Origin of the sequence: Bifidobacterium sp. SO1, from assembly GCF_018555335.1 — a bacterium.
Lineage (GTDB): Bacteria > Actinomycetota > Actinomycetes > Actinomycetales > Bifidobacteriaceae > Bifidobacterium > Bifidobacterium simiiventris.
In genome coordinates, this window is sequence record NZ_JAFEJR010000003.1 from 1 (window position 1) to 57671 (window position 57671).

Below are 57671 nucleotides of genomic sequence, written 5' to 3' on the forward strand. Positions count from 1 at the left end.
TTTGCGGCGGTCATGGCCCAGGTGAGACGCCCGGTCCCATTCCGAACCCGGAAGCTAAGGCCTGGCACGGCGATGGTACTGCACTCGACAGGGTGTGGGAGAGTAGCACGCCGCCGCATTTACACGTGAACATCGAGGCTTTTCGGTCGAGTACAACTCCCGAAAAGCCTCGATTCATATCTACAGCAAACCCGTAAAAGAGCCCCGAACCACGATGGTTCGGGGCTCTTCTACGTATGAGGAGAAGGATCAGTACACTGAATAGCCGCCGTCCACTTGGATGTTGGTACCCGTGATGTACGACGATGCGTCACTGGCAAGGAATAGCACGGTCGAGGCGATCTCTTCGTTCGTGCCGAATCGGTGCATCGGCACCGGCGCAATCATGAGATCATGTCCTTCCGGTGTAATCCGGCCCTCAAAAATCCCCGACCAAACGTAACCAGGCGACACCGCATTCGACCGGATCCCGTACGGCGCCAGTGCGGCCGCCAGATATCGCGCGTATTCGTAGATGCCGGCCTTCGTTGCACCATATGCGGCGACCGGCGACGGTCCGCCTCCGATGTAGTTCGCGTTATGTCCGGATAACGACGACGTGAAAATCAGTGAGCCGCCATGACCGTGTTCACGCATGATCTGCTGCGCGATCTGCGCGGTCATGTACGCGCCGGTCAGATTGATGTCGATCGTTTTCTTCCATACTTCGTACGGTTCGTCCGCGTCGTCGCCGGGCACGTTCACGCCGGCGTTGATGAACGCGATATCCACTGTTCCCAGCGAGTCGATCAGGCTCTGCTTCAGCGCAGCGACCTGCTCTCGATCGGACACATCGCAATACAGTGGTACGACGTTCACATCATACCGATCGGACAGCTCGGCGACGAGTGGCTCCAACGTGTCTTTCGTACGCGGAAGATCAACGATCGCCACGTCGGCGCCGGCCTCGGCCCAAGCTGCTGCCGTATTGCGTCCCAGACCACCTGCGCCACCGGTTACGAAGCCCTTTTTGCCGGCCAGTGAGAATCGACTCATGATGCGGTGGTCGGGATCCTTCCACTGGTCAAGAGGATATTGATCGAATACCGTTTCGTCCGTCATTGGACCTCCGTTCTGTAGAGGTACGGCATCGTTGCCGCAACCGTTATGCCGAGCGTAGCACGACGAACGATGCGGCTGGCGGCGAGAAGATGAATTCGAGCGTAATTGTCGCGCGGAATGGTCGTGGACGGTATATCGCCGGTCGCGAACCGCATGGCAAAGACGAGGGGTCGGGGTATCTTTAATAGGTTGGAATAGCTGTACGCTAACAATCGATGATTCGGAGAACAACATCATGGCTTTTGGCACCGATCCTCACCCGCAGGGACTTGCGAATCCGCCGATCGACGATCTGATGGAGCATGCTGATTCCAAGTACGCTCTGGCGATCTTCGCGGCCAAGCGAGCCCGTCAGATCAACTCCTACTTCACGCAGCTCAACGAGGGCCTGCTGCAGAACGTCGGCCCGCTGGTCGAATACCAGAACCAGGAGAAGCCGCTGTCCATCGCGTTCCGCGAGATCAACGAGGGTCTGCTTGAGGAGACGCTCGGCGAGGACGATCTGAGCGAAGGCAACTGATCGCTGGCGTCCCCGCGAATGTGGCGACGCAGCAGTCCAGTCGCCGCTAGACAGAAGACGCAAAATTATACCGTATACGCCCCATCGGTACGTCGTGCGAGAAACAATCTCCACGAAAGAGTACCGGTGGGGCGTATTATGTTGAGCTAATGGCACAGCAACGACGCGCGTGGCGGATGATGCTGGTCGAGGTGTGACTGGGCGCGCGTTCTCCGTTGCGTACACGTATGGCAAGCCATCGGATTCGATTCGCCGTGGCCGCAGGCGGGTACGAATGGGGAACGGTGCGGCATGAAGAAGGTGCGCGTATGGAACGTCGTTTGATTTCGGCCGAATCGGTGACCGAAGGGCATCCTGACAAGATCTGCGATCAGATCTCGGACGCGATTCTGGACGATCTGCTGCGGCAGGACATCCACTCGCACGTCGCCGTGGAGACCGTGGCCGGCGTGGGCCAGTTCCTGATCTTCGGCGAGGTGAACAGCGAAGGCTACTGTGAGGTGCAGCATGTGGTGCGTGACGTGGTGCGTCGCATCGGCTACACGAGCAGCGAGGTCGGCCTTGACGCCGATTCGTGCGGCGTGCTTGTCTCGATCACTGGCCAGAGCGCGGAGATTAACCAGGGCGTGTCCCGTCTGAGCCACGAACAGGAGACGGCCGCCTCCCGCGAGGAACGCTACGAGGCGCAGGGCGCCGGCGATCAGGGCGTGATGTTCGGTTACGCGACCGACGAGACCGACGTGATGATGCCGCTGCCGATCCATCTGGCGCACCGTCTCGCCTACCGTCTCGCGCAGGTGCGCAAGAGTGGTGAGGTGCCGCATCTTCGCCCGGACGGCAAGACGCAGGTCACCATCGAATACGACGAGAACGATCACGCCGTGCGTCTCGACACGGTGCTGATCTCCACGCAGCACGATCCCGAGGCCACGCACGACTGGCTGCAGGCGCAGCTCGTCGAGCATGTCATCAAGCCGGTGCTTGACGAGGTCCTCGGCGACAAGGTCGAGCATGATGACTACCGTGTGCTCGTCAACCCGACCGGTTCGTTCGTGCTCGGCGGCCCGGCAGCGGACTCGGGGCTCACCGGCCGCAAGATCATCGTCGACACGTACGGCGGCGCCGCCCACCACGGCGGCGGCGCGTTCAGCGGCAAGGACCCGAGCAAGGTCGACCGTTCCGCCGCCTACGCCGCACGCTGGGTCGCCAAGAACATCGTCGCCGCCGGGCTCGCGCATCGCGTTGAGGTGCAGGTCGCGTACGCGATCGGCGTGGCCGACCCGGTGAGCGTGAACGTCGAGACGTACGGCACCGAGATCGGCGGCGTGACCCGCGACCAGATCCAGCGTGCGGTGCGCAAGGTGTTCGATCTGCGTCCGGCCGCGATCATCGACGAACTCGACCTGCTGCGTCCGATCTACTCGAAGACCGCCGCTTACGGCCACTTCGGCCGCGAGGACAAGGACTTCACGTGGGAGCGCACCGACAAGGTCGACGAACTCAAGGCAGCGATCGCCGAGTGACGATTCCGGCTGTCGGCTCCCCGCAGGTATTTGTCGATCCGTGCGCAATCGCCGGTCAGCCGAATCGATAATTGAATGACAGACTATGGCGCCTGCCGTGACGTGTGTTCGCGGCGGGCGCTTCGCATAGTACGGACACATACGTAGCACGATGCATGCGGCTACGTAATGAATGCATATCTCGCGAAGATGTTTGCGAATACTGATGAAAGAGGCGAAAACAATCATGGGTTACGGCAAATCGATGACCGTCGGCGAGATGGTCGGTGAATTCATCCAGCCGAATCCGCTGCTGCGCGTCGAGGCGTTCGACGGATCGACGTTCGGCCCGGACACGGCCGATCTGGTCGTCAAGGTCAACAACCCGAACGCGGTCTACCAACTGCTCACTCATCCCAACGAGATCGGCGCGGTGCGCGCGTACGTGCTCGGCGACTTCGACATCAAGGGCATCGATTATGCCGATCCGTATCCGCAGCTGCGACAGCTGCTCGCGGTCGCGCCATATGTGCGTCCGCTCTCGCCGCTTGGCATCGCCAAGGTCGGCGGCGCGATCCTGAGCCACGGCTACCGCAAGCCGCCGGTGCCGAAGACCGAAGGCCCGTCGAAATTCGCACGCATCAAATCCGGTCTGCTGCCGCACACCGAAAAGGCCGACAGCGAAACCGTGAGCTTCCACTACGACCTGTCCAACAAGTTCTACCGCAACTTCCTCGGGCCGACCATGACGTACACGTGCGCTGTGTTCCCGACCGAAGACACGAGCCTGGAGGACGCGCAGCTCAACAAGATCCGTCTTGTGCTCGACAAGTTGGGATTGAAGCCCGGCGACCGGCTGCTCGACATCGGCTGCGGCTGGGGCACGCTCGTGATCGAGGCCGCCAAGCGCGGCATCAAGGCGCTCGGCGTGTCGCTGTCGAAGGAACAGATCGAGTACGGGCAGGAGTGGATCAAGCGCGAGGGACTGGAGGATCTGGCCGAGCTGCGCGTGATGGACTACCGCGACGTGCCTGAGCGTGATTTCGATGGCATCTGCTCGATCGGCATGATGGAGCACGTGGGCGTCAAGAACTACCAGAGCTACTTCGAGGAGATGTTCAAGCTTCTCAAGCCCTGCGGCCGTCTGCTCAACCACCAGATCACCATCAGTCACGACAAGCCGAACGGCAAGCCCGGCACCGACGAGTTCCTCGACCGATACATCTTCCCCGACGGCGACCTCGGCGCGCCCGGATTCATCGAGTCGTGCATCCACGATGCCGGCTTCAACGTGGTGCATCAGGAGAACCTGCGTCAGCACTATGCGCTCACACTGCACCATTGGAACCACAACCTCGCCGCGCACTGGGACGAGGCCGTGGCCGAGGTCGGATTCGAGCGGGCGAAGGTGTGGGGCCTGTATATGGCCGCGTGCGCGCTGAACTTCGAGCTCGACGGCATTCAGGTGCACCAGTTCCTTGCGGTCAAGCCGGATCGCGTGGGGCACCCGGACGGTAAGTGGTATCCGCTGCGCCCGTGGTGGAAGGCGTGAGCGGCGCTGCGTGAGGCGTGATACCGACACGGTATCGGTGGGGTGTGTCTGGTCATGCGATGGAATTGGCGCGATTCAATCCGCCGCGTAACCAGACGGCAAGCACTGCTTGTGGTAAACAATGAGGTATGACTTCCGAGCATGCCGAACAGTTGACGCTTGACGGGTTCGCAGACCCCAAGCGTCGTCGGCATGCGCAGAAGGCGAAGATTCCCGCCGTCGAGAACCCGATCGCGCAGGTCGTGCTCGATGTGCAGGCCACGCATCTGGGACGCACGTTTGACTATCTCATTGAAGAAAGCCAATCCGAGGCCGCGCAGCCCGGCGTAATGGTACGCGTGCGATTCGGCGGGCAACGGCTCGACGGCATCATCTGGAACCGTGCGGCTCACAGCGAGACTCCCTCGTCATCGTTGCGCTATCTCGAACGGGTACTTACGCCGTCTGCGCTTGTTTCGGCCGCGATGCGCCGCGACATTACGCTGATCGCCGACGCGTACGGCGGCACCCGCGCGAACATCCTGCGTTTGGCGGTTCCCGCGCGCGTGGCCCGCATCGACAAGGAACAGCAGCTTGCCGAATCCGGCGTATGGCAGGGACGTACGCGATTCTCGGAAGCGCAGGAGCGGGCGCGTGATACCGGATTCGCGCGGTTCCGGCAATCCTACGATGGCGCGGAGCGTTTGCGATCCGCATTGACCGGCAGCGGGTTCGCGTCGTTCGTGGTGGATGCGTTGCCGGGGGCGTTGTGTTGGACCCGTGACGTCGCTTGGATGATGCTTGAGACGATGCTCGCCGGGAAATCGGCGGTCGTTGTTCTGCCGACCGCGCGTGAGGTCGGGGATCTTGAGCAAACGTTGTCGTCATGTGGATTGCGCAGGTTCGCACCCGATCAAGCAGCGCATGGCGGATATCGTGGCGATTTCGTGGTGCTTGACGCGGGGGCTCTGCCTCCGGCCGAACGGTATCGCGCATACCGTGCGGTATCGAGCGGACAGGTTCGCTGCGTGATCGGCGTGCGTTCGGCCATGTACGCGCCGGTCGAAGGGCCGGCATTGTTCATGATCGTTGACGATCTCGCCTATCAGAACATGGATGGGTTCATGCCGTACCCGAACGCCCGTGGCGTGCTGCGTCTGCGGGCCAAGACGCATGGCGGCGTATTCGTCAGTATTGCGAACGTGCGCAGTCCGATCAGCCAATGGGAGACGAATGGCGACGGCGACCCGAGCGTGGTGAGGGAGACCCCGGTCAGTGGATTCTCGTCGCCGATTCGGCCTCTGCCGGCCGTTGTCAAAGAGCACAGTCCGTGGATACGATGGCTGAACCGAGACGAGCTGGCGCGTCTCGCTGATCCGAGCATCGGCGCGCGCGTGCCGCATACCGCGGTGCGTATCCTGTCTGCGGCATTGTCTTCCGGGCCGGTGCTGTTGTCGATCCCCGCCGACGGCATCACGGAGTCGCTCAGTTGCGGGCATTGCCATCGTCAGGCACGATGCCCACGTTGCACCGGCCCTCTGGAACGGGTCGCCGAATGGCACGCGTCCGATCGGCCAACGGTCGGGAACACGCATTCCGGAATGGCGTCCACAACGCGGCAGTCGGCCGGCGTGAGATGCCGATGGTGCGGCGCCGCCGTCGTCAACTGGACATGCCCGAGCTGCGGCAATGACCGGTTGCGTGTCGTGCGGGTCGGCGCAGCCGGCACATCGCAGGAACTGGCCGGCCTGTTCCGGGGCGTGCCGATCGTGGTCTCGTCGCGCAGTCAGCCTCGGGGCGTCGTCGAAACGGTTGCCGGAACGCCGCAGATCGTCATCGCCACTCCGGGATGCGAACCGCGCGTGGCATCCTCGGATGGCGTTCCCGGCGAATACCGTGCGGTCGCGATCCTCGACGCGTGGAACAGTCTGTATGCGCCCGGCGTGGATGCGCGCTGCGACGTGCTCGCCGCATGGATGCGATCGATGGCATTGTGCGCTCCGCGGTCGCGCGGCGGGCAGGGACTGCTGATCGGCGAAACCGATCCGGTGATTGCGCGATCGCTGATGCTGTGGAATACCACGCTGTTGGCATCCAAGGAAGTCGAGGAGCGTGTCGAGACGGGTCTGCCGCCGGCGTATGCCGCCGCCTGTGTGTGGGGCAGACGGGATGCGGTGATGAATACGTTGTCCGCGATCGGCGTGCTGTCCGGAGACTGGTCGTCGGTGGACGATCTGCCGGCGGTGCTGGGGCCGGTGCCGATACCGCAACCGGCGACCATCAGCGAGCGGGAACTGGCCAGCACTGCGGACCGGGTCAAGGCGGTGGTGCGCGTCTCGCAGTCGCATCGCGCCGAATTGGCGATTCGGCTGCGCAACGCCGTCGCCAAGCATGTGGCGACACGCGAGGCAGGGGAGCTGCGGTTCCGGCTTGACCCGAAGGATCTGATCTGACACGTCGCGCATCGTCGGCGCGGCATGGGACGATAGCGTAGACAGCCGTGGCGTATCGTACGGAACGGAGGAGCATATGAAGGGTTGGCCGGGAGAACCGGACATGGAACATGACGTGCTGATGGCGGACGGCAACGCCGTATCGGCCGCGGGCAAGCCGATCACCGACGTGATCTTCGACTTCGGCAACGTGCTGATCTACTGGGATCCGTCCGCAGCACTGATCGCCCGATATGATCAGGAGACGATCGACCGCTTCCTCGACAACGACGTTTCCGGATTCTACGACGCGAACGACATGATGGACGGGGGCGAGGAGCCTGAAGTCGCGATTGCGTGGATGCGCGAGCATCACGGCGACCAGTGGGCCGACATCCTGCGCTACTACATCGACAACTTCGAGGATTCACTGACCGGCATCGTGCCGGGCATGCGCGTGCTGGTGGACGATCTGAAGGCAGCCGGAATCGGCGTATGGGGATTGTCGAACTGGGAGAAGAACCTGTTCCACTGCGCCGAGGAGAACTGCAAGATCCTACAGCGGCTCGACGGCAAGCTCGTGTCGGGATTCGTCAAGCTGCGCAAGCCGCACCGCGACATCTATGATGAGGCGCTTCGTCGGTTCGGCATCGAGGCGGCCGGCAGCGTGTTCGTGGACGACAAGGCCATGAACATCGTCGGAGCGAACGAGGCCGGTATTCGTGGCATCCGGTTCTCCGATTCGCGCAAGCTGCGTGAGATCCTCATCGCGCAGGGTGTGAACATCCCTGGCGTGCAGAGCGTGCAGTGACCGTATCGTTTGCGGGAATCGCATGATCGGCTGCTCCGGGTTTTTGCCGGAGCATCGTTGAATCGTCAATGAGATCGTATGCCGGTGCGTTCGTTTGCGCACCCTTGGCCGGCCTCTGCCGGCTGTTATCTGATCGGGAATCAAGGAGAACATCCGTATGCTGAAGATTCTGTTTGCCGGTACGCCGGACGTGGCCGTGCCGTCGCTGCGCGCGCTGGCCGCCGACACCGAACATGTCGAGATCGTGGCCGTACTGACACGCCCGGACGCGCCGACCGGCCGTGGGCGCAAGCTCACGCCCAGCCCGGTCAAGCAGGCCGCGCTTGAACTCGACCTGCCGGTAATCGAATCCGATCCGTCCGAGGATTGCTTCATCAGCGAGTTGATCGCCACCGGTGCGCAGGCCGCCGCGGTCGTCGCCTATGGCAAGATCCTCAAGGAATCCGTGCTCGATGCGCTGCCGCTCGGCTGGTACAACCTGCACTTCTCCATGCTGCCCAAGTGGCGTGGGGCGGCACCTGCGCAGCGTGCCATATGGGCCGGTGACCAGTCCACCGGCGTAACCGTGTTCCGCATCACGCGCGGCATGGACGCAGGTCCGGTTGTCTCCCAGCTGGAAACCGAGATCGGCAAGCATGAGACGGCCGGCGAACTGCTCGACCGTCTGGCGCAGGTCGGCTCGAACGTTCTGGTGCGTGCGATGGAGGCCGTGGAGGCGGGCCGCGCGGCAGCCGTGCCGCAGCAGGAGGGCGAGTACGCGAAGGCCGAGAAGATCACGGTCGATAGCGCGCATATCGTGTTCGAGGCGCCGGTTCATGACGTTGACTGCCAGATTCGCGCGTGCACGCCGAATCCGGGCGCATGGTGCGAACTGCACGCCGATGATGCGGACGGCGCTGAGCCGACGACCTTGCACGTGCTGCGCGCGCAGCCGGCCGACATGGATCATCCGCATGTGCCGGCGGAGCTGGCCCCCGGCGTGATCGCTGCCGGCAAGAAGAACGTGTGGATCGGCACGCTGTCCGACCCGCTGGAACTGCTCGAGGTCAAGGCGCAGGGTAAAAAGGCCATGCGCGCCGCCGACTGGGCGCGTGGTGCCCGCCTTGCTCCTGGCGCCTACTGCGCGTAACGGACGTTCGAATCCTTTCTAACGGAAAGCGGACGCTGACGGGGCGTTCTGCGTCCGCTTTCCGTTAGACGACGGATTTCCTAGAGGAAAACGGACGCAGAAAGAGCGTTCTGCGTCCGTTTGTCGATAGGATCGGGCTTCTTCTGGAGGGAAACGGACGCAAATGCGTCAGGCTCGCAGGAGGGGGAGGACCTGGGTGAGGTCGCGTTCGTTGATGGCGTGATGGGCGGCAAGCTGGGTCTTCGGTTTCGCACAGAACGCGATGCCGAGACCGGCCGCCTGAATCATCGGGATGTCATTTGCACCGTCGCCCACGGCCACGGTCTGGGCCATCGGCACGCCGTCGCGCTTCGCCCACGCCTGCAACGCGTGCAGCTTCACCGTCTTGCACACGATGTCACCGACCACCTGCCCGGTCAGTACCCCATCGGCGACCTCCAGCCGGTTCGCCAGCCAGTAATCGATCTTCGCGTCGGCCGCCAGTCGGTCCACCACCTCGTGGAATCCGCCCGACACCACGCCGATCTTCCAGCCGTGCACATGCAGCTCGTCGATCAACTCGAGCGCGCCGCAAGTGAAATGCAGCGACTCGTACACCGTGTCGAATACCGAAACCGGCAGTCCACGCAGCAACGCGACCCGCGCGCGCAACGCCTCGCAGAACTCCAGTTCGCCGCGCATCGCACGTTCCGTCACCGCGGCGATCTCGTCACCGCAGCCGGCCGCCTCGCCCAACTGGTCGATGACCTCCTCGTCGATCAGCGTCGAATCGACGTCCATCACCAGCAAGCCGGGTTCGGACAGGGTCGGCGTGTCAAGATCCTGCAATGTTTCGTCAAGCATACGTTCGATTGTCGAAAAACGTTGGGACAATGGCCCCTATGACTTTTTTCTCGACCGTGCTGCCGACCGTCACCCTTGCCGCCAACGATATCGCCGTATGCACGACCGGCGAGACCGGTCTGATCGGCGCGATCACCGACTGGCTCGTCGGACTCATGGAAACGGTCGGCGGCGTCGGCGTGGCGTTCGCCATCGCGCTCGAATCGATCTTCCCGCCCATTCCCAGTGAAGTGATCCTCCCTCTCGCCGGATTCACGGCCGCACGTGGCACGCTGAACTTGGCCGAGGCGATCATCTGGGCGACCGTCGGCTCGTTGCTCGGCGCGTGGGCGTTGTACGGCATCTCGCGCTGGGTCGGGCTGCATCGTATCCATCGTGCGGCCGACGTGATTCCCGGAGTCAGTCGCAAGGACGTGAACAAGGCCAACGACTGGTTCACCCGATACGGCACATGGTCGGTGCTTATCGGCCGCGTGATCCCGGTTGTGCGCTCGCTGATCTCGATCCCGGCAGGATTCAACCGCATGAACTTCGCGCAGTTCACCGGCTGGACGCTGCTCGGCTCGGCTGTGTGGAACACGATCCTCGTGTCGACCGGCTACCTGCTCGGCGACCAGTGGTGCTCGATCCTTGGCGTGCTCGGCGTGTTCGAAGATGTGGTGATTGTTGCTTTCATCGTGGTCATCGTGGTGCTTGCCGTGCGCAAGATCCGTAGCATGATGGCAGCGAAGAAGAACCGATAGGAACCGAAAGACAAGCGAGGCATACGATGGGCGAAGAGCGCAGCGTCGAAGAGCTGGCCGAATTGAACGACCGGCTGATGGAGAAGAACCATGCGCTCGCCCAGGCACTGACTCGCGCGAGCAAAGAACTGACGAAGGCCAAGTCGCAGCTTGCGCAGCTTGCCCAGCCGCCGCTCACGTTCGCCACGATGATCCGCGTCGACTCCGTACATACCGATGACGACGGCATCCAGCACTCCTCCGCCGAAATCCTCGCTGGCACGCGCCGCATGGTCGTGCCCGTTGCTGCCAACGTCAATGCGTCACGGCTTGCGGCCGGCAACACGGTCATGCTCAACGAGAACATGGTGCTGGTCGAACAGCGCGGCCCGGATACGCTCGGCGCGGTGCGCACCGTCAAGGAACCGCTTACCGACGGCCGTCTGCTCGTCGCGGATGCGTCCGGCAACCCGCGGCTGATCCGACGCGCCAGTGCGCTCGCATCCGTGCCGATCAGTCCGGCCGACCGCGTGGTTGTGGACAACGCGAACCGCATCGCGCTCGAAGTATTGCCCGAAATCGACGACGCCGACCTCGTGCTCGAGGAGACGCCCGACGTCACATTCGCGGACATCGGCGGCCTCGACGAACAGATCGAACGCATCCGCGACGCCGTGCAGCTGCCGTTCCTGCACCGCTCGCTGTTCGAACGCTACGATCTGACCCCGCCCAAGGGCGTGCTGCTGTACGGCCCTCCCGGCAACGGCAAGACGCTCATCGCCAAGGCCGTCGCGCATGCGCTCGCGGACGGTTCCGGCAACGGTTCGGGCGTGTTCCTGTCGGTCAAGGGGCCGGAGCTGCTCAACAAGTTCGTCGGCGAATCCGAGCGACTCGTGCGCATGATCTTCAAACGCGCCCGCGAGCGCGCCGCAGACGGCCGTCCGGTCATCGTGTTCATCGACGAGATGGATTCGCTGCTGCGCACGCGCGGCTCCGGCGTCTCGTCGGACGTGGAGACGACGATTGTGCCGCAGTTCCTGGCTGAATTGGATGGCGTGGAACGGCTCGACAACGTGATGGTGATCGGCGCTTCGAATCGCATCGACATGATCGACCCGGCCGTGCTGCGACCGGGACGGCTGGATGTGAAGATTCATGTGGAACGGCCGGGCGCGACCGGTGCGGTGTCGATCGTGCGGCATTACCTGACCGACGATCTGCCGCTCGAACCGGGCACGGACGCGGAATCGTTGACGCGTGTGCTGGTGCAGGATATCTACGATCGGTCCGAACGGCGGCATCTATGCGACCTGTGCAACGATCAGGGTGTGTGGTCGGCGCTGTTCCTGGCCGACGTGGCGTCCGGCGCGATGCTCAAGAACATCGTGGACCGGGCGAAGACGAAGGCGGTCAAGGCATCGATCGTGTCCGGTTCGCCGGTCGCGCTGGATGCGGCGATGCTGGGGGACTCGGTCGAGGACGAGTTCGCGGAGACGCGCGATTCGGTGCTGGATGCGGATCCCGAACAGTGGAGTCGGATCAACGGGCTGGACGCTGGGCGCGTGGTGCGCATTCGTGCGGTGGCGGTGTGAGGGAGTGCAAGGTTCTTGCACGTTCCCGTTCGTCATGATGGCATTCCGTGTACGCTCTTTTAGTTAATCTGTGATTGACAGCTCTCTCAGCCGAGGGGCCGGGACATAAGGTGTCGGCTTGATTGAGTACTTTGGAACCTATGAGTTCCAAAGCACTTCGTATGTCTACCCTGTTCCTGCGCACCCTGCGCGAGGACCCCGCCGACGCGGACGTCGATTCCGCGAAACTGCTGCAGCGAGCCGGCTACATCCGCAAGGCCGCGCCCGGCATCTGGACGTGGCTGCCGCTCGGCCTGCGTGTTCTGAACAAGATCGAGGAGATCATCCGCGAGGAGATGAACGGCATCGGCGCGCAGGAGGTGCACTTCCCGGCGCTGCTGCCGCGCGAACCGTACGAGGCCACCCACCGCTGGGAGGAGTACGGCGACAACATCTTCCGTCTCAAGGACCGTCATCAGGCCGACTACCTGCTCGCGCCGACGCACGAGGAGATGTTCACGCTGCTCGTCAAGGACATGTACTCGTCGTACAAGGACCTGCCGGTCGTGCTCTACCAGATCCAGACCAAGTACCGTGACGAGTTCCGCCCGCGCGCCGGCCTGATCCGCGGCCGCGAGTTCGTGATGAAGGACGCCTACTCGTTCAACGTGGACGAGGAAGGCATGCGCAAGGCGTACATGGACGAGCGCGGCGCGTACGAGCGCGTGTTCCAGCGCATCGGCCTCAAGTACGTGCCGGTGTTCGCGATGTCCGGCCCGATGGGCGGCTCCGCGTCCGAGGAGTTCCTGGCGCCGATGCCGATCGGCGAGGACACGTTCGCGCTGGCACCCTCCGGCAAGGCATGGAACGTCGAGGCGCTGCACACGCCCGAACTGCCCGAGATCGATGCTTCCTCCACCCCGGCAGCTTCCAAGGAGCCGACGCCGGACGCGAAGACCATCGACAAGATGATCGAACGCGCCAACGCCGACCATCCGCGTACGGACGGCCGTTCTTGGGAGGCGTCCGACATCCTGAAGAACGTGGTGATCGCCGTCAAGCACCCGGAGGATGCGGAGCACGACGAGCCGTGGCGCGAGATCATCGTCGTCGGCGTGCCGGGCGACCGTACGGTCGACATGAAGCGTCTCGAGGCGCAGTTCGCGCCCGCCGAGCTGGAAGAGGCCACCGAAGAGGATCTCAAGGCGCATCCGGAACTGGTGCCGGGGTACATCGGACCGATGGTGCTGGGGCCGCAGGGCCCGGCAGCCGGCGTCAAGGAACCGCTGCGCTACCTTGTGGACGCGCATGTGGTCAAAGGCTCCGCATGGTTCACCGGTGCCGACGAGCATGAGGTCGACTACTACAACCTCGTCTACGGCCGTGATTTCCAGGCCGACGGCGTGGTGGAGGCCGTCGAGGTGCGCCACGGCGACATGAGCCCGGACGGTTCCGGCCCGTTGAGCTTCGAGCGCGGTGTGGAGATCGGCCAGGTGTTCCAGCTCGGCCTCAAGTACTCCAAGGCGCTGGATCTGAAGGTGCTCGACCAGAACGGCAAGACCGTGCCGGTGTGGATGGGCTGCTACGGCATCGGCGTGTCCCGTGTGCTCGCGTGCGTGGCTGAAACGCATCACGATGAGAAGGGCCTTGCATGGCCGTCCGTGATCGCGCCGGCCCAGGTGCACGTCGTGGCCACCGGCAAGGATGCGGCTGCGTTCGAGGCCGCCGAGCAGCTCGTCGCCGATCTTGAGGAACGCGGCGTCGAGGTTATCTACGACGACCGTAAGAAGGTGTCTCCGGGCGTCAAGTTCAAGGACGCCGAGCTGATCGGCGTGCCGCTGATCGCCGTCGCGGGCCGTGACACGGTCAACAACGGCACGATCGAGGTGCGCGACCGCAACGGCGAGAACTCGGTCGCCGTTCCGGTCGCCGACGCCGTCTCCGCGATCGTCGACCGTCTGTGACGTCTATCGCACGGTTCTGACGCCGGTTTATCCGACTATCTGATGCCGAGAGGCCCTCTTCCATGCGGAGGAGGGCCTCTCGCGTTCAGGACGCAGGGTTTCCTGGATCGAGGCCAGAGACTTTGCGGTGTATTCGTTGCTCCCGGGCATACGGCCGGATCGGCATGCGAAAATGGCCGTAAGCCCGGGAGGGAGGGGGGCGGCAGCATGGCGAACAGCTTGGTGTGGAGTTGAGTGTGCTGAATCATAAGCCCGGGAACGGAAGAGGCGGCGCGATGAACGGCACGGGTGGATCGGGTTATCCACAATGTGTATGCATATCGGAGCATCGGACTCTGTACGGCAATGGTGGGGCAATCGATTGATGTGGATAATTCGACGAATTGCACACATCGAGTTATCCACAACACGCCCGAACCCTGAGGCTGCGTCCACAGTCCCCGAAAAGCGTCCGATCGCCGCGCCGCATACGGCATAGTGGTGTTCACCGCGTGGATCACAGTGCGGGTCGACGATAGGAACGCCGTCTCTCTCCACCTCCACTCTCCACATATCAGGCGTTCCGGGCAGGTCTCCGCACTGTGATTCGCGCAGTCCACTTCAGTTCCGCTTCAGCGATGAAAGGACCGATCATGGCACTGCAACAAGGACAGATCACCATCACCGGCCGCGTAGGCAGTAATCCGCAAGGGCACGGCAACGGCAGTCCGCCCACCATCTGCACGTTCCGGCTCGGCAGCACGCGCGGTTACTACGACGCCAGCCGGAAGTGGCGCTCGCTGCCGACCACGTGGATCACCGTGAAAGCGTACCGCACGCTGGCGGCCAATGTGCATGCCTCGGTGCGCACCGGCGATCCGATCATCGTCGTCGGCGTGCTCGCCACGGAGGAATGGTCCTCCGAGAACGGGGAGAAGCGTTCGCGCATCGTCATCGAGGCCAGCAATGTAGGGCATGACCTCAACTACGGCATGACCAGGCCGAGCGCGGGCAAACGTGAAAGCGGCGGTGAAACTGGAGCAGGGGCTGGCGGCGGCAATGGAGGTCAAGGTGCGGTGGACGCCGCTACCGGTGTGAACGGTGCGGTCGCCGGTTCCGTGCCTGAACCGGTAAGTCTATTGGCCAACGACCCCTATCGAGGCTCCAATGCGCAGGTGAATATGCCGGCCAACGGTGGTGCCTCGGCGGCTACTGGCGCGTCGGATTGCGGGGCGGCGGTCGTGGGTGGCGTAGATGGAGATGCTGCACGGTCTGCGTCCGTCGGTTCGGCGGGCGATGCTGATGGCAATGATGGCCAAGCGCCTGACGCCCGCCAGTACACCAACGGTTTTGCTCAACCTGTGCAGGATGCGGATGGGTCTGGCGATGCGGTTCCTCCGCCCAACGAACCGCCGGGAGATGAATTCGGCGCCGGCGAATTCTAACGGCGTGCCGAAGCGTGTGTGAGCCTGTTGATGATATTGGTGACGTTTGACGTTACTAACGTAAAGCGGTAGTATCATGTTTATTGCGACGAGAGACAAGGAGCTAGAAGAATTTCTCTATGGCGGACCATATCCGAGAGAGTATCCGACCGGTTGCGAACGGCAGTTGGCCCGCCGTTTGCAGATGCTGAAAGCAGCTCAGTCACTGCGTGATCTTGCGGTACCTCCCGCCAACCGACTCGAACGATTGTCCGGGAACCTGTCGGGGTATTGGAGCATTCGGGTCAATCGTCAGTATCGACTTGTTTTTCGTTGGAACGACAAGGACAAGGAGGCTTATGATGTCTATTTCGACGACTATCACGATTGAGGACGACGGCCGTGTGCTCAGCACTCCGGGGGAGATTCTCAAAGAAGAATTCCTTGAGCCGTTGGGCGTCAGCAACTATCGGCTGGCCAAAACTATAGGCGTGTCGGAGACCGCGGTCGGTGAAATCGTCCGTGGCGAGCGTCGGATCAGCGTGGCGATGGCGTATCGACTTGCGCGTGCGCTCGGCACGACTCCTGAATTCTGGATGAATCTGCAGCGCGACTGGGATGTATATACCTTTGACGCCAGTTGTCTGGGTGATATACAGCCTCTGGTCAAGGCGTAACAGTAGAGAGGTGCGCCGAACGGTGTACGAGCGGCGCACCCCCTACTGTTCAGGATGCTGTTTTGCAACGAACGACGTCTTGAGGCGTCGCCGGGTAGTGCATCACCAGATGGAGACGCGCTGCTCGGGCGCGAGCCACATGCCGTCGCCCTCGTGCACGCCGAACGCCGTGTAGAACAGGTTCACGTTGCGCACGATGCCGTTGGTGCGGCATTCGGCGGGGGAATGCGGGTCGATCTGCAGGTACTGTTCGGCCAGTTCGTCGCGGTTCTTGGTGCGCCAGATCGAGGCGTAGCTCAGGAAGAAGCGCTGCAGACCGGTGAAGCCGTCCATGACCGGCGCGGTGTCCAAGGCGGCCTTGATGCCTTCCGGCGAACCGTCCTTCTCGCGACCGGCGGCCGCGTCGAGCGCGAACGCATACGCCTTGAGCGCGATGTTCACGCCGCCCAGATCGCCGATGTTCTCGCCGATCGTCAGCGCGCCGTTGACGTGCGGGGCCTTGCTCGGGTCGTCTGCGTACTTCTCGGCCAGCTGCGTCGGCACGAACGCGTTGTACTGCTCGATAAGCGCCTTGGTGCGCTTCTCGAAGTTCGCACGATCCTCCGCGGTCCACCAGTTATGCAGCGCGCCGTCGCCGTCGAACTGCGAGCCCTGATCGTCGAAGCCGTGGCCGATCTCGTGGCCGATCACCGCGCCGATGCCGCCGTAGTTGGCCGCATCGTCGGCTTCGGGGTTGAAGAACGGCGGCTGCAGGATCGCGGCCGGGAACACGATCACGTTCGTGCTCGGATCGTAGTAGGCGTTGACGGTCTGCGGGTTCATGCCCCACTCGCCCTTGTCGACCGGCTTGCCGGCCTTGGCGAGCTGGTAGCCGTTCTCATACAGGCTGGCCGCGGCCATATTCTCGATGAGTGTGGCGTCCTCGCGCACGTCGAGTGCGCTGTAATCGCGCCAACGTTCGGTGTAGCCGATCATCGGCGTGAACTTGGACAGCTTCTCGAGCGCCTTGGCCTTGGTGTCCTCGCCCAGCCAGTCGCTGCCGCTGATCGACACGCGGTACGCGTCGATCAGGTTCGCGACGAGCTGCTGCATGCGCTGCTTAGAGCTTTCCGGGAAGTGACGGCGCACGTACTCGCGGCCAACGTCCTCGCCGCACACGCCGTTAACCAGCGACACGGCGCGCTTCCAGCGGTCACGCTGCGCCTTCGCGCCCGAAAGCACCTTGCCGTAGAAGTCGAAGTTCGTCTCGTCGAAGGTCTTGCTCAGGTATGCGGCCGCGCCGATAATCGTGTGCACGCGCGCCCACAGCTTGAGATCATCCAGATCGGCGGCATCCCAGAACTGGTCGAAGCCGGTCAGGAAGCTTGGCTCATGTACGATCGTGTGGTGTACTGCGGCACCCATGTTCACGGGCTGGAACTTCGCGGCTGAAGTCTGGTCGTACGCCTGCTGCCAGGCATCGACCCACGCTGCGATGTCGAAGTGCGTGAGCTCTCCGCTCAGCGTGTCGAAATCGGTGGGATTGTTGGTCTTCTGCGGGTCACGCGTGGTCACGTTGTCCCAGTGATGCGCGGCGATGCGCGTCTCGACGTCGAGGAAGCGCTCGGCCTGTGTCTGCGCGCTATCGCGGTCGCCGTAACCGGCGTTGGCGAGCTGCTTGGCGACCATCTCGACGTATGCCTCGCGCACCAGCTGGTAACGGTCCTCGCGGTAGTACGCCTCATCCGGCAGTCCCAGACCGGACTGCTCGACGTGCACGGCGTTGATCGTCGGATCGTCCGGATCGCCGTAGATGCCGAAGGCGAACGGGCTGGTCGTCGCGCCGGACGGATCATACTGGCCGAGCACGCGGGTCAGCGCAGCCTTGTCGGCGGCGTTGTCGATCGCGTCGAGCACCGGCTTGAGCAGTGCGATGCCGGCCTGCTCGATCGCGTCGGTGTCGAGGAAGGAACGGTACAGCGCGCGGGACTTGACGGCCGGGCAGTCGTCGTCCTCGAGAATCTCTCGGATCTGGTTCTCGGCATCCTCGGCGAGCTTGTCGAACGAGCCATAGCGGGCCTTGTCGTCGGGTAGACGGTAGGTGTCGATCCACGGGCCGTTCACGTAGCGGAACAGGTCGTCGGACGGTTTGATGACGGAGGAAAACGCGGCCGGATCAAGGCCGGAGGTCAGAGTTGTAGTCATACCGCCCAGCCTATTCGTGTTAAGTGACAAGCGGGGTCGGGGAGGGGCTGGCGATTGTCGAGTCTGTGTGTGTCAGGTGTTTCACCCCCCTCAGTCAGCTTTGCTGACAGCTCCCCCTTCAGAGGGAGCAAAGAATTTGGTGAGAGGGTATCCGTAGATTAAATAGACAGTTTGTCGCATTATGCTGATGGTGAGAATTAGACATGATGTCTAAGATGATGGTAGTCAATCCTACGGTAAGGAGTCACGATGAGCGATCCGAACATGAACGGGCAGCACGGCGGCGATAACGGCAATGCGAACGGTCAACCGGAATATGGTGCATACGCGCCGCAAGGCCAATCGAGCGGACAATATTATCCGTACGGCGGCGCGCCGAACGGCAACGATCGCTCCGGTGCAAATGGCCAGCCGAGCGGACAATATCAGCCCAACAATCAGAGCGGCAATCCCTACGCCAACGGTCAGCCCTACGGTCAACCGTTCGCCTACCAACCATATGGCGGCCAGCCTGGCGCGCAAGGTCAACCCGGCGGCTGGCAGCCGGTCAACGCGTTCAAGCTGATCGAGGAGATGCTGCCGCAGCAGGCGAAAAACGCGGTGCGTGGCCTGTACGGCATCGTCGGCGCGGCGGCCGTGATCCTCGGCCTCGCGTTGCTCATCTGGCCGGGCAAGACGCTGACGGTCTTCGCCGTGGCGCTCGGCATTTACTTCGTCGTCTCGGGCGTGATCCGTATCGTCAGCGCCCTGGTGACCATCGGACTGCCGGGCGGATGGCGTGTGCTCGACGTGCTCGTCGGCATCCTGCTCGCGTTCGGCGGCGTGGTCATGCTCAAGAACGCGGCGTTGTCCGGCACATCGCTTGCGATCTTCGTGACGCTGATCGTCGGTTTCGGCTGGATCATGGAAGGCGTCATGGCGCTCGCCGAATCGTGGCGACTGCCGAAATCCGGCTGGGCGGTGTGCTATGCGATCATCTCGATTATCGCTGGCGTCGTGCTGCTGTTCTCGCCGGTCAGCTCGATGATGTTCCTCATCATCTTCGGCGGCTGCGCGTTGATCGTCATGGGCGTCTCCGCCATCGTGCGTGCGTTCACCTTTGGCAAGCCGCGCAAATAATGCGGACGAAACCGCAAGTAGCGCGGTCTGAGTAGGCTGGGCGGCATGATCGAACTGAAAACACCCAAGGAAATCGAAGAGATGAAGCCCGCCGGCCGTTTCGTCGGCGGCATCCTCAAGGAACTGCAGGAATTTACCAAGGTCGGCACCAACCTGCTTGAGATCGACGAGTTCGTCCACAAGAAGATCGTCGATCGCAAGGGCGCCGAATCCTGCTACGTCGATTACGCGCCCGACTTCGGCACCGGCCCGTTCGCGCACTACATCTGCACGTCCGTCAACGACGCGGTGCTGCACGGCGTGCCGTACGATTACAGCCTCAAGGACGGTGACTTGCTCAGCCTCGACCTCGCGATCAGCGTGGACGGCTGGGTGGCCGACTCCGCGATCAGCTTCGTGGTCGGCAAGGACAAGGATCCGGAGGACCTGCGACTCATCAAGTGCACTGAAGAGGCGCTCGCCGCGGCCATCGACGTGGCCCGTCCGGGCAACCGCCTCGGCGACATCTCCAACACGATCGGAGACGTCGCGCGCACGTACGGCTACCCGATCAACCTCGAGTTCGGCGGCCACGGCGTCGGCCATATCATGCACGGCGATCCGCATGTGCCGAACGATGGCAAGGCCCATCATGGCTACCGTCTGCGTTCCGGCCTGGTGATCGCGATCGAACCGTGGTTCCTCAAGACCACCGACGAGATCTACCAGGATCCGAAGGACGGATGGACACTACGCTCCGAAGACGGTTCGCGTGGTGCGCATAGCGAGCACACCATCGCCATCACCGACGACGGCCCGATCATCTTCACCGATCGCACGAACCTGTGACATCAGTGAAGGCGAGCATATGAATGTGCCCTTCACCTTCCGGATGGGAGGTGAAGGGCACATTCATATCCGATTCCCATGCGTGACGGGAGAACCGGGCGTTAGCGCGTCAGCTTGCGGTGCAGACGGTGCGGGCGGGCGGCGTCCTCGCCGAGGCGGGCGACGCGGTTCTCCTGATACGCCTGGAAGTTGCCCTCGAACCAGTACCACTTGGCCGGGTTCTCGTCATCGCCCTCCCACGCGAGGATATGCGTGGCGACGCGGTCGAGGAACCAACGGTCGTGGGAGATGACCACGGCGCAGCCCGGGAAGCCGAGCAGCGCGTTCTCCAGCGATTCCAGTGTCTCGACGTCCAAGTCGTTCGTGGGCTCGTCGAGCAGCAGCAGGTTGCCGCCCTGCTTCAGGGTCAGGGCGAGGTTCAGACGGTTGCGCTCGCCGCCGGAGAGCACGCCCGTGAGCTTCTGCTGGTCGGAACCCTTGAAGCCGAAGCTGGCCACATAGGCACGGGTCGGCACCTCGGTGCCCGCCACGTCGATGAAGTCAAGACCGCCGGAGACCGCCTCCCACAGGTTCTTGTTCGGGTCGAGGCCCTCGCGATTCTGATCGACGTAGCTGATCTTCACGGTGTCGCCGATCTTCAGCTCGCCGCTGGTGAGCGGCTCCAAGCCGACGATCGTCTTGAACAGCGTGGACTTGCCCACACCGTTCGGGCCGATCACGCCGACGATGCCGTTGCGCGGCAGCGTGAAGCTCAGATCGTCGATGAGCACGCGGTCGCCGAACGCCTTGTGGATGTGCTTCGCCTCGAGCACCACCGAACCCAGGCGCGGGCCGGCCGGAATCTGAATCTCGGAGAAGTCGAGCTTCTTGTTGTTGCGAGCCTCCTGCTCCATCTGGTCGTAGCGTTCCAGACGGGCCTTGTTCTTGGCCTGACGGGCCTTCGGCGAGGAACGCACCCAGTCGAGCTCGTCCTTCAAGCGCTTGGCGAGCTTCGCGTCCTTCGCGCCCTGGATCTCCATACGCTTGGCTTTCGTCTCCAGATACGTGGAGTAGTTGCCCTTGTACGGGTACAGGTGGCCGCGGTCGACCTCGCAGATCCACTCGGCCACGTTGTCCATGAAGTAACGATCGTGGGTGACGGCGATGACCGCGCCCTTGTACTGGTGCAGGAACTTCTCCAGCCACAGGATCGACTCGGCGTCGAGGTGGTTGGTGGGCTCGTCGAGCAGCAGCAGGTCCGGGGCCTCGAGCAGCAGCTTGCACAGGGCCACACGGCGGCGCTCGCCGCCGGAGCACACCTTCACCGGCGTGTCCGGGTCGGGGCACTGCAGCGCGTCCATCGCCTGATCAAGCTGCGAATCGAGATCCCAGCCGTTCGCCGCGTCGATCTCGGTCTGCAGCTTGCCCATCTCGTCCATCAGCGCGTCGAAGTCGGCGTCCGGATTCGCCATTTCCTCGCCGATCTGGTTGAAACGGGCCACCTTCTCGGCGATCGGGCCGAACGCCATCTTGATGTTCTCGCCCACGGTCTTCGTGTCGTCCAGCGGCGGCTCCTGCTGCAGGATGCCGACCGTGAAGCCCGGAGTCAGGTACGCTTCGCCGTTCGACACGGTCTCGAGGCCGGCCATGATCTTGAGGAGTGTCGACTTGCCCATGCCGTTCGGGCCGACCACGCCGATCTTCGCGCCGGGCAGGAAGCTCAGCGTCACGTCGTCAAGGATCACGCGCTCGCCGAACGCCTTGCGTGCCTTGATCATCTGGTAGATGAATTCTGCCATCTGTGCAGTTTCTCCTTACATGAAGGTTGGAATTCCGCCGTTTCTTTGGTTTGTGCATGTCGGCCGCCCCGTGCGGCGCATCGTGTGGCGTTTGTCCGCATAGCGGTCGAATCCGTGCCAAACCACCGCCCACCATGGTATCGGAAGGGCTGGAATGGCGGTACTCGGCGGGGTGTGCCATGTATTTTCCAATGTTTGCATAACATGTACGAATAATATCCGAATTGAGGCATTGTTTGTACGTTTCGGCGTAATTGTGGGTAGTGCATGGCGAGTAATTGTTTTATTTGATCAATAATTGTATTATTGATGTCATAATATCGAGTGGTGGTTGGAGATATGCGATGACTAAGGACGAATTAGAACAGATACTGCGTGGTGGGGAGTCGTCGACGGTCGAGTTCAAACGATGCAGTGACGTACCTCATACGGATACGTTTGAGACGGTGTGTTCATTCTCCAATCGCATGGGCGGCGATATCTATCTTGGGGTGAACGACGACGGTTCCGTCGTGGGCATTGATGCCAAACGAGCCGTGGAAATAGAGCGTAACGTGGCGAATGTCACCAGCAACAGAAAACTGTTCGCCCCTGCGCCGACAGTGGAAACCGAGCGCATTCTGTACGGCGATCGCGTGGTGATTCGAATATGGGTTGCGTCCGGTTCTTCGGTGGTCCGATACAAAGGCGTGGTGTACGATCGCGTCGCGGATACCGATGTTCGCATCGACGGCGACATGCAGATCAGTCAAATGTACATTCGCAAACAGAACTATTATTCCGAACGACGCATCTATCGATACGTCACCCCGTTTGATTTGCGGGCCGATCTCATTACAAGGATGCGTGAGATGGCGGTTGCCCAGCGTGCCGGCCATCCGTGGGGAACCATGTCGGATGAGGAACTGTTCCGTAGCGCCAAACTGTATGATCGCGATTATACGACCGGTGAGGAGGGTTTCAATCTTGCCGCCGTATTGTTGTTGGGCAAGGATGACGTGATCTCCTCGATCTGCCCGGCATATGTTACCGACGCGATCGTTCGACGAGAGGATACCGACCGTTACGATGATCGGCTGATGGTTCGTACGAATCTATTCGATGCCTATGATCGGTTGACTGAATTCGTGCGGAAACAGCTGCCGGATCGTTTTGCGTTGGACGGTGACAAGCGCACCAGCCCGCGCGAGGTCATATCCCGTGAGCTGGTTGCCAACAGCCTCATGCACCGGGAATATTCGAGCCCTATCGTGGCGCGGATCATTATGGATTCCTCTTCGATTCGTACGATCAACGCGTCACGATCCTTTTTCGAAGGACGCATGCGGCTGGGTGAATTCACGCCGATGCCAAAGAACCCGATCATCGCTGACGTATTCGTCCAAACCGGTATCGCGGAAAAGCTCGGCAGCGGACTTCGCAGTCTGATGAAGGCTTCGGAGCTGTATACCGGTCGGGAACCGGAATTCTCGGATGGCGATGTGTTTACCGCAATGATTCCGGTGACCCGCGTATCCGAATCATCCGATGAGCGCCGGAATGAATCTTACGCCGGCGTTACCGATGAAAACCACGCTGCTGATGCAGTGAAAGGTGAGGGGATGGATGATCTCGCTGCTGCGGCACGGTATGGTGCGGTATATCCCGAATTTGCAATATACCAATCGCTTCGTGAACATCTTGATGCGGTGGGATCGGTGACGGTGCCGCAGATCGTCAAGGATACCGGCGTGGATGCGCGGACCATACGCAAACGCTTGCAGGGTTTGGTGGATAACGGACAGCTGAAGATCGAAGGTAAGACCCGAGGGCGGCGATATGTTGCGGTTAAGCAAGACCGATGATCCATATGATGCGGCCGGCTGTGCGGCGGGATGCCGTGTGATGACGGAGCCGGCCGGCCGCATTACGCATGATCGGTCTTAACTTGGCCCGGTGTCAGCAGCGGTCGAAGGAGAAGCGGGCGATGGCGTCGAGGGCTTGCTGGCTTTCGTCGAGCCAGGTCATGCCGATGGGGTAGACGTGGCCGAGCGTTTCATGACGGCCGACCTTGCGGTCGGACAGTTCGAAATCGGCGCCCTTGCGTGACATTGCGGTCGCCAGCGCCAGCGCGTCTGCCTCGAGGAAATCGTCGCTGGACGTGAGGATAAACAGCGGCGGCAGATCGACGCTGCTCACGATGCCTTCAGCCGTCAAATACGTCGGATCAGCGGAGTCAAGTCCAGCGAAGAACTCCTCGCCAAGCATCTGCTCGAGCGTGAATCGTTTGGACGGGTCGTAGTCGAGTCGGGACATGCCGCCGGTACGCTCGGCTGCTGCGGGGGATGCCAGCGAATACACGCCGCATATCAGGGCGCCACCCGAGAACCGCAGACCGGATGCCTGTTCGATGCCGAACGCATGCGCCGCACCGGCACTGTTTTCGATGGCGAGCGTCAGCAAGGCGAGTGCGCCGCCAGCCGAATCGCCGGTGAGAAACACCGCGTCCGGATTGACCGGATATTCGATCAGATGGGTGCGCAGCCAGCGCAGCGCGGCCTGCACATCGGCCAGCTGCCCCTTGAGATCGGTCTGCGGGGCGGGGCGATAGTTGAGCGAGACCACCGCGAACCCGCGTGAGGCCAGATGCGTGTTGAAGTTGCGGTTGAGCTCCTTGTACCCGTAGGTGAACCCGCCGCCGTGGATGTCGATGTAGACGGGCGTGGCGTGTCCGCCGCGCACCGTGGCCTCGTGCGGCAGGTAGATGTCGAGCAGGTGGCCGCGGCACTGACCGGCCGCACGGTCGGTGCCGCCGTCCGGCAGATACGCGATGTCAGTGATCGCATCCACGCTGTCGGGATCGTGCCAGTATTCAGATCGTGGCAGATCGAACAGGGCGGTCTGATAGCGGTTCATGCGGAAACGTTGCGCTTGTTCGGCGGACAGGTCGGCAAGATCGCCGTCGATCTCGGTCCAGTAAGCGAACCGCTCGGCGAGCTGTGGATCAAAGACCGGTTCGGATGGAACGTAAGTCTCTGGTTCGGCTTCATTGCTGGATTGATTGGTGATGACCGCCATTGTCGTCTCCTGTGTCGGGAATGAATCGGTTCCTATGATAGGGGGAGATTCGAAGGAATGACAGGACGGTAGTCGCTTGTCTGAGATGGCGAAGGAGAAAGACCGCTGAAGATACAAAAAAGCCCCGGGACGAATCCCGGGGCTTTGAGAAATTCAGATCAGCCTAAGCTGAATGAATTCAGCGAGCGTTGGTCTTGCGCACAGCGAAGACGGCCACGCCAGCGGCAGCGAGCAGAGCAACGGCAACCGCGTACGGAGCAACGGCAGCGCCGGTGTCAGCGGTCTTCGGGGTCTCGGTGGTGGCAACAGGCTGCTTGGCGGCCGGAGCGGTCACAGAAGCGGTGTAGGTCTTGCCGGAGTCCTTGCCCTTGACGGTGTAGGTGGCAGTGTAGCCCTTGGCCAGAGCAGCGTCAGTCAGGGTCAGGGTGATGGTAGCAGAACCATCAGCGTGAGCCTTGCCGGTGTAAGTCTTGTTCGCAGCGAAAGTAACGTTGGAGACGTAGGTGTCATCCACGGTGATCTCCAGAGTCTCGTTCGGGGCGAAAGTGCCAGCCGGAGCGGACAGGGTGACGGTGTTGCCGGAGATGGAGCCAGTCAGGCCGTACTCGTCAGCCAGAGCGGCGTTGGAAGCGAAGCCGAAACCAAACACAGCGGCGATAGCGGCGAGGAGCGCCACGATCTTCTTCTTCATAATAAAACCTCCACAAATCAGTTTGCAGTCCAGACATCAAGTCCGGACTTATGTCTTTTCCTGATGTCTGAGAAGCACTATACTCCCCCCGTCGATCTTCGCAAGACCCCACTTCGGGGGTAAGTGACAACGAGATCACATCATGTGCGAACCCCGTCACATCGCGTGATGTCGATGTCACACGTCGACAAAATGTCAATATCGACCGAATCGGCAGGATGAAGCCGTTTCTTAATGAACGCTACGTAAAATCGTGATTTTTTTCGGTGCGACACGCCCGAACCGCACAATATGTGACATCATTGCCGCACGATGTGCGATTCATCGCACATGATTGTGCGACCGCTCATGCCGAACGGTCGCACGGATACATGACGAAATGATAGGCGGGCCTGTCTCGCCTCTACGCGCATCAGACTCGCCGCGTCCTACTCTTCGTCGTCGAAGCTGAACAGATCCTCGACCGTGGTGTCGAAGATCTTCGCGATGTCCATTGCCAGACGCAGCGACGGACAGTACTGTCCCTGTTCCAGCCGTCCGATTGTCTCTCGGCGCACGTTCACCATGTCGGCCAGCTCGGACTGCTTCATGCCGCGTTCCATGCGGCGCAACTTGAGATTAGTCTTCATCGTCACCGCCAATGTTCCCGTCGTGTTCGAGCCACAGATAGCGCGCGTCGGCCACGGCCAGCGCCAGCATGGCCAGCGTCGGTAGCACCATCGGCCCGACCTCGATCGGTATGCGCGTGATCAGCGTGTACAGCATGCCCGCAAACCCGATAATCGTCAGCACGATCACCAGTGTCAGCAGCGCGAACCGGTAGGCGGAGTATTGGTGCATGTCGCTGAGCTCATCCGTGCGCGGGTTGTCGCGGTTGAAGATCATCACGGTCCAGATCTCGCCGATGATCCACACCAGCGCGATCACGCCGGTGATGATGATGCCGTTGAGGTTGTCGTTGCGGTAGACCTGCGTCAGGCATGCGATGGCGCCGATGAGCTCGGTGATCATGCGAAACGCGATGTATCGATTGAACGTCATGTCGACCTCCGTCGGATGAATGCGTGATTTCCTAACCTAGCACGAAATAGGGGGCTGCGCCGTGCGATTGAACCCATATGCGGGCATTGTGCCGGGGTGCCGGGGGCAGGGCGGCGAACGAGCGGCGCGGTTGCGGGGGCGGCGTGGGCATGGGATGGGGCGAGCGGACGGTGGACAGACGACGAGGGCGTCTCCCCGTCATGCGGAAAGACGCCCTCGTGATGTTGGTGTGATGCCGGATCAGTACCAGTGGTTCGCGGTCCAGAACGCGTACGCGCCCTGAATGGAACCGTATCGGCTGGTGCAGTAGCCCCAGAACCACTTGAGCTGCGTCTGGTAGTTGGTTGCCCAGTCGGCGCCCGCGGAGGCCATCTTGCTGCCCGGCAGCGCCTGCGCGAGGCCGTACGCGCCCGAGCTGCCGTTCGTCGCGTTGACGCGCCAGCCGGACTCGTGGTTGATGATGTAGGCGGTGGCGGTGAAATCAGCCTCGGAATAGCCGTTGGCCAGCAGATAGTCATGCGCCCACTGCTGCATGTCACCGACCGGCGTGGTCGTGCCGATGTCGCTCGAGGTCGCCGTCGAGTTGGACGTCTCAGTCTTTTCCGCGGTACCGACGAGGATCACCTTGTCGACCGGGGCCTTCTTGACATACGAGGTGAACACGTTGGAGGAGATGATCTGGTCTCCGGAACGCGTGACCAGGCTCGTGGTCTCCATCACGCCTTCCTGGCCTTCCGTCTCCACCTTCTCGGTGCCCTTCGGCAGGTCAGCGGTTTCCTTGCGCACTTCGTTGAACGCGATCGGCTCGTCCTTCGTTTCGACCTGGGTGCCGGCGCGCTCGATCGTGATCACCGTGGATTCGCTCACGGGGTCGGTCAGCGCGGGGGAGACTTTGTCGTTCGGCTCGAGCGTGATGTCGCCCGCGTCGAGGACGGACTTGACATCGGTGAAATCGGTGCCGAGCACGGTGCGGGACTGGCCGTTGACCTTCACGGTGACATACGTGGTGTCGGCGTCGGCGCCACGGAGCGCGGTACGGGACTGGCCGCGGGAGACCTCAAGTGCGTTCGGATCGGTCGCGGAGTAGGAGGTCACCTGCTGCGATGCAGTGCTGTGATGCTCCGCCACATAGAAATTGCGGGAAACGACGCCGGCGCCGGCCAACATGCCCACGGCCGCCACAATGGCCCCCAGCTTCGCCCATTGGCGCTTGCTCAGGGACTTCAGAGTAGGCGTGTGCTTGCTGTGATTGGCCAATATTGCTCCTTGACGTTCGGATAATACGTTGCCGTTCGCCTTTCGGCGGTGAACGGCAAAACTGTGCCCTAGTGTAGACCGTCAATGTGACGTCGGAGAACGATGTGACGGTTTTCCTTGAGTTTGCAACGGTTTCGTCAAAACGGTCCACATGCGACACGCAGAAAGTTCATTGATTTGACAAAGATAGTTCGATGATTTAAATTAATACTCGTCAAGCGGTTGCGCGGTCGGTACGGTCCGGCTGGCGAAACCGAACAATGAAGTTATTAAGGAGATCGTCATGGGTCTGTGGGATATCGACAAGATCGAGTACGTCGGCCGCGAAAAGGGACCGCAGGAGGGCCTCGCGTTCCACTACTACGATGCCGACAAGGTTGTCGCCGGCAAGAAGATGAAGGACTGGCTGCGCTTCGGCGTCGCCTGGTGGCACACCTTCAACCAGGAGCTCGTCGATCCGTTCGGCACCGGCACCGCCCACCGTCCGTACTACAAGTACACCGATCCGATGGATCAGGCGCTCGCCAAGGTCGACTACGCCTTCGAGCTGTTCACCAAGCTCGGCGTCGAGTACTTCTGCTTCCACGACCGCGACATCGCCCCGGAAGGCGACACCCTGCGTGAGACCAACGCCAACCTCGACAAGGTCGTCGACAAGATCGAGGAGAACATGAAGGCCACCGGCGTCAAGCTGCTGTGGAACACCTCCTCCCTGTTCACCAACCCGCGCTTCGTGTCCGGCGCCGCCACCTCCCCGTTCGCCGATATCTACGCCTACGCCGGCGGCCAGCTCAAGAAGAGCCTCGAGATCGGCAAGCGCCTCGGCGCCGAGAACTACGTGTTCTGGGGCGGCCGTGAAGGCTATGAGAACCTGTGGAACACCGAGATGAAGCGCGAGACCGACCACATCGCCAAGTTCTTCCACATGTGCGCCGACTACGCCAAGGAGATCGGCTTCGACGCCCAGTTCCTGATCGAGCCGAAGCCGAAGGAGCCGACGCTGCACCAGTACGACTTCGATGCGGCCACCGCCATCGAGTTCCTGCGCAGCCACGACCTGACCGACGTCTTCAAGCTCAACCTCGAGGGCAACCACGCCAACCTGGCCGGCCACACCTACCAGCACGAGATCCGCGTCGCCCGCGAGAACGGCTTCCTCGGCTCGCTCGACGCCAACCAGGGCGACAAGCTCATCGGCTGGGATATGGACGAGTTCCCGACCGACCTGTACGAGACTGTCGCTGTCATGTGGGAAGTCCTGCAGGCCGGCTCCATCGGACCTCACGGTGGCCTGAACTTCGACGCCAAGCCGCGCCGTACCTCCTTCTACGAGGAGGACCTGTTCCGCTCCCACATCGCCGGCATGGACACCTACGCGGCCGGCCTGCTGGTCGCCGACAAGATGAACCGCGACGGCTTCATCCAGGATCTCATGGCCGAGCGTTACAGCTCCTACGACTCCGGCATCGGCGCGACCATCGAGAACGGCACCGCCACCCTGGCTTCCCTCGAGGAGTACGCGATCGACAAGCCGCAGTCCGAGCTCATCGCCGCGACCAAGTCCGATCACCTCGAGTCCGTCAAGGCGACCATCAACAACTACATCGTCGACGCGCTGTCCGAGGCCTGATCCTCGCTCGGCATCCGCTGATGCATGACTGATCGGGACGCCGCCGGTTCCGTCTGGTTCCGGTGACGTCCCGATTGTTCCGCGGTCGGGCCGCTCCTTCCTCGGCTCGGCCGCGATCGTCTATCCGTACATACCTGACCGTTTCCGGACAGCGTCGTCCGGAACCACCACATCTTCGCCGTCCGGTATCCCGGTGCCAATGAGCGCCGACATTGCTCCTCTCGGACGGTTCCGTAACATCATCGTGAGATTGCGTACGATGTCTTGCAACATCCGCGGACTATCGTGTCTCGTAATCGTCCAGAATCCACGAGAAAGGACAAGACCATGATCATCGCTGCGATTACCGCCTTCAGCCTCTCCCTGCTCGGCATCGCGATGCGTGCGCGTCTGCGCCGCGACGGCCAGCTCTGAGCGCCGCGGGGCGTTGTCTTCCTTTTTTACTTGCTGTAGAAGCGCGTTGGGGGACGGTCTTCCGATGATGGAAGATCGTCCCCCAACGCGCTTTGGTATATGTGTTCAGTCGGAGTCCGCGGATTCGCTGAACTTGAGATAGCCGATGAACCGGTAGATCGGGCCGCCGGCATCGGTTCCGCTCTGTATCTGATCGGTGCTGACCATGCCCATCACGTAGTCGGTGCGTCCGTTCGCCGCCGTTCCGGTGCGGCGCAGCATCGCGGTCCAGCGGTCGGACGTGTCCATGCGCAGCCCGTACACGGCGGTCTGGCGGATAGTCATCGGACCGGTCTGTGTCCATGTCTTTGACCCGTCCGGTGCGGTGGCCGTCACATCGGCATCGTTGGGAATCGCAACAACCGATGCTGGTGCATACGTTCGCCGTTCGGTGCCGAGAGCATTGCCGTTGCCGTCCGTGTATCCGCTGACATCCGCCGTGCAGGTCGTGCTCGTGAACCGATTCGCATCGCCGTTTGCCGCTTGCTGCGTACAAGTCCACTGCAGAGTGCCCACTCCGGGCGCGTGGCCGGTCGTGCCGTCGATCGGTAGTTCGTACCACGTCTTGCGCAGTACGGTTGCCGGCTGCGTGACTTCGTCGCCTGTCTGGGCCTGGCTGTTTGCGCCGGAGGTGTCGCCGCTCGGCGATTGCGCGGCGATTAGTGCGCTGACATCGTTCTCATCGAACCGTTCGACATAGTCGTCGCCGGCCAGCCGATCGAACGTGGCAACCGGCGCGATCACCAGATCGGCGGTGTTGTCGCGGCGCAGTCTGCGCAACGATTCGTGCAGACGGTCCTTGTCGGTGCCGTCCAGCGTCGTCACCGTCACGTCACGCTCGCGCAACTTGGCCGCGGCGGTGAAATCCTTTGCAAGATCGGTCATGGCGCTGCCGTACTGACCGGCGTCCACCAGCGTGATGCGCAGCTTCGGCGGTGTCGCCACGGTAAGCCGCGCCAACGATGCGACCATCAGCAACGCGACCAGCACGAACGCCGCAACGATCAGCAACCGTTGGCGTTTCGACCGCGGCCTGCGATTGCGCGGATCGAACATGATCTCATATACGCCCGGCTCGGCCAGCGCGCCGGCGACCTCATGATTCGGGTTCGTAGGGCCAAGAATAACGTCGGACATCGTAATCAACCTCCTTGCAGTGTGTTCGTCATATGAGATGTGACGTGAGATCAGGGCTTGAGATCAGAACTCGAGATAGCGGACGAACGCGTCATTGAGCGTACGGGAGCTGTTGTTCAGTGATTCGTCGGGGAACAGTGTGACCACGTACGCGGAACTGGTGGTGCCAGCGTCGCTTGCGGTGTTCGTGCCGCCGAACGACGCCCATATCGCGGACTTGCGCAGATCCAGGCCCTGCGGCTTGACCGCATACCGTTGCAGCATGCCGTCCTGCTCCCAGACGCACGAGCCGGTGTCCTCGCAGATTGCGCGCACGTCGTCGCCCGGCGGGATCACGCTCGCTGCCGGACGGTATTCCGTGGCTCCGCGTTCCGTCGCGCAGATCGTCGAACCGCGTTCCGCGTCGTATTCGCAGCGCCGTGCCAGATTGTCGTTCGTTGCCGCATCGTCGGCAGGTTCGCCGTCGCTGCACGTGGTGTAATACCAGGCGTCATCCGGCAGAGTCGCGGCGAACGACCGGCTCAGCGGCAGTGTGGCCGTGTCGAGCGTGGACTGTTCGTTCGTAACAACATAGCCGGATAGATCATTGGAACAGGTCTGCTGATCGGTGGTCGAATCAAACAACGACGCCGGCGCGATCAGTGCGCCGCCGCCCTGCTGACGCAGCTTGAGCATGAGATCGACGATGTGCTGCCGATCGGCGTTCGACAGGGTCGTCGCGCCGTCTGTGTCGTGCAGGGATACTTCATCGGACAGATCGTCCACCGTGATCTGATCGTCGGACAGGTCGGCGGCGGATACCAGTCCCTCGCGCAGCCGCTGTGCCCGTGAGACCGCCGATTCGTCGCCGAGCACCAGAATCGTGTACTGCAGCCGGTGCGCTCGGCTGACACCGTATGCGATGCCGGCGGCTAGTGCGATGATGACCAGTGCGACGACCGCGACGATCATGCGAGACGCGCGAGTGCGCGACGATGCGCTGCTTGGTGTGCCGGTGCTTGATGTGCCGCTGCCCGGCGTGCGGGAATATATGGTGCCCATGATGCCCTCCTTACCGGGGTGTGATGTGGCGAAGCGTGCGCTTCGGCCCGGCGGTATCGCCGGATGATCCCAGTGTGCGGCAACGTGGTTGATTCCCCAATCTCGCGTCGTGCGATTCACGACAAGGGGCGGCGGAAGATGCTTGTGTGTTTTTATTGCGCGGTCATATAGGGAATGATCGCCTCGCAATGCCAGGCGTTACCGTCCGCGGTGACAGTCAACGTGCCTCCCAGCCGCTCGATCTGCGCGCGGCGGCGAGCGAGTCCGGTGCCGGTGCCGGACTCGCGATGCCGTGTGTTGCTGAGCATGTCACGTACCGCGGCCGTGGCGTGCTCACCGGCGTTTGCATCACTGTCATTGCCGTCGCTGGTCGACTGATCTGCCGCGGTATCGGCACAGGTGACGACGATGTGATCGGCCGTCGCGTTGACCGCCACAATATATGGTCGTGCAGAATCGGCGTATTTGACCACGTTCGCATACAGTTCGCCGATCAATTCCAGCGTCGCGTCCAGCACCGCGCGGCTGATCGCCGGAGGGGCGCTCGCCGGCGTGGGCGGCAGCCCGGCCCCGTCGAATCCGGCCTCCGACAGCTGCTCGTCGTATCGCCGCAGCGAGTCGGCGATTGTATTGATCCACCGGTATCCGGTACTGTCCGGCGATGTGATCGCATCCTCGCGTGTCGTATAGCTGAATATGGTCGGTCTGGTGTCCTCATGCGTGTCGCGTGTCGCACTGATCACGTTTGCGGTACTTGCCGTTTGGGTTGATGATGTCGGGCTTTTTGGTGTGTCTGTGGTTTGCGATGCTGCGAATGTGTCGCCAACGTTGTCGGTCCCGTTCGTACCGGTACTATCGCTGCTCAGCATGCGGATCAGATTGTGGCTGCTCGCGTACGCCTCATCCGCACAGTCGCGCATCCGCCGCAACTCCTTGCCACTGACCGGCTCGTTGGCATCGATATGACGGTCCAACGTCATCAGCAGAAACGCCAGCTTGTTCGAAATCCCGTCATGGATTCCTGTCGCCAACGTTTGCTGCGCACGGTGACGTTCCAGCATCATCCGACTGCGTTCCAACGCGGCTTTTGTGGCCTGTGTACGCCACTGTTCGCGCAACGCGTACCCGGCGACCGTCGCCAGCGCAAACCGGACCGCCGCTTCCGCAACCGTATTCAGCGTGTCGAACGGCACCTCCGATGCCCCGATCGCGCTGACCATACCGTATATATACGTGCCAAACGCAACGGCAAGCAACGGCAGATACCGTCGCGTGCCGTAATATGCGGCGACCGTGGCCGCGAACAGCGCCGCATACTCCAGGTTCGGCGGCATGTACTGATCCGATCCGACAGCCGTCTGCACCAGTGGGCCGACTGACCACAACACGGTGACCAAGCCGGCTCCGAGCGTCGGCAGACCGGGCAGCAGCAGGCATCCGGCCGCCGCGATCATGGTCGTGACCGTCAGCCAGCCGGGATGATCGACGTAACTGACAAACGCGACGATCAACGATCCCAACATCAGATACGCGGCAAACAACGCGCCGAACGCGCCGACCCAGCGGCGGGCGGCGAATCGTTCCGCGCATTGTGCGACGAACCGTGCGGTCGACCGGTGGGATACAGCCGGTCGCGGTACGTCGAATGCTGGTTCTTCCACGGAGCCGAGCGTTCCGGGCGGCGGCGCCGATGTGCTTGACTCCTCGCCGCGATGCGCGTTATTGATAAGCGGATGATGGCTGTCTGGTTGGTGACACGATGGCGAAACCGGGCCGGAGTCTGCTGTTCGTGGTGCGGTGTCGGCCGCTGTGCGTTGGGATGTGCTGTCGCGGGACGTGTCTGACGAGGAGCTGGTCATCGGGAACTCGTTTCCGGGCTTGACTCGCGCAATCCGTTCGGAGACGGGGACTCGTTGCGCGGCCCGGCCATCAGTTGGCGTTCGGTGCAGATGCGGATGGCCTGCGGTAGGCTTGCCGCGCCGAGCTTGGTTTTGGCGCGATTGACCAGTGTCTGCACGCTGGACACGGTGATGGACATGTGTGCGGCGACCTGTGCGGTTTTCAGCCCGCTGGCATACAAGGTGAGCGCCTCGCGTTCATGCTCGGACAACGTGGTGCCACGCGTTCGCCCGGCGTTGACGCGGGCGAAGGATTCCGCGACAGATTGGAATGTGCGGGATGTGGCCGCTTCCGGACAGCGTTCTTCAGGGATGACTGGTTGGCCGGCGGCTGCTTGGATCAATACCTGTGCAAGCGACTGCGGACTGATGCGCTTGCCGACAAGTCCTTGGGCACCGGCCTCGATCATCGGATCACAATACTGCTCGAGCGGCCGCGATGTGATGCCGACCAAGCCGATCGAGCGCGAACGGAGACGGATCTGCGCGCATAGATCAGGACCCTGCATGTCGGTGAGTGACATGTCGACCAGCATGACATCGGGCGTCGTGCGCGGATCAAGAGCCTTCTGGAACGCGACCGCGCCTAGTTCGCTCTGCCAGACGACCTCGAATCTCGGGCCGCATGCTTTGACTTGGGCGGCAAGGCCGAACAGGGCATAGGGATCGTTGTCCACGATCGCGACGCGAATGGTTTCACGCGATGTTTCACGGTTGGTCTGATGTTCCGGATCCGCCATGATGCCCCCTGTCTCACTCATCTTCGAGTGTAGGCCGGGTGCCGGCGACATGCCCAATTCCTGTGGCGCCGCACATGACATTCAGGCTCGGAGCCATCGCGCGTGGCGGAAATATCTCGATCGGCAGGCCGATATCGAAACATTTCCGCCGCTGTGCTATGAAACAGCTCTTGGAAACGCCGACAGCGGAAGACTGATGTATGGCGTTTCCAAGAGCGGGACGCGGGGATCAGCCGCGGTACTTCGCGTACTGGGCGTAGACCTCAGGGGTCGGCTCGCCGGTGAGCGTGTCCTCGATAGTCAGCTCCCATGCCGGAGGTTCGGCCTCGCCGCCCAGCACCCACGCGGCCTGACGCGCCGCGCCGATCGCCACATATTCGTCGGTCTTCGGCAACAGCACGTCCATGCCGAGAATCGACGGAGCGTACGCGCGCACCGCAGCCGACTTCGCACCGCCGCCGATCAGTAGGATGCGCTTGACATCCACGCCAAGGCCTTTGACCAGCTCGAGGCAGTCGCGCTGCGAGCACAGCAACGCCTCGACGAACGCGCGGGCGATATTCGCCTTCGTCGTGTTTTTCAACGTCATGCCGTGCAGCGTGGCCGTCGCGTCCGGGCGGTTCGGCGTGCGCTCGCCGTCGAAATACGGGATCAAGGTGATGCCCTCGGCGCCCGGCACCGACTGCGCGGCCAGATCGGCCAGCTCGTCATAGCTCACGCCCAGCGCCGCGCGGCCCGCATCGGAGATACGCGAGCCGTTGATCGTGCATGCCAGCGGCAGCCAGTGACCGGTGCAGTCCGCGAAGCCGGTCACCGAAGCGGTCATGTCGTAGGCCGGCGCGGGGGAGATGGCCGCGGCCACGCCCGATGTGCCGAGACTGATCGACACGTCGCCCACGCCCATGCTCAGGCCCAGCGACGCCATCGCGTTATCGCCGCCGCCCGGAGCGATGATGCAGCCGCCCGGCACGTTCTTGCCGGCGATCGCGGGATCGGCCACCGCGCTGGTCTCGGTCGGCCCGAGCACGCGCGGCAGCGTCACGTCGTCGCGGCCGAACGCCATCTTGACCAGATCCATACGGTATTCGTTCGCCGCCGAATCGAAATAGCCGGTGCCCGACGCATCCGAACGGTCGGTGAACAGTGCGCCCAGATCGGCACTCTCGCCGTCCGCGACCGGTCCGTGGCCGGCGATGCGCCAGCTCAGCCAGTCGTGCGGCAGGCAGACCGCGGCCACGCGAGCCGCGTTTTCCGGCTCGTTCGCCGCGACCCACGCGATCTTCGTGATCGTCAGCGAGGCGACCAGCGACGAGCCGACCGCCTTGACCCAGCGCTGGCGGCCGCGCATGATCGGATCGTCGGACAGCTCGTCCTCTGAACCGTCCTCGGCTTTGGCCGCTTCGCCCAGTTCGGCGATCAGTCGCTCGGCGTCCGGTGCGGAACGGGTGTCGTTCCACAGCAGCGCGTCGCGCACCACGCGGCCCTGCTGGTCGAGCAGTACCATGCCGTGCTGCTGACCGCCGACCGCCAGCGCGGCGACGTCGTCAAGGCCGCCGGCCTGTGCCGACGCCTCGAGGAACGCGTCCCACCACGCGTTCGGGTCGCAGCTCGTGCCGTCGGGGTGCTTCGCCTGACCGAAGCGCACCAGTTCGCCGGTCGCCGCGTCGGTGACGCGCACCTTGGTCGACTGCGTGGACGTATCGACGCCCGCCACCAGAATCTGAGTCATTGTGCCTCCTTGCATTGCGCGAATCATGCTTGCCGGACTGTCGCGAGTGGCGCTCGGTGCCATGCACAGCCAGTAAGTTAGATCATTAAACTATCATGGTCAGTGTATCACGATACCGTGCCGAGCGGCGTGGTGCGTTGCGATGTGGGGGCGGATGTCATGCGGGGTGGTCCCAAGTGACAGCGGTGGTGCGGTGTCATGCGGAATGCATGGCGATGCGTGAGCGTTGCGGGGATACGGAAGAGGGAGGGCGATTGGTCTGTGCGGGAGGCGGGACGGCGTCGCGCGGTCGGGCGTTCTGCTACACTGGTCAGGTTGGCTTGCGCGAGTCGCCGGCCATCGTGGGGCCGTAGCTCAGTCGGTTAGAGCATGCGACTCATAATCGCCCGGTCCTCGGTTCAAGCCCGAGCGGCCCCACCGGCAAAGCCCTTGGAAACACAGCGTTCCAAGGGCTTTCGTATGTGCCGGGCTTCGGCCTGCCGTGTGCGATGGCGTATCATGGCAGCGTTTCGTCGCGGCCGGTCGTCTATGTGCGTCCCAAAGTCGATGCGTGCGCGTATACTCCCATAGGTTCCGGTTCACGTCGGCCATAGGGGCGCGACGACCCGGGTCCCCCGAATCCTTAGGAGACACACCATGAAGCAGGGTATCCATCCCGATTATCATGCCGTCGAAGTCCTGTGCTCGTGCGGCAACACCTTCGTCACCCGTTCCACCTACAAGGGCGACCACATGACGGTCGACGTCTGCTCGAACTGCCATCCGTTCTACACCGGCAAGCAGAAGATCATGGACACCGGTGGCCGCGTCGCTCGCTTCGAGCGCCGCTACGGCAAGAAGGCCAACTAGCTTCATCAACGCCAGTCCATGCGGTCATGGCGTCGCTTCGGCGACCCGATCGCGGACTGGCGTTTTTGTATATCCGTATGTACGGTTTTGCAGACGTCATCTGCAGGATCGTGCATATACCGGCTTGTTGTGTACGGTTTTGCAGATCGCGTCTGCAGAACCGTACATATAGCGTTTCCATCCGTACGGTTTTGCTGCTGGTGTCTGCAAAACCGTACGGATAAGGCGAGCAACTCAGTGTGAACCAGTCATAGACGAAGGAAGTTCCATGGCAGACGAACAATTCCCCGCCGCGCAGACCGCGCTTGAGGAATACCACGATCTCGAAGCGAAGATGGCGGACCCCGAAGTCGTGTCCGACCCCGACAAGATCCGCAAGCTGGGCCGTCGCCACGCCGAGCTCGGCGGCATCGTGTCCGCATACAAGAACTACCTGCAGATCCGCGACGACCTCGAGGCCGCGCGTGAAATGGCCGATGAGGACGAAGACTTCGCCGAGGAAGCCAAGCGACTCGAAGCCGAGCTTCCGGCCGCTGAAGAGAAGCTCAGGACCGCGCTTATCCCGCGCGACCCGGACGACGCACGCGACACGATCATGGAGATCAAGGCCGGCACCGGCGGTGAAGAGGCGGCGCTGTTCGCCGGCGACCTGCTGCGCATGTACACGCGATACGCGGAAAAGCGCGGCTGGACCGTCACCGTGCAGTCCGAGAACACGACCGAGCTGGGCGGTGTCAAGGACGTGCAGATCGCCATCCGTGCCAAGGGCACGCCCGCGCCGGAGGACGGCGTGTGGGCCTCGCTCAAGTACGAAGGCGGCGTGCACCGCGTCCAGCGCATCCCCGTCACCGAATCGCAGGGCCGCATCCAGACCTCCGCGGCCGGCGTGATCGTCTTCCCGGAAGCCGACGAGGACGACGACGAGATCGAAATCGATCCGAAGGACCTCAAGATCGACATCTTCATGAGCTCCGGCCCCGGCGGCCAGTCGGTCAACACCACGTATTCCGCGGTGCGCATGACCCACATCCCCACCGGCATCGTCGTGAGCATGCAGGACGAGAAGTCGCAGATCCAGAACCGCGCGGCCGCGCTGCGCGTCTTGAAGTCGCGACTGCTCGCCATGAAGCACGAGCAGGAGGCCGCTGAAGCCGCCGATATGCGTCATTCGCAGGTGCGTTCGCTCGACCGTTCTGAGCGTATCCGCACGTACAACTTCCCGGAGAACCGCATCGTCGACCATCGCACGAACTACAAGGCGTACAACCTCGACGCGGTGCTCAACGGCGATCTGCAGGCCGTGATCGACTCGGACATCCAAGCCGACGAAGCCGAACGGCTCGCGAACCAGAAGTAGATTCTCCTCATTAGCGGACGAATAGGCTGCGCAATTATCCTTTTGTGCGTGGCCGGGCGGCGCCGGGACATATGATGCCCGACACGCTCCGGGCCGCTCGGCCAAGTCTTACGGTCGATCATCATATGTCCCGGCGCCGCCCTCGTTGCGTATTTATGTTGCGTTTGTTTGGTAGCCGGAATGTAAGTGGGTTTGTGCATGACGACTGTTGCTGATGTGATTCGGGATGCGGCGGGGACGTTGCATGAGGCTGGGGTGGATACGCCCGAGCATGATGCGAAGCTGCTGCTGGCCGAGGCGGCGGGGTGCGAGCTGCGCGACGTCGACAAGGCGATACTGATGGGCGATGCGTGGGAAGATTTCTCGACTTCGTTTCGCTTCGCTCGAAATGACAACGACGGGGCTGATTCCTCTGTCATCTCGACTGGATACAGCGCTTCCTCTGTCATCTCGACCGAGCGCAGCGAGCGGAGAGATCTTTCTGTGGCAGAACGATTCTCTGCGATGATCGATCGGCGGGCGAAGCGGGAGCCGTTGCAGTATATCGTCGGACATGCGCCGTTCCGATATTTGGACTTGGCTGTCGGACCGGGCGTGTTCATTCCACGGCCGGAGACCGAAACCGTGGTGCAGGCCGGATTGGACTGGATCACGCGGGAACGGCTGTATACGCCGCGCGTCGTCGACCTGTGCGCTGGATCGGGCGCGATCGGACTGTCCGTCGTGACCGAGGTGCGTGGTGCCGAGGTGTGGGCGGTCGAACTGTCGGACAAGGCGTATGCGTGGACCGAACGCAATCGCGAGGCAGTTGCCAAACGAGATCCGTCGGCCGGATACAACTATCACCTCGAACGCGGCGACGCGACCAGCCCGCTCACCCTGCCGCAGCTCGACGGCACGATCGATCTGGTCATCACGAATCCGCCGTATGTGCCGCTGTCACAGATTCCGGATCAGCTCGAAGTACGCGATCATGATCCGGACATGGCGCTATACGGCGGTTCCGCGGATGGTTCGGCGATTCCGGAACGCATCATCCTGCGCGCGGCCGGGCTGCTGCGTGCAGGCGGCGCGCTGGTTATGGAGCATGACATTTCGCAGGGGGATCAGCTTGTCGCGTTCGCGCGGGCGAACGGTTTTACGGACGCGCGAACCGAAAACGACTGGACGGGGCGGCCTCGGTATTTGTTTGCGGTGCGGGGATAGCGACTACTGCGCGTATTCCTGGTAGATGGAGGCGTCGGCGTCGGTGATCGTGCGGATTACGCGTGCGGGCACGCCCACGGCCACCGAATTGGCCGGAATGTCGTGCGTCACCACCGCACCGGCGCCGATCACGCAGCCGTCGCCGATCGTCACGCCGCCCACCACGGTCACATTGCCGCCGAACCAGCAGTTCGAACCGATCGTGATCGGCTTGCCATACTCGTAGTCGTACGACGAGCCGTCCGGAGCGACGCGCGAATTGCGGTCCTGCCAGCGCATCGGATGCATCGGCGGCAGCAGCGACACATTCGGCCCGAACAGCACGTCATCACCGATCGTCACCGGAGCACAGTCCAGCACCGTGAAATTGAAGTTCGCGAACACACGGTCGCCGATCTTGGTATGGCAGCCATAGTCGAAGAACACCGGTCCCATCAGGCACATGTCCGAGCCGTGGCCGGGCAGCAGTTCGTCCAGCACCGCGGCACGCGTCCCGGCGTCGCCGCGCGGCAGCGCGTTGAACTTCGTGCACAGGTCGGCCGCATGATCGCGCAGACGGCACAGCTCCGGATCCGCGCAGTTGTACAGTTTGCCGGCGAGCATCTCCTCGCGTTCCGAAGCGCGGGGTGTGCGCAGCTCGACGGGTGGGATGGCGGATGCGTTTTCGGCGGTCATGATACGGCTCCTTTGCGGCGTCGGAGGACAGGATACGGGCACACAGTATAAATGCGCAAACGTACATAGGCGGCGGGGTGCGTGGGGTGTGATTGCGGGAGGTTCGTCGCCGGCCTGCGGACTCGAGCCGTCCCCGGGATCCGCGGTCGGCGGCGAGTCTTCGTCCAAGGCGCGATTGCGAACCGTCTCGGGCGCATTCCCGCTGATAAGGCCACCGTGTATTGTGGACAGCAAGAACTTTTCGCACAGGAGGTTTGCCATGTTGGGAACCAGTGATCTTGCCGTGGCGGCTGCGGCCGCGACCGTGCCGGACATCAAGCTGAACGACGGCAACGCGATTCCGCAGGTCGGACTTGGCGTGCTGCGCATCGAGGACGACGCGGTCGCGCCGGTCGTTGAGTCGGCGCTCGAACTCGGCTACCGTCACATCGACGGCGCCGCCGGATACAACAATGAGGGCGGCGTCGGGCGAGCTCTCGCTGCAACCGGCTACAACACAGGCGAGCAGCGCAAGAAACTGTGGCTGACCACGAAGCTGCGCGACTCCCAGCAGGGCTACGATTCCGCACTGAGCGCGTTCGATGATTCGTTGAAACTGCTGCAGGTCGACTATGTGGACATGTACATGATCCACTGGCCGACGCCGTTCGACTGGCGTAGCGGCGACACGTGGAAGGCGTTCGACAAACTGCGCGAGGAAGGCCGTGTGAAGACGCTCGGCGTGTGCAACTTCCTGCCGGAGCACCTCGAACGACTGCACGACGAGACTGGTGAATGGCCGGCCGTCAACCAGATCGAACTGCACCCGACGTGGCAGCAGCGCGGAGTCGTGGAATTCTGCCGCAAGCACGGCATCGCGGTCGAGGCGTACTCGCCGATGGCCCGCGGCGCTGATCTCAACGCCGGCGACGGCGTGATTGCGAAGATCGCCGAGGAGCACAACGTGAGTCCCGCCCAGGTGATTCTGCGCTGGCACATCGAAAACGGCACGATCATCATCCCCAAGTCGGTGCATGAGGAACGCCAGCGTCAAAACCTCGACCTGTTCGGCTTCGCGCTCACCCTCGAGGAACACGCGGCCATCGACAAGCTTGACGGCCCGAAGCGCGCCGGCCATGATCCGATGAAATTCACGTATGCGTGATCGTCGACGTGCCGGATCCCTATGTCAAAGGCCGGCATGCGAGACATGACCCAGGAATCGTACACGGTGTGAATCACAGGAGCGATACTTGCCTAGAAACAGACGGTATTCCCGTCGTCATACGCATTTTTCGCGGCGTCGGTTCAATGCGTCCAATCCGTTCGAACGCGTATTGATCCTGCTGGTGCTCGTCGTGGTCGCCGGCGTGTCAGTCGGCATCGGACTGCCCAAGGTCAGTCCGACCGTCGGCCAGATCACCGGCGAATACGCGGCGAGCGGTCCGGCCGCGGACGCGCTGAACAAACTCACCGTCGACGATAATCCCGATGCGACCGGCTACGATCGCGACCTGTTCGGCTATCGCGAAACCGACGATGACGGCAATGGCTGCGACGTACGCGAAGACGTGCTCGCCCGAGACCTGACCGACGTGCAGTACGTATCGGCCAGCAGTTGCAAGGTCAAATCCGGCACGCTCGACGACCCATACACCGGGCAGACCATCCATTTCGTGCGCGGGGTCAAGACCAGCAGCGCCGTGCAGATCGACCATGTCGTCGCGCTCGAAAACGCATGGCAGTCCGGCGCCCGCGACTGGGACACCGCGAAACGCTACCGGTTCGGCAACGACATGACCAATCTGCTCGCCGTTGACGGGCCCGCCAACCAGAGCAAAGGCTCCGCGTCGGCCGAGTACTGGCTGCCTACCAACGGCGACTATCGCTGCCGATACGTCGCACGGCAGATCGCGGTCAAAACCAAGTATGGTCTGAGCGTCACCACGCGGGAGAAACAGGCCATGCAGTCCGTGCTGGTCGCCTGCCCGAACGAGCAGCTGCCGTAATCCATAACCGGGTATGAATTTCCGTCAAACCGCGGGACAAATCCCGTCGTTTGTAACGTGCCGGCGTTATAACGGTGCGCGGTATGGAAGAGAATAACGGTAACGATACAGTCACAACAACCATGAATCCGATCGAGCGGCCGGCCGCCGAGCTGGAGATCGAGCGCGCCCGCGTGAGTGAAGGGCAGGAGCGGCAGCGCGGCGGAAAACGCGCCAACGGGCGTAAGGGGCATGCGCTCGCCAGCATTCTGGGGCCGGCGTTCGTGGCGGCCGTCGCGTACGTCGACCCGGGCAATGTGGCGGCGAACATCACATCCGGTGCGCGCTACGGGTATCTGCTGGTATGGGTGCTCGTGCTTGCGAACGCGATGAGCGTCCTCATCCAGTATCAATCCGCAAAACTCGGTATTGTTACCGGCAAATCGCTGCCGGAGCTGCTCGGTGAACGTATGAGCGACGCAGGACGGTTCATGTTCTTCATGCAGGCTGAGGTCATCGCCATCGCGACCGATCTGGCCGAGGTGATCGGCGGTGCGATCGCGCTGAACCTGCTGTTCGGCATCCCGCTGTTCATGGGCGGTCTCGTGATCGGCGCGATCTCCACGGTGCTGCTGTGGTTCCAAGGCGGCAAGACGCACCGTCTGTTCGAGAAGATCGTGATCGCGTTGCTGCTGGTCATCACGTTCGGATTCATTTTCGGTCTGTTCATCGCGCCGCCGGACCCGGCCGCCGTGCTCGGCGGATTGATTCCGCATTTCACCACCACCGATTCGGTGCTCATGGCCACGTCGATGCTGGGCGCGACGGTCATGCCGCATGCGATCTACCTGCATTCCACGCTGGTGAACGACCATTACGGGCCGGGGGAGGCCAAACCGTCTGTGCGCCAGCTGCTGCACGGTTCGAAGATCGACGTGGCGTGGGCGTTGCTGCTGGCCGGTTCGGTGAACGTGGTGCTGCTCATCATCGCAGCCAATTCGCTGTATGGCATGAAGGGCACCGATTCGATCGAAGGCGCGCAGCATGCGATCGTGAGCGTGTTGGGGCCGGTGGTCGGCACGATCTTCTCGATTGGACTGCTGGCGTCGTCGCTCAGCTCCACGTCGGTCGGTACATACGCGGGTTCGGAGATCATGCATGGGTTACTGCGCATCAAGGCACCGATGTGGGCGTGCCGTGTGGTCACGCTTGTGCCGGCACTGATCGTGCTGTGGTTCGCGCCGAATCCCACGCAGGCGCTGGTGGTCGGGCAGGTGATCCTGTCGATCGGCATCCCGTTCGCGATCATCCCGCTCATGCGGTACACGCATGACAAGGAACTGATGGGGGAGTACGTCGATGGGACGGCCAAGCATGTGATCTTCATCGGCGTGGCGGCGCTCATCGTGGCGCTCAACGTGCTGCTGATCGTGCTGACGGTGCTTGGCAAGGCGTGATTTACTGCCGAGCGCGGGCGGCATGCACCTCGTGGAAGTGTGCCACGGCCTTTTGCGCCGCCTCATGCGATGAGCCGGCGCCCGCGCCTTTGACGCCGAAGATCACGATGAGCATCTGAATGAACACGAGGAACGCGCTCACGCGCAGCGTCCACTGCGTGCCGAAGATGCTGGCGTCGATCTGGTTGCCGCCATGCACCTGTATCAGCGTTTCCATAAGGATGACGAGCACCGGGGCCCCGATGGCGCCGGCGATCTGACGCACCGTGTTGGTGACGGCCGAGCCAGCGGACACTTCGCTGTGGTTAAGGCAGTTGAGCGACCATGTGGTGATCGGCATGATGATGAAGCCCATGCCGATCTGCCGGACGAACTGCCAGATCGACACCCACCAGATCCACGTATTGCGGTCGATCAGGCTCATCATGATGGTGCCGAACAGCAGGATGCCGGTGCCAGTGATCGCGACTGGACGTGCCCCGAGCCGATCGAGCAGCTTGCCGCCGAAGAACTGCGAGATGCACATGCCGAATGCGCCGGGCATCATCACCAGACCACTGATCGTGGCGGAATAGCCGCGGTCGTTCTGGATATACAGCGGCATGATGACCATGATCGAGCTGAACGCGAAAAAGCTCAGCGCCGCGCAGATCGTGCCGATCGTGAAACTGCGGTTCTTGAGCACGCCGAGATCGAGCAGCGGGGGATTGACGGGTTTGCCGTCGGCCGTATCGAGGGGCTTGCGGCCGGCGTTCGCTGTGACTTCAGTGGCCTCGGCTGCGGACCGTGCCGCAGCCTTCGCCTCATTGAACTTCCTCGCCCCGTGCACTTGGCGCATCACGAACCACACGATGCCGGCAAGACCGATCAGCACCGCGCCCCATACCATCGGATGCGTGAACGGATACGCCTCGATGTTGGTGAAGCCGAACATCAGCCCGCCGAAACCGATCACCGAAAGCCCCACGGAGAAGAAGTCGGCGCGCGCGTCCGGATCATGCTCGCCGAAGTTGTGCAGCCCGAACACGGCCAGCAGCAGTGAGACCACGCCGATGACGGTCAATGTGAGGAAGATGGAGCGCCAGCCGTTCGCATCGGTCTGCCAACCGCCGATGGTCGGGCCGATGGCCGGTGCCACGCTCATGGCCATGCCGACCGTACCCATGGCCATGCCGCGGCGCGAGAGCGGGTAGATGGAGAAGACCGTGATCTGCAGTACCGGCCACATCACGCCGGTGCCGACGGCCTCCAGCAGTCGGCCGAGCAACACCACGAGGAACGACGAACCAACCCATGCGAGCAACGAGCCGATCGTGAACACGATCATTGACGTGATGACGATTTGACGGGTGGAGTAGCGGCGCGTCAGATATGCGGTCAACGGCACCATCACGCCCATCACGAGCTGGAAGATCGACGTGAGCCACTGGCCCGTGGTCACCGAGATGCCGAATTCCGAGACGATGGTTGGCAGCGCCGCGCTCAGTTGCAATTGGGTGAAGTTGCCGACGAATGTGATGAACGTAAGGATGGCGATCGACGTGAATGCTACTTTCGTCAGATGTCCGTCGACGTAGGTCTCCTCCCGGGTCAGCGCCCGCGCGCGTTCGAAACGTCGGGCTCGCAGGTCATGCTTCTCGAGCGGCCCCATCGCCGAGCCGGCGCCCTGCATGTCGCCGTCATTTGCCGCATCGCCGTTCTGATTCGTCATTCGCCCCATGCACCACATTCTTCCCAAACACGGTTTCCTCGAAAACGTAAATAGCCTACAACCATATCTGGGCAACGTATGTGGCCAAGACACGCCTTTGGCGCGGTTTCGGGGGCATAGTATGCTCAGATATGTTTGTCCGGTTACCCACAGTGCGGTCTCGGTGAGGAACGAGGCCGCATGGTGTGCGACCATGGGGCGAGCCATGGTGTACGACCATGCCGGGAAGTGAGCAGGAGAATACGTAGATGGCATCTGTACGATCCGACGGGACGGCAGTGAACGAGCGGGGAGTCGAACGCGTAATCGCGGGTAATGCCGGAAACCTCGCCGATCCAACCATTGATTCGATACCGAAGCCCCCGCAGGGCCGCCCGGCAACGCCCGGCCGCGGCACGAACGGGACCGATCCCTCCCGAATGCTCAACGATCTGCGCGCCAACCAGTATTCCCGGGTCCAGTACTGGCGCTTTTTCCTCAATCTCGCTTTGCTGCTGTGCGACGCGGCCATGTTCATCATCGGCTCGGCCACCGCATTGCTGCTGTTCCGCCATGGCAGCCGAGCCTCGTTCATCTCGTCGCCGGTGTTCGGCACCACCGTCTATCTCATCCTGGGCGCGTTCGTATGGGCGTTCTGCCTGCGCCATGCTGGCATTTATCACCGTCACGTGATGGGCGACGGCTACCAGCTGGTGCCCATGATCATCAAAGGCGCTGCGGTCAGCTGGCTGACGCTGTGCGCAGTCAACTACATCTTCGCTGTGAGCCTGCCGTTGCCGACCATCACTGTGATGATCCTGTTCGCATGCCTGCTGACGATTGGTGAGCGCATGATCTCCCGATCGGTCATCACCCGCGACCGCCGCAAGGGCGCGTACACGTATTCGACGATCGTTGTCGGTTCTCCGCAGGGCATCGCCGGCACGCTGAAGTTCCTCGAGGATCGTCAGCAGCTCAACTACAAGCCCGTGGCGATCTGCCCGATTCGCGAGAATCCGGCCACTGGTGCGATCGAATCGGCGCCGCTCAGCGAACCGGAGCTGCGTGAGCTGGCGTCGGTGTGGGACGTGTCCGACCTGCCGGTGATCCCGTATGACGATCGGCTCGGCGAGACCGCGGTGCGCATGAACGCACAGACCGTGATGGTGACCGACGTGCTGCACCGTGATTCCAACAATTTCGCGACGTTCTCGATCGGCATCGAATCGCTTGGCCTGGAGATCGCGCTCCTGACCTCGGCGGCCGACATCGCAGGCCACCAGTTGAGCGTACGCACGCTCAAGGGCGTGAACATCCTGACGATCAGTCTCGCCCAGTATGGCATCTCCACGCGCATCTGCAAGCGACTGTTCGACATCGTCGTGTCCGCGCTGCTCATCATCCTGACCTCGCCGTTCATGATCGGCGTGGCGATCGCGATCAAACTGGACGACGGCGGACCGATCTTCTACCGTCAGGAACGTATCGGCCTGCGCGGCAAACCGTTCAACATGCTCAAGTTCCGTTCGATGGTCGTGAACGCCGACGCGTTGAAGGCGAAGCTCGCCAAGGAGAACGGCCAGGAGAAGCGTTTCATCTTCAAGATGAAGAACGATCCGCGCATCACCAGGGTGGGGCATATCACGCGCAAGTTCTCGCTTGACGAGCTGCCGCAGTTCTTCAACGTGTTCGTGGGCGATATGTCGATCGTGGGTCCGCGCCCGCCGCTGCCCGAGGAATACGCCCAGTACGACGACGTGTATGCGCTGCGCATGCTCGTGCGCCCCGGTATCACCGGCCCGTGGCAGGTCTCCGGCCGATCCGACCTGTCCGAGGACGAGAGCCGACAGCTGGACGTGAACTACGTGCAGAACTGGTCGATCCTCGGCGACATCATCTACATCTTCCGCACTATCGGCGTGGTGATTCATCCCAAGGGCGCGTACTGATTCCGTCGGTTTTACGCATGTTTGCGGTTCCGCCGGAGGCTCTCGGTCACCTTTTCCCGGACGCCTCTTCGTGAGACGATCCGTCTAGGGGGTAGAGGGCCGTTGGTACAATCACCCAGTGTTTGTGAGTATGTCGGTTCAGTAGAGGAGTGACGGGTGTCTTCCGTAGAAAACAACGAGCAGCAGCCGGGGCAGGTTGCTGTTGAAAACCCCGCGGCGGTCAACGAAGACGGCATGACCATCATGGATCTGCTGCGGGTCATCCGCAAGCACACCATCTCCGTGATCGTCACGTTCGTGCTGGTGTTCGCCGCCGTATGCGCGTACACGATCCTCACGCCGGCCAGGTACACGGCCACGGCGCAGGTGTTTGCCACCTACAGCGACACGTCGAACGTGCAGGACAACTTCAACAACATCAACAGCGCCAGCTCGTACATCTCGAACCAGATCAAGTCGTACCCGACGCTGGCCACCACCGAGTCCGTGCTGCAGCCGGTCATCGACGATCTCGGTCTGGACATGACGGTCGGCCAGCTCGGCGGCGAGCTGACGGTCACCAACCCGTCGAATACCGCGTTCGTCAACGTGAGCGCCGAGGACGAGAATCCCAAGCAGGCCGCGTCGATCGCCAACTCGGTTGCCAAATCGCTCAAGACCGTGGTCGAAAACTCGCTGTACAGCTCCGACAACAAGTCCCCGGTCAAACTGTCGATCGTGCAGCAGGCGCAGGAACCGGTGTCCCCGAGCTCGCCGAAGATCGCGCTCAACATGGCCATCGGCATCGTCGGCGGCCTGATTCTCGGCGTGATCGTGGCACTGCTCAAGGACCTGTTCTCCACGCGCATCGAAGAGGCGGTGGAACTGCAGGAGTTCATCGACGCGCCGATCATGGGCCGCATCCCCGACGACGAACTGCTCAAGGGCGAGGTGCCGGTCATCGTGTCGAACCCGAGCAGCCCGATCGCAGAGGAATACCGCCGTATCCGCACCAACCTGTCGTTCACTGCTCCGGTCGAAGGCACCTCCGCTCGACTGATCGTCATGACTTCCACTGGCCCGAATGAGGGCAAGACCACTAGCTCGGTGAACATTGCCACGTCGCTGGCCGAAAACGGCGCGAGCGTGCTGCTCATCGACGCTGACCTGCGGCACCCGTCCGTTGCGAACCGTCTCGGACTCGAAGGTAACGCGGGCCTCGCGCACGTGCTGTCCGGCCAGGCGTCCGTCAAGGACGTGGTGCAACGCTACTGGAAGCCGAACCTGCACATCATGCCGGCCGGTCCGAAGCCGCCGAACGCGTCCGCGCTGCTCAACTCGCCGACCATGAAGGAGCTGCTCAAGCAGGCGCTCGCCCAGTACGACTACGTGATGGTCGACACGTCGCCGCTGGTCGTGGCCAACGACGCCACCATCTTCGGCGCGCTGGGCAACGGCATCGTGCTCGTCTCCGGCCGTGACGTGACCGACAAGCGTGAGCTGCGCGACGTCGCCGCCCAGCTGAGCAACCTCGGCGTGTCGGTGACCGGCTTCATCTTCAACTTCGCTAAGGAAGGCAAGAAGGCGAAGAGCAGCTACGGCAACTATTATTACGACGACGATGAGGACACGTCCCGCAAGAAGGGCAAGAAGGCGCGCACGCGCAAGAGCGCACCCCGTAGGGCGGCCAAGTAGTCGTTATGAACATCCGTGCGGCAGCGGGAGACCGTTGAGCCGCACGGTTTCTTGTTTTATGCAGTCGTATGGAGGAATGGACATGCCTGAACAGCCAGAGGAACCTGGCCAGCAGCCGCAGAAGTTTGATTTTTCGTACATGACGGACGATAGCGCGCAACATGGCACGCAAGCCGGTGTGGCTGGTCCCGTAGCGCAGAACGACGCGTTGTCGATGATGACCGCCGAAGACGCGAACGGCGAGACGTACCAACCACACAAGCACCGTCGACGGCGCATGAGCGCGCAGCATATCCGCCGCATCAAGCGTCGCCGCATGATCAGGCGCATTCTGGTAGGCTTGCTGCTCGTGCTGCTGCTGATCGCCGGCCTGTGCGCGTGGTTCGGTTATTCGGCGCTCAAGGCGAAGAACGAGATGCAGCAGGCCGTGTCGGTGGCTTCCGGCATGCAGAGCGCGCTCAAGGGCGGCGACAATGCCGCGTTGAAGACGAAGATGACCGACTTCTCAGGCCATGTGAACGCCGCATACCGGCAGACCAGTTCTCCGCTGTGGTCCGTGGCGTCGGTCGTGCCGTATTACGGCAGCGATATCAAGGCGGTGCGCACCGCGGTGACGGCGATGGAGAACATCGCCTCGCAGGGCATTCCGGCGTTGCAAGAGGCGTCCGGCGCGCTCGACCTGAGCAACGTGACGGTGAGTGACGGCACGATCGACCTGTCGAGCCTGACGCAGGCCGCCCAGCCGTTGCAGACGGCCGACACGGTGATCCAGAATGCGTCGCGCAGCATCGCTGCCGCGCCGGAAGTGCACATCAGCCTGATCTCCGACGCGCTGGGCAAGGCGACGTCGTATCTCGACACGTTGTCGACGCTCGTGCACAACGTGAACGTGGCCGCGCAGGTGGCGCCCAAGATGCTCGCCAACGACGGGTCGACCCGGACGTATCTGGTGCTGGCGCAGACCAATTCCGAAGTGCGACCGTCCGGCGGCCTGCCGGGTTCGTGGGGCGTGATGACCGTGACGAACGGCAAGGTCGAGATGGGTGAGTTCACCGCCGCGCGGGACTTCCCTGACTTCGACGAGCCGGTCACCGAGCTGACCGCCGAGGAGCGGTCGCTGTTTACGTCGAAGCTGGGCACAGTGCCGCAGGACGTGAACTTCACACCGGACTTCCCGCGCACGGGCGAGATCGCGCAGGCGATGTGGCAGAAGGCGTACGGCACGAAGGTGGACGGCGTGATCGCCATCGACCCGGTGTTCCTGCAGAAGACGCTCGCCGTGTCCGGCAGTGTGACGCTGGAGGACGGCGTGACGCTCGACGGCAACAACACCGCGCAGTACCTGCTTAATCAGGTGTACATCGACAAGCCGCTCGACCAGCAGGACGCGTATTTCGCAGCCGCCGCGCAGGCCGCGTTCCAGCACATCATGAGCAACGCGAAGGACGGCAAGTCGTTCCTCAACGCCATGACCTCGTCGATCTCGTCCGGTCATCTGAAGGTGTGGAGCGCGCGTGCCGACGAGCAGAAGCAGATCGCGACCACGCCGATCGCCGGCGTGCTCAAGACCGCCGCGGCGACCCCGGAAGTGGGCGTGTTCTACTCGGATATCTCACAGGCCAAGATGGACTGGTATTTGAAGCGTTCGGTGAGCGTCGAACCGGACGGCGTGGCCGCCAGCGGCGCGAACCAGTACACGGTGCACATCAAGTTCACCAACATGCTCACCGCCGACGAGGTCGGCACGCTGCCGCAGTACATCGTCGGCCCGTTCCTTGATGACATCCAGGCCGGACAGATCCGCACGGCCGTGTTCATGTATGCGCCGGCCGGCGGACGACTGGTGGACTGGACGATGAGCGACGGCAGCGACATCGGCGGTGTGACCGTGCACAACGGACTGACCGTGGGCGTCAAGACCATGACGCTTGACCCCGGCCAGTCGTATGAGATCACGCTGCACGTGCAGTCCGCGCCGGGCGTGGACACTCCGCTCGAGATCAACCAGACCCCGCAGATCGACGGCCGCACCGATCAGGAGTAGTCCGTCTCTTTCCCCGCATTGCGCAGCGTCATCGCCGTGTTGGGTTTGGCTAACATCCACGCCGATGTTAGTCAAACCCAACACGGCTTTCGTGTATCTCGAGCTTTGAAAAGTCAAGAATTATGGTAATCTTGACTTCTAAGAAGTCAAGATTTTATTAAAACATGACTTCACAGAAGTCAAGAGAACGACAGCTGTAGGTTGATATGGAACGGGGAAGCCATGAGCGAACTGGTGCGAGGGATCATACGAGAATGGAAAGAATCCGGCGTGCCGGAAGTGTTTCCCCGTGATCTTGATCTGGGGGAGGCGCCGGCCCCGCAAAGAGGCAATCTGGTGCGGACGATCATCGGCGTACGGCGTTGCGGCAAAACGTATCGCCTGTTTCAGGAGATGAGAAACATCCTGGATTCAGGTGTATCACCTGACCGGCTGCTGTATTTCAATTTCGAAGACGAACGGTTGAAGCCGTTTGCCAGTGACCTATTGCAGGACGTGCTCGATTCGTATTTCGAGTTGTACCCTCATGCCCGTGCCGAAGGCGTATATCTGTTTTTTGATGAGATACAGGAAGTGCCGGATTGGGGCATGTTCCTGCGAAGGCTCGTGGACACATTGAACGCAACTATCTATGTGACCGGTTCGTCTTCAAAAATGTTGTCTCGTGAAGTGGCGACTGAGTTTCGTGGTCGCGCGTTGCCTCGTGAGCTGTTCCCTATGAGCTTCTCGGAATACATGCGCTTTCATGGCAAGGATGTTGGTTCAGTGCCGGTGGATGATAAAGGTCGCGCGTCGTTCACCGCCGATGAGATCGCTCATCTGAGACATGGCGTTGATGATTATCTTGAGCGAGGTGGCTTCATTGCGGTGCAGGAGCTGGGAGTTTCGGATTCGGTGGCCCTTTTGCAGGAATATGCGAACCGCACGTTGTCGAACGATGTCATTGATCGGTATGATGTGCGCAATCCCGTCGCGGCTTCGGCGTTTCTTTCTCAGGCGATAGCCACTTCCGGACGGGAATTGTCCATCAATAAAATGACGAATCTGCTTACAAGCCGTGGGCTGCGTGTCTCTCGTGGATCGCTTGCGTCTTTGCTCGACTATTACGAAGAGGCATATCTGCTGTTCTCCGTACATGAATTCTCGCGAGCTTTGGCGGAGAACAGTCGTTCCGTGGCCAAGGTATATGTGATTGATCAAGGCATGTTCTCGGCTTTTTCGAGAGCGGCTACACAGGAACGTGGACAGCGATTGGAGACCGCGGTGTTCCTGAAGCTGCGTCGAGATACTGGTATATCGAGAAAAGGAACGATATCTCGTCTGCTGTTTCAGGAAGGTTCGAATCGGCACGAGATCGACTTCGTCGTGGGGGACGCGGTCATGATGAACGCGTACCACTTGATTCAGGTGTGTCTGAATATGGAAGATGACAAAACCCGACGACGTGAAGTGAGTGCGTTGCAGGCCGCCATGCGGCGTTTCGATCTCAGGAGCGGTACCATCGTCACTCTGGATCGTGATGAGACGATCGCTGTGCCGGAGGGGGAAATCAATGTAGTTCCCGCGTGGAGATGGCTGCTGGACGGCAGGTCGTGAAGGCTCTGTGCGATCTTGTCTGCCGGTGAGATACCGCTGGGCACTGTTCCCTTGCTTGCGGTCAGTATATGTAGTATTCCGATGTTCTGGTGCTGCCGCGATGGCGTACCAGCCCTTCGGACTCCATGCGTTTCAGCAGTCGCAAGGTAGTGACGTAGCTTTTGCCGTAGAACTTGGCGATTTGCGGCACTGATGCCGATCCCCCGAGGGTCTGAAGGATCTGGATTATACGGTCGTGATTTGCTGGTTCGGCGGTCTGATTGTTGTCTGCTTTTCGTCTTCCGTTGACGGCTAATCCGTAGACATCATGGCCATAGGATTCCACGATGCCTAGAGATGACAGGTCCTGCAGCGACATGGTTATGCGTTCTCGGTCGAGACCGGTTCGCTTGGCGAGTTCGGTTTCATTCATCGTTCCGTGCTGATACAGGGCTGCGAGCGTAATCAATGATTCGACTGGCAGCGGGGCGTTGCGGTCCGTGGACAATTTATTGACCAGACGTACAAACGATTCGTCCACGGCGGCGTTGCGTAGGAACAACACAACCTCTTCGGAAGTGGATTGCGAATAATCCGGCATCGGACGGCCCGAAACGACCGTTCTGGCGAAGATGCGGTCGATGCCACGTCCCGTTCGTTCCACGTATCCGCAACGTTTGAGAATATCGGCCAGTCGGGGATTCCTCGGGGTCGGTGACACGGTGAGCAGGTTGCCTAGATTGACACCTCGCATGAATCCTCCGGGATTGGCCACGGTGAGTCCGGCTTCATCCAGCTGAAATCTCACCGGCGCCATGATGGTATAGTCCCGGTGACAGAACGCATTGGCCATAGCCTCTCGGAACGCGCCGCTGTCATAGGCGGAATAGTTGGCGTGCTGAGTGCCGAGCATGATTTCGGTCTGTGTATTCCACGGAGCGATGAGTTCCTCTATTCGACTGAACATGCGGACCAGGGGCATGCGCATTCGCTCGTCCACGACCGGGGAGCCGTTTCGCATGACCTGGAACGTTGCTGTTGCCGTCGGAACGCGACGTATGAGCGCCTGTTTTGTGCCGATCATCACGATTCCAGCGATCGTCGGTACGACGGAACCGTCTCTGGTTTGTCGAGTTGTCAATCCCAGGGCGCCATCGAAGTCGGCATCAGACAGAGACAGCATCTCGTCGTCCGAGTGGGTTCTGGCTATGCCTTCCCTGAGCGTATCTCTGGCATGGGGATCAAGATCTGTCAAGACCGCTTCCGGAGCCGGCTGCGCGCTGTAATCGTAACTTCCTATTGACGACAACCGCGAGACGAATTCATATGGGTACATGGTGACGACCTCGGGTTCGCCGTTCGCCTTTAATACACGATGTACCACTCTGCCGTTCTTCATGCAAATCAGTTGGGAGGATTCGTCTACGCTGATGGCAACCACATGAAGGCCGTCGCCGGTCAGTACGGCAGGGCGCACCTGTACAGGGGGAACCGTGTTATTGAAGATATATGCCGCCAGCTGGGTGATGTTCTTATGTTCGCGACTGACACCAGTTGGCGTGCCGTCGTCCTCGACGCCGAGGTACAGCGTGCCGCCGCTGGTATTGGAAAAGGCGACCACATTGGCGATGATCGCGGAGTCGTCGATTGGTCCGGACCGTTCGCTTTTGAACTCCACTTGAAGCGATTCCTTAGGGGGAATTTGCAAGTTGTCGCTCATCGCTCCAATCCTTTCATTTATCCTATCAGTGATAAGAATGATTCTATCACTGATAGGATAAATGATAATACCGTGCGTCGTTGTCCGCCAGTGAGATATCGCTGGACACTGTTCCCCCCCCCTACTAGAGTGGTGCCTGTTTCCATGAGCACGAATGAGCGTGTTGAGAACACGAGGAAGCGGGGCCGCGCCATGTATGCCGAGTCATCTGCATGCAGAAATAGTGTCGTTTTCCACGTTTACAACAAGCTGTTCTGAAGCGGCATAGGGGAGTAGCGGGGTCATGCAGCATGTGTTTATTGTCGGTTCGAAGGGTATTCCCGGCAATTACGGCGGCTATGAGACGTTTGTGGATCGGTTGACGGAGTATCACGAGTCGATGATGACTCAGCCTACGGTCTATTAGATTAAGCGGAGGTTGCAGTGAAAGTCTGTTTAGTCAGCTCCAGTGGTGGACATTTGACGCATTTGCTTATGCTGAAGCCATTTTGGAGAAACAAGGATCGTTTCTGGGTAACGTTCGATAAAGAAGATGCCAATAGTGCGCTTCAGGGGGAAAAGGTATATCACTGCTTTTTCCCGACGAACCGAAACATTCCTAACCTTTTCCGTAATACCTTTTTGGCTTGGAAGGTATTACGGCATGAGCGTCCAGATTTGATTATTTCTTCTGGTGCTGCTATCGCAGTTCCCTTTTTTTGGTTAGGGAAGCTCTTTGGTGCTAAGACGGTTTATATTGAAGTTTTTGATCGCATCGACAAACCGACATTGACTGGTCGACTTGTTACCCCGGTGACGGATCGGTTCATTGTGGAATGGGAGGAGATGCTAAATGTCTATCCCAAGTCGATCAATCTTGGCAGTATTTTTTAAAGGCGGCGGTGAATGATATTTGTAACAGTAGGTACGCATGAACAGCCATTCAACCGTTTGATCCAAGCTGTGGATGAACTCAAAGGGCAGGGTGTGATCGAAGAACCTGTATTTATGCAAACAGGTTATAGCACTTATAAGCCAAAGCATTGTGAATGGCAAAGTCTGCTGCCATACGATGAGATGCAGCGAAAAGTAGATGAGGCTCATATTGTGATTTCACACGGTGGCCCCTCAAGTTTTCTTATGCCCCTTAAGGAAGGCAAGGTGCCTATTGTAGTACCCCGCCAACTAAAGTTTAATGAGCATGTTAATGATCATCAAGTAGATTTCGTCCATGCGGTAGATGAACGATTTCACAATATCATTCCTGTATATGATATAGATACACTCGGAAAAATGATCAATAATTATGATCAATATATATTAAATATGTCAGATTCGTCATTTTCTCATAATATAGAATTTTGTAATAAATTTGAGAATATAGTTGATGGATTATTTGGAGAAAAAAGCATATGAGCGATGCGCAAGAGTTAAGAATCCCCAAGGTGATTCATTACTGCTGGTTTGGGAACAACCCATTGCCGGAAGATGCTAAAAGATGTATTGAAAGTTGGAAAGAATATTGTCCTGATTTCGAAATAAAGAAATGGGATGAATCCAATTTTGACATTAATTCAATTCCGTATGTACAGGAAGCTTATGCTGCAAAGAAGTGGGCATTTGTAACTGATTATGTGCGGTTATGGGTAATCGAAAAGGAAGGTGGAGTCTATCTAGACACAGACGTAGAGCTCATAGCATCGTTAGATCAGATCCTCGAGGGTGTTGGATGCGTAGTATGTGAAGAGGTTCCAGGAAGGATTAATACAGGTGTGGGATTCGCTGCTACCCCGCATCATCCTGTAGTGAAAGCAATGCTTGATGAGTATTCCGAGGCCCATTTTCTTTTAGGGAATGGATCTTATGATCTTACTGCATGCCCAATCCGGAATACCCGTGGACTGGTTAAACAGTTCTATGATGGCCACGCCGGCCTTATTCCTCAGTCGGATTGCAGAGTATTATCGTCTGATTTTATGTCACCTATTAATGCGGAAACTGGAGAATGTAAGATTACGGTAAATACTGTATCTATTCATCATTTCTCCGGTTCTTGGAAAGATGATAGCGAAAAAGAACTGTATGCGAAGAAAATGAAATTACAAAAAAATTTTGGACTTGTTGGTACTTATATATATTATGGATACGCTCTATTCCATGAAATAAAGCATAGAGGTCTTATTTCAGCAATTAAACAGGCAATGCAAAAAATAAGTTTGCGAAAATAATTAGTTTATGGTATTTATGGTCATTTGAGGCGAGATTTTGGATGGATAGTTACTATTTATATATAGTGCTTATATCAATTGCAAAAGGCTTTGGTCTGCAATCAAATAATATTATTTATATCGGTGTTTTTGCGATTGGATGTGTTCTAGTCTTTGCAAAAATGATCCATGAGACCTATACCACACGGCAACTATTGTGTATAGCATTGATTTTGGGAATTGGCGTTGCTGATTTTGCCATCGGAAGATCAACTGCCATCTTATTGACAGGGATCACAATTGTCGGGGCAAAAGGAGTATCTTTTAAAAAGATCGCAAAAATTGTACTTCTGGTGAGATCGATTACCTTTTTAATTATGGTGGCGTTATCCTCAGCGAATATTATTCCTAATAACAATATATCGTTTTATCGTGATAATGGGTTTATTGATCGGTATGCATTCGGTTTTACACATCCAAATGCCGCCCATATGTCGTTAGCTATAATTTTAGTTTTAGCATTTTATATTTAT

General features: G+C 60.9%; 49 protein-coding genes, 1 tRNA gene and 1 rRNA gene (1 of these 51 running past the window's edge). 34 read left to right on the forward strand and 17 right to left on the reverse strand.

What is annotated here, in order from left to right; genetic code table 11:
• Nucleotides 1-2: 2 nt before the first annotated feature.
• Nucleotides 3-119: ribosomal RNA gene (gene rrf, locus JS541_RS03680) — 5S ribosomal RNA — on the forward strand.
• A 130-nt stretch (nt 120-249) separates the two neighbouring features.
• Here rrf and JS541_RS03685 read toward each other — a convergent pair.
• On the reverse strand, nt 250-1101 hold the full coding sequence (locus tag JS541_RS03685; protein WP_214373154.1) for an SDR family oxidoreductase: 852 nt from the start codon (nt 1099-1101) through the stop codon (nt 250-252).
• A 235-nt stretch (nt 1102-1336) separates the two neighbouring features.
• On the opposite strand from JS541_RS03685, the gene rpoZ reads away from it, so the two are divergent.
• The 6 genes from rpoZ to fmt all read left to right on the forward strand — a co-directional run bounded on the left by rpoZ (nt 1337) and on the right by fmt (nt 9026).
• On the forward strand, nt 1337-1621 hold the full coding sequence (rpoZ, locus tag JS541_RS03690; protein WP_163229016.1) for a DNA-directed RNA polymerase subunit omega: 285 nt from the start codon (nt 1337-1339) through the stop codon (nt 1619-1621).
• Nucleotides 1622-1929: 308 nt separating this feature from the next.
• Complete coding sequence (gene metK, locus JS541_RS03695; RefSeq protein ID WP_214373155.1) at nt 1930-3144, forward strand: methionine adenosyltransferase; 1215 nt, start codon at nt 1930-1932, stop codon at nt 3142-3144.
• 226 nt (nt 3145-3370) lie between these two features.
• Nucleotides 3371-4675 carry a class I SAM-dependent methyltransferase gene (locus JS541_RS03700; protein ID WP_214373156.1) on the forward strand — a complete coding sequence of 435 codons (1305 nt, stop codon included), beginning with the start codon at nt 3371-3373 and terminating at the stop codon, nt 4673-4675.
• Nucleotides 4676-4803: 128 nt separating this feature from the next.
• Entirely contained in the window at nt 4804-7107 is a 2304-nt protein-coding gene (locus JS541_RS03705; protein ID WP_214373157.1) for a primosomal protein N', read from the forward strand.
• Between the two features lie 76 nt (nt 7108-7183).
• Entirely contained in the window at nt 7184-7897 is a 714-nt protein-coding gene (locus tag JS541_RS03710) for an HAD family phosphatase (protein ID WP_214373158.1), read from the forward strand.
• A 157-nt stretch (nt 7898-8054) separates the two neighbouring features.
• On the forward strand, nt 8055-9026 hold the full coding sequence (gene fmt, locus JS541_RS03715; RefSeq protein WP_214373159.1) for a methionyl-tRNA formyltransferase: 972 nt from the start codon (nt 8055-8057) through the stop codon (nt 9024-9026).
• Nucleotides 9027-9194: 168 nt separating this feature from the next.
• Here the strand turns inward: fmt and serB are convergent, their stop codons facing one another.
• Nucleotides 9195-9869 (reverse strand): phosphoserine phosphatase SerB, encoded by a 675-nt coding sequence (gene serB, locus JS541_RS03720; RefSeq protein WP_214373160.1) that lies wholly within the window; start codon nt 9867-9869, stop codon nt 9195-9197.
• A gap of 38 nt (nt 9870-9907) precedes the next feature.
• Between serB and JS541_RS03725 the strand changes: the two genes are divergently transcribed.
• The 6 genes from JS541_RS03725 to JS541_RS03750 all read left to right on the forward strand — a co-directional run bounded on the left by JS541_RS03725 (nt 9908) and on the right by JS541_RS03750 (nt 16206).
• Complete coding sequence (locus JS541_RS03725) at nt 9908-10612, forward strand: DedA family protein (protein ID WP_214373161.1); 705 nt, start codon at nt 9908-9910, stop codon at nt 10610-10612.
• Nucleotides 10613-10638: 26 nt separating this feature from the next.
• Nucleotides 10639-12183, forward strand: a complete 1545-nt coding sequence (gene arc, locus JS541_RS03730; protein WP_214373162.1) for a proteasome ATPase — start codon at nt 10639-10641, stop codon at nt 12181-12183.
• A gap of 140 nt (nt 12184-12323) precedes the next feature.
• Nucleotides 12324-14126 (forward strand): proline--tRNA ligase, encoded by a 1803-nt coding sequence (locus tag JS541_RS03735; RefSeq protein WP_214373163.1) that lies wholly within the window; start codon nt 12324-12326, stop codon nt 14124-14126.
• 632 nt (nt 14127-14758) lie between these two features.
• Nucleotides 14759-15550 (forward strand): single-stranded DNA-binding protein, encoded by a 792-nt coding sequence (locus JS541_RS03740; RefSeq protein ID WP_236036967.1) that lies wholly within the window; start codon nt 14759-14761, stop codon nt 15548-15550.
• A 76-nt stretch (nt 15551-15626) separates the two neighbouring features.
• The gene (locus JS541_RS03745) at nt 15627-15920 is read left to right on the forward strand and encodes a type II toxin-antitoxin system RelE/ParE family toxin (protein ID WP_214373165.1); all 294 of its coding nucleotides are present in this window, start codon (nt 15627-15629) and stop codon (nt 15918-15920) included.
• The gene (locus JS541_RS03750; protein WP_240539238.1) at nt 15889-16206 is read left to right on the forward strand and encodes a HigA family addiction module antitoxin; all 318 of its coding nucleotides are present in this window, start codon (nt 15889-15891) and stop codon (nt 16204-16206) included. The genes JS541_RS03745 and JS541_RS03750 overlap by 32 nt, the downstream gene beginning before the upstream one ends.
• A gap of 102 nt (nt 16207-16308) precedes the next feature.
• Here JS541_RS03750 and JS541_RS03755 read toward each other — a convergent pair whose 3' ends face one another.
• On the reverse strand, nt 16309-18390 hold the full coding sequence (locus tag JS541_RS03755) for a M13-type metalloendopeptidase (protein WP_214373166.1): 2082 nt from the start codon (nt 18388-18390) through the stop codon (nt 16309-16311).
• A gap of 249 nt (nt 18391-18639) precedes the next feature.
• Here JS541_RS03755 and JS541_RS03760 point away from each other — a divergent pair, with 249 nt between their 5' ends.
• Nucleotides 18640-19509 (forward strand): HdeD family acid-resistance protein, encoded by an 870-nt coding sequence (locus JS541_RS03760; protein WP_214373167.1) that lies wholly within the window; start codon nt 18640-18642, stop codon nt 19507-19509.
• 45 nt (nt 19510-19554) lie between these two features.
• Entirely contained in the window at nt 19555-20337 is a 783-nt protein-coding gene (gene map, locus JS541_RS03765) for a type I methionyl aminopeptidase (RefSeq protein WP_214373168.1), read from the forward strand.
• A 101-nt stretch (nt 20338-20438) separates the two neighbouring features.
• Here the strand turns inward: map and ettA are convergent, their stop codons facing one another.
• A complete protein-coding gene (ettA, locus tag JS541_RS03770; protein WP_033495934.1) occupies nt 20439-22115 on the reverse strand; it encodes an energy-dependent translational throttle protein EttA in 1677 nt (558 codons plus the stop codon).
• Nucleotides 22116-22459: 344 nt separating this feature from the next.
• Here ettA and JS541_RS03775 point away from each other — a divergent pair, with 344 nt between their 5' ends.
• Nucleotides 22460-23959, forward strand: coding sequence for an RNA-binding domain-containing protein (locus JS541_RS03775; RefSeq protein WP_214373169.1), 1500 nt, complete (start codon nt 22460-22462; stop codon nt 23957-23959).
• A gap of 94 nt (nt 23960-24053) precedes the next feature.
• Here the strand turns inward: JS541_RS03775 and JS541_RS03780 are convergent, their stop codons facing one another.
• The 5 genes from JS541_RS03780 to JS541_RS03800 all read right to left on the reverse strand — a co-directional run bounded on the left by JS541_RS03780 (nt 24054) and on the right by JS541_RS03800 (nt 28161).
• Nucleotides 24054-25172, reverse strand: coding sequence for an alpha/beta hydrolase (locus JS541_RS03780; RefSeq protein WP_214373170.1), 1119 nt, complete (start codon nt 25170-25172; stop codon nt 24054-24056).
• Nucleotides 25173-25350: 178 nt separating this feature from the next.
• The gene (locus tag JS541_RS03785; protein WP_214373171.1) at nt 25351-25863 is read right to left on the reverse strand and encodes a hypothetical protein; all 513 of its coding nucleotides are present in this window, start codon (nt 25861-25863) and stop codon (nt 25351-25353) included.
• 428 nt (nt 25864-26291) lie between these two features.
• Nucleotides 26292-26492 carry a helix-turn-helix transcriptional regulator gene (locus JS541_RS03790; protein WP_214373172.1) on the reverse strand — a complete coding sequence of 67 codons (201 nt, stop codon included), beginning with the start codon at nt 26490-26492 and terminating at the stop codon, nt 26292-26294.
• A complete protein-coding gene (locus JS541_RS03795) occupies nt 26482-26904 on the reverse strand; it encodes a hypothetical protein (protein WP_214373173.1) in 423 nt (140 codons plus the stop codon). The genes JS541_RS03790 and JS541_RS03795 overlap by 11 nt, the downstream gene beginning before the upstream one ends.
• Before the next feature lie 240 nt (nt 26905-27144).
• Nucleotides 27145-28161, reverse strand: coding sequence for a G5 domain-containing protein (locus JS541_RS03800; protein ID WP_214373174.1), 1017 nt, complete (start codon nt 28159-28161; stop codon nt 27145-27147).
• Between the two features lie 283 nt (nt 28162-28444).
• Between JS541_RS03800 and xylA the strand changes: the two genes are divergently transcribed.
• Both xylA and JS541_RS14980 read left to right on the forward strand, forming a co-directional pair.
• Nucleotides 28445-29791, forward strand: a complete 1347-nt coding sequence (gene xylA / locus JS541_RS03805) for a xylose isomerase (protein ID WP_214373175.1) — start codon at nt 28445-28447, stop codon at nt 29789-29791.
• A gap of 285 nt (nt 29792-30076) precedes the next feature.
• The gene (locus JS541_RS14980; RefSeq protein ID WP_274608037.1) at nt 30077-30205 is read left to right on the forward strand and encodes a hypothetical protein; all 129 of its coding nucleotides are present in this window, start codon (nt 30077-30079) and stop codon (nt 30203-30205) included.
• A 105-nt stretch (nt 30206-30310) separates the two neighbouring features.
• Here the strand turns inward: JS541_RS14980 and JS541_RS03810 are convergent, their stop codons facing one another.
• The 5 genes from JS541_RS03810 to JS541_RS03830 all read right to left on the reverse strand — a co-directional run bounded on the left by JS541_RS03810 (nt 30311) and on the right by JS541_RS03830 (nt 36789).
• Nucleotides 30311-31381, reverse strand: coding sequence for a hypothetical protein (locus tag JS541_RS03810; RefSeq protein ID WP_214373176.1), 1071 nt, complete (start codon nt 31379-31381; stop codon nt 30311-30313).
• A gap of 63 nt (nt 31382-31444) precedes the next feature.
• Nucleotides 31445-32422 carry a hypothetical protein gene (locus JS541_RS03815; RefSeq protein WP_214373177.1) on the reverse strand — a complete coding sequence of 326 codons (978 nt, stop codon included), beginning with the start codon at nt 32420-32422 and terminating at the stop codon, nt 31445-31447.
• Between the two features lie 152 nt (nt 32423-32574).
• Nucleotides 32575-34083, reverse strand: a complete 1509-nt coding sequence (locus JS541_RS03820) for a hypothetical protein (protein ID WP_214373178.1) — start codon at nt 34081-34083, stop codon at nt 32575-32577.
• Nucleotides 34084-34277: 194 nt separating this feature from the next.
• The gene (locus JS541_RS03825; RefSeq protein ID WP_214373179.1) at nt 34278-35060 is read right to left on the reverse strand and encodes a response regulator transcription factor; all 783 of its coding nucleotides are present in this window, start codon (nt 35058-35060) and stop codon (nt 34278-34280) included.
• 229 nt (nt 35061-35289) lie between these two features.
• Nucleotides 35290-36789, reverse strand: a complete 1500-nt coding sequence (locus JS541_RS03830) for an FGGY family carbohydrate kinase (RefSeq protein ID WP_214373180.1) — start codon at nt 36787-36789, stop codon at nt 35290-35292.
• 343 nt (nt 36790-37132) lie between these two features.
• Between JS541_RS03830 and JS541_RS03835 the strand changes: the two genes are divergently transcribed.
• The 4 genes from JS541_RS03835 (at nt 37133) to prmC (ending at nt 40201) form a co-directional block, all read left to right on the forward strand.
• Nucleotides 37133-37206, forward strand: a tRNA-Ile gene (locus JS541_RS03835).
• A gap of 219 nt (nt 37207-37425) precedes the next feature.
• Nucleotides 37426-37638 (forward strand): 50S ribosomal protein L31, encoded by a 213-nt coding sequence (gene rpmE, locus JS541_RS03840; protein ID WP_163231790.1) that lies wholly within the window; start codon nt 37426-37428, stop codon nt 37636-37638.
• 268 nt (nt 37639-37906) lie between these two features.
• On the forward strand, nt 37907-38995 hold the full coding sequence (gene prfA, locus JS541_RS03845; RefSeq protein ID WP_214373181.1) for a peptide chain release factor 1: 1089 nt from the start codon (nt 37907-37909) through the stop codon (nt 38993-38995).
• Between the two features lie 198 nt (nt 38996-39193).
• Nucleotides 39194-40201, forward strand: coding sequence for a peptide chain release factor N(5)-glutamine methyltransferase (gene prmC / locus JS541_RS03850; protein ID WP_214373182.1), 1008 nt, complete (start codon nt 39194-39196; stop codon nt 40199-40201).
• Between the two features lie 3 nt (nt 40202-40204).
• Here prmC and JS541_RS03855 read toward each other — a convergent pair whose 3' ends face one another.
• Nucleotides 40205-40876, reverse strand: coding sequence for a sugar O-acetyltransferase (locus JS541_RS03855; protein WP_214373183.1), 672 nt, complete (start codon nt 40874-40876; stop codon nt 40205-40207).
• A gap of 259 nt (nt 40877-41135) precedes the next feature.
• Here JS541_RS03855 and JS541_RS03860 point away from each other — a divergent pair, with 259 nt between their 5' ends.
• The 3 genes from JS541_RS03860 to JS541_RS03870 all read left to right on the forward strand — a co-directional run bounded on the left by JS541_RS03860 (nt 41136) and on the right by JS541_RS03870 (nt 44300).
• Nucleotides 41136-42020 (forward strand): aldo/keto reductase, encoded by an 885-nt coding sequence (locus tag JS541_RS03860; RefSeq protein ID WP_214373184.1) that lies wholly within the window; start codon nt 41136-41138, stop codon nt 42018-42020.
• Nucleotides 42021-42108: 88 nt separating this feature from the next.
• On the forward strand, nt 42109-42864 hold the full coding sequence (locus JS541_RS03865) for an HNH endonuclease family protein (protein WP_240539239.1): 756 nt from the start codon (nt 42109-42111) through the stop codon (nt 42862-42864).
• An 83-nt stretch (nt 42865-42947) separates the two neighbouring features.
• Nucleotides 42948-44300 carry an Nramp family divalent metal transporter gene (locus tag JS541_RS03870; RefSeq protein ID WP_214373185.1) on the forward strand — a complete coding sequence of 451 codons (1353 nt, stop codon included), beginning with the start codon at nt 42948-42950 and terminating at the stop codon, nt 44298-44300.
• A gap of 1 nt (nt 44301) precedes the next feature.
• Here the strand turns inward: JS541_RS03870 and JS541_RS03875 are convergent, their stop codons facing one another.
• On the reverse strand, nt 44302-45951 hold the full coding sequence (locus tag JS541_RS03875) for an MDR family MFS transporter (RefSeq protein ID WP_214373327.1): 1650 nt from the start codon (nt 45949-45951) through the stop codon (nt 44302-44304).
• Between the two features lie 308 nt (nt 45952-46259).
• Here JS541_RS03875 and JS541_RS03880 point away from each other — a divergent pair, with 308 nt between their 5' ends.
• From JS541_RS03880 to JS541_RS03895, 4 genes are all read left to right on the forward strand, one after another.
• Nucleotides 46260-47939, forward strand: coding sequence for a sugar transferase (locus tag JS541_RS03880; RefSeq protein WP_240539240.1), 1680 nt, complete (start codon nt 46260-46262; stop codon nt 47937-47939).
• A 156-nt stretch (nt 47940-48095) separates the two neighbouring features.
• Complete coding sequence (locus JS541_RS03885) at nt 48096-49613, forward strand: polysaccharide biosynthesis tyrosine autokinase (protein WP_346428287.1); 1518 nt, start codon at nt 48096-48098, stop codon at nt 49611-49613.
• 82 nt (nt 49614-49695) lie between these two features.
• Entirely contained in the window at nt 49696-51657 is a 1962-nt protein-coding gene (locus JS541_RS03890; RefSeq protein ID WP_214373186.1) for a DUF4012 domain-containing protein, read from the forward strand.
• 222 nt (nt 51658-51879) lie between these two features.
• Entirely contained in the window at nt 51880-53253 is a 1374-nt protein-coding gene (locus JS541_RS03895) for an ATP-binding protein (RefSeq protein WP_214373187.1), read from the forward strand.
• Nucleotides 53254-53314: 61 nt separating this feature from the next.
• Here the strand turns inward: JS541_RS03895 and JS541_RS03900 are convergent, their stop codons facing one another.
• Nucleotides 53315-54952, reverse strand: coding sequence for an RNA-binding domain-containing protein (locus JS541_RS03900; protein ID WP_214373188.1), 1638 nt, complete (start codon nt 54950-54952; stop codon nt 53315-53317).
• 283 nt (nt 54953-55235) lie between these two features.
• Between JS541_RS03900 and JS541_RS03905 the strand changes: the two genes are divergently transcribed.
• The 5 genes in view from JS541_RS03905 to JS541_RS03925 are tightly spaced (at most 41 nt apart) and all read left to right on the forward strand, a layout consistent with a single transcriptional unit that may run on beyond the window.
• The gene (locus JS541_RS03905) at nt 55236-55358 is read left to right on the forward strand and encodes a DUF1972 domain-containing protein (RefSeq protein ID WP_236036972.1); all 123 of its coding nucleotides are present in this window, start codon (nt 55236-55238) and stop codon (nt 55356-55358) included.
• Between the two features lie 17 nt (nt 55359-55375).
• Nucleotides 55376-55825 (forward strand): PssD/Cps14F family polysaccharide biosynthesis glycosyltransferase, encoded by a 450-nt coding sequence (gene pssD, locus JS541_RS03910; RefSeq protein WP_338023661.1) that lies wholly within the window; start codon nt 55376-55378, stop codon nt 55823-55825.
• A gap of 12 nt (nt 55826-55837) precedes the next feature.
• Nucleotides 55838-56347: a glycosyltransferase gene (locus tag JS541_RS03915; RefSeq protein ID WP_214373190.1), complete on the forward strand. Its 510-nt coding sequence runs from the start codon at nt 55838-55840 to the stop codon at nt 56345-56347.
• Nucleotides 56344-57159 carry a glycosyltransferase gene (locus JS541_RS03920; protein WP_214373191.1) on the forward strand — a complete coding sequence of 272 codons (816 nt, stop codon included), beginning with the start codon at nt 56344-56346 and terminating at the stop codon, nt 57157-57159. Before JS541_RS03915 ends, JS541_RS03920 begins: the two co-directional genes overlap by 4 nt.
• A gap of 41 nt (nt 57160-57200) precedes the next feature.
• Nucleotides 57201-57671, forward strand: partial view of a hypothetical protein gene (locus tag JS541_RS03925; protein WP_214373192.1) — the 5' end (the start) only. 615 nt of this gene lie beyond the right edge of the window; 471 of the gene's 1086 nt are visible here — the first part of the coding sequence; it begins with the start codon at nt 57201-57203; its stop codon lies beyond the right edge, outside the window.

Coding starts and splice junctions, on each gene's coding strand:
- JS541_RS03920 (WP_214373191.1), top strand. CDS start 56,344: ATGAGCGATGCGCAAGAGTTAAGAATCCCCAAGGTGATTCATTACTGC.
- JS541_RS03750 (WP_240539238.1), top strand. CDS start 15,889: ATGATGTCTATTTCGACGACTATCACGATTGAGGACGACGGCCGTGTG.
- xylA (WP_214373175.1), top strand. CDS start 28,445: ATGGGTCTGTGGGATATCGACAAGATCGAGTACGTCGGCCGCGAAAAG.
- JS541_RS03830 (WP_214373180.1), bottom strand. CDS start 36,789: ATGACTCAGATTCTGGTGGCGGGCGTCGATACGTCCACGCAGTCGACC.
- prfA (WP_214373181.1), top strand. CDS start 37,907: ATGGCAGACGAACAATTCCCCGCCGCGCAGACCGCGCTTGAGGAATAC.
- JS541_RS03710 (WP_214373158.1), top strand. CDS start 7,184: ATGAAGGGTTGGCCGGGAGAACCGGACATGGAACATGACGTGCTGATG.
- JS541_RS03725 (WP_214373161.1), top strand. CDS start 9,908: ATGACTTTTTTCTCGACCGTGCTGCCGACCGTCACCCTTGCCGCCAAC.
- map (WP_214373168.1), top strand. CDS start 19,555: ATGATCGAACTGAAAACACCCAAGGAAATCGAAGAGATGAAGCCCGCC.
- rpoZ (WP_163229016.1), top strand. CDS start 1,337: ATGGCTTTTGGCACCGATCCTCACCCGCAGGGACTTGCGAATCCGCCG.
- serB (WP_214373160.1), bottom strand. CDS start 9,869: ATGCTTGACGAAACATTGCAGGATCTTGACACGCCGACCCTGTCCGAA.
- JS541_RS03905 (WP_236036972.1), top strand. CDS start 55,236: ATGCAGCATGTGTTTATTGTCGGTTCGAAGGGTATTCCCGGCAATTAC.
- JS541_RS03785 (WP_214373171.1), bottom strand. CDS start 25,863: ATGAAGAAGAAGATCGTGGCGCTCCTCGCCGCTATCGCCGCTGTGTTT.
- JS541_RS03875 (WP_214373327.1), bottom strand. CDS start 45,951: ATGGGGCCGCTCGAGAAGCATGACCTGCGAGCCCGACGTTTCGAACGC.
- JS541_RS03895 (WP_214373187.1), top strand. CDS start 51,880: ATGAGCGAACTGGTGCGAGGGATCATACGAGAATGGAAAGAATCCGGC.
- ettA (WP_033495934.1), bottom strand. CDS start 22,115: ATGGCAGAATTCATCTACCAGATGATCAAGGCACGCAAGGCGTTCGGC.
- JS541_RS03855 (WP_214373183.1), bottom strand. CDS start 40,876: ATGACCGCCGAAAACGCATCCGCCATCCCACCCGTCGAGCTGCGCACA.
- JS541_RS03755 (WP_214373166.1), bottom strand. CDS start 18,390: ATGACTACAACTCTGACCTCCGGCCTTGATCCGGCCGCGTTTTCCTCC.
- JS541_RS03870 (WP_214373185.1), top strand. CDS start 42,948: ATGGAAGAGAATAACGGTAACGATACAGTCACAACAACCATGAATCCG.
- JS541_RS03700 (WP_214373156.1), top strand. CDS start 3,371: ATGGGTTACGGCAAATCGATGACCGTCGGCGAGATGGTCGGTGAATTC.
- JS541_RS03745 (WP_214373165.1), top strand. CDS start 15,627: ATGTTTATTGCGACGAGAGACAAGGAGCTAGAAGAATTTCTCTATGGC.
- JS541_RS03760 (WP_214373167.1), top strand. CDS start 18,640: ATGAGCGATCCGAACATGAACGGGCAGCACGGCGGCGATAACGGCAAT.
- JS541_RS03825 (WP_214373179.1), bottom strand. CDS start 35,060: ATGGCGGATCCGGAACATCAGACCAACCGTGAAACATCGCGTGAAACC.
- rpmE (WP_163231790.1), top strand. CDS start 37,426: ATGAAGCAGGGTATCCATCCCGATTATCATGCCGTCGAAGTCCTGTGC.
- JS541_RS03735 (WP_214373163.1), top strand. CDS start 12,324: ATGAGTTCCAAAGCACTTCGTATGTCTACCCTGTTCCTGCGCACCCTG.
- JS541_RS03890 (WP_214373186.1), top strand. CDS start 49,696: ATGCCTGAACAGCCAGAGGAACCTGGCCAGCAGCCGCAGAAGTTTGAT.
- JS541_RS03705 (WP_214373157.1), top strand. CDS start 4,804: ATGACTTCCGAGCATGCCGAACAGTTGACGCTTGACGGGTTCGCAGAC.
- JS541_RS03775 (WP_214373169.1), top strand. CDS start 22,460: ATGACTAAGGACGAATTAGAACAGATACTGCGTGGTGGGGAGTCGTCG.
- JS541_RS03860 (WP_214373184.1), top strand. CDS start 41,136: ATGTTGGGAACCAGTGATCTTGCCGTGGCGGCTGCGGCCGCGACCGTG.
- JS541_RS03810 (WP_214373176.1), bottom strand. CDS start 31,381: ATGTCCGACGTTATTCTTGGCCCTACGAACCCGAATCATGAGGTCGCC.
- JS541_RS03915 (WP_214373190.1), top strand. CDS start 55,838: ATGATATTTGTAACAGTAGGTACGCATGAACAGCCATTCAACCGTTTG.
- fmt (WP_214373159.1), top strand. CDS start 8,055: ATGCTGAAGATTCTGTTTGCCGGTACGCCGGACGTGGCCGTGCCGTCG.
- JS541_RS03880 (WP_240539240.1), top strand. CDS start 46,260: ATGGCATCTGTACGATCCGACGGGACGGCAGTGAACGAGCGGGGAGTC.
- metK (WP_214373155.1), top strand. CDS start 1,930: ATGGAACGTCGTTTGATTTCGGCCGAATCGGTGACCGAAGGGCATCCT.
- JS541_RS03795 (WP_214373173.1), bottom strand. CDS start 26,904: ATGACGTTCAATCGATACATCGCGTTTCGCATGATCACCGAGCTCATC.
- JS541_RS03685 (WP_214373154.1), bottom strand. CDS start 1,101: ATGACGGACGAAACGGTATTCGATCAATATCCTCTTGACCAGTGGAAG.
- arc (WP_214373162.1), top strand. CDS start 10,639: ATGGGCGAAGAGCGCAGCGTCGAAGAGCTGGCCGAATTGAACGACCGG.
- JS541_RS03740 (WP_236036967.1), top strand. CDS start 14,759: ATGGCACTGCAACAAGGACAGATCACCATCACCGGCCGCGTAGGCAGT.
- JS541_RS03780 (WP_214373170.1), bottom strand. CDS start 25,172: ATGGCGGTCATCACCAATCAATCCAGCAATGAAGCCGAACCAGAGACT.
- JS541_RS03790 (WP_214373172.1), bottom strand. CDS start 26,492: ATGAAGACTAATCTCAAGTTGCGCCGCATGGAACGCGGCATGAAGCAG.
- JS541_RS03900 (WP_214373188.1), bottom strand. CDS start 54,952: ATGAGCGACAACTTGCAAATTCCCCCTAAGGAATCGCTTCAAGTGGAG.
- prmC (WP_214373182.1), top strand. CDS start 39,194: ATGACGACTGTTGCTGATGTGATTCGGGATGCGGCGGGGACGTTGCAT.
- JS541_RS03815 (WP_214373177.1), bottom strand. CDS start 32,422: ATGGGCACCATATATTCCCGCACGCCGGGCAGCGGCACATCAAGCACC.